Genomic DNA, 47010 nt, shown 5'->3' on the forward strand with positions numbered 1-47010 from the left:
CCATATCTGGATGCAGATCAGCCACGCTGGCCGCCAGACTCAGGTCACCGTCAACCCGCATCCCAAGGCGCCGTCCGCCGTTGCTGTCGGCCTTCCCGGCAAGCAGTTCGGTGTGCCCGAGGCACTGACCGAGGCGGAAATTCTCGATCTCGTCGAGCGCTTCGGCCACGCCGCCGAAGTGGCCCGGGAAACCGGCTTCACCGGGGTGCAGATCCATGCTGCGCACGGCTACCTCCTCTCGCAATTCCTCAGCCCCCGCGCCAACTTGCGCACCGATCAGTGGGGTGGCAGCCTCGAGAACCGCGCGCGCATGCTTCTGGCCGTCGTCGCGCGGGTGCGGGCAGGGGTCGGCCCTTCCTTTCCCATCGGTGTGAAGCTCAATTCGGCCGATTTCCAGCGCGGCGGCTTCGCCTTTGAAGACAGCATGGTCGTCGCGCGCTGGCTGCAGGATGCGGGCGTCGATCTGCTCGAAATCTCCGGCGGCTCCTATGAACAGCCTGCCATGATGGACATCCAGGGCATGGAGGCGCCGGATGCACCGCCCATGGCCGCCTCAACGGCAGCGCGGGAGGCCTATTTCGTCGATTTCGCCAAGACGATGCGCGCGGCACTCACCATGCCGCTCCTTGTCACCGGGGGCTTTCGCACCCGCCGCGCGATGAATCTGGCGCTCGAAACCGGCGGGGCGGATGTGATTGGCCTCGGCCGTCCCCTCTGTGTCGATACCGCGGGTCCCGCCAAACTGCTCGCAGGCGCCGAGGAGCTTGACCGCTGGGAAACCAAACTCAAGCTCCTCCCGCCGTGGCTATCCTTTCTCGGCGGCCTCAAGATGCTGCGCGCGGTCGAAGGCTTTGCGGTGACGTATTGGTACTACGCCCAGATCGACGCGCTGGCCCGCACCGGCCGCGCCAATATCGGCATCGCGCCGTTCAAGGCGCTGCTTTCCATCCAGAACACTGGCAAGGCCTGGCTCAAGGCGCGCAAGGGGTAACGACCATGATCAAGCTCACATTCTGCCTCCGCCGCCTCCCGCACCTTAGCCACGGCGAGTTTCAGGATTACTGGCTGAACACCCACGGCCCGCTCGTCGCCAGCGTGCGCGATGCGCTCAAGATCCGGCGCTATGTGCAGCTCCACTCGCTTGCCGATACGGACAATGCGCCCTTCTCCGTGGCCCGTGGCGCGCCCGAAGCCTATGATGGCGTCGCGCAGCTGTGGTGGGACAGCCTCGAGGATCTTGCCAGCAGTTCGCCCGAAGCCATCGCCGCTGGTGCGCTGCTGCTGGAGGACGAACGCAAGTTCATCGATCTGCCCCGCTCCCCGCTCTGGCTGGGTGAGGAAAAGGTGATCTTCTAGGGCGTGTAGGTCAGCGTCACCGTTGATTCCCGCGTCGCCGCAATCGCCTCGGGCGCCAGATCGATCCGCTTGAAGCGGTTCTGCGCATGCATCTGCACCTGATCGGTGAGGTGCACCGTGCTGCGCTTTTCGGGATCGATGAACTGGTTCTGCCCGCCCACTTCGGTAATCGTGTAGATGGCAGGCGCGCCGGGGGTCAGCTCCATCATCCCCACCCAGCCTTCGCCGCCGTTGAGCGGGATCATCTTCGGCCCAAGGCCGAGTTCGCCCCACAGCGCCTTGCCGCGCTCGTCATCATCGGGCAGCGGTGGCCGCGCCGGGTCTTCGGCCTCTTCGGTGAAGTACTTCCAGAAGATTGGCCGCTTCCATTCAGCCATCGCGGCAGAGCTGAACTGCGGCCGCACCGCCGCAATCGTTCGCCGTATCGTCTCGGCCACAATGGCCTCGCGGCTCCGCCCGCCGAAATAATCGAACTCCACCGGCAGCCCCGCCGCCGGCCCTTGCAGCACGCGCAGCAGCAGCGCCGTGCGGTATTTCTGGTAGCGCTTGGCGTCGATATCCTTCCACCAGCCGCCCATCACCGGGGTGAGCAGCACTTCGGGCGCCGTTTCCAGCCAGGCACGAAACAGCGTCAGCCCGGCATTGTCATAACGCCCGTCGCCATCGTGGTCCTCATAGAGCCCGTTCCACGAGGTCATCAGCTCCACCGCCTGCGCAACCTCGGGATCATCTGCGTTTACAGCCGCCGCACGCAAGGCCGGCGCAAACATGAAGGGCGGCGCATTGGCCCGGTCCCGCGCGCCAAAGCCATTCCAGATCTGGTGGTTGTAATCGGCCATGTCTGCCAGCGTCGCGCCGTGCGAGCCTGCTGCCAGCTGGGCGCCCAACCAGGTCCGGAACGTCGCGCCCATTCGCGCGTCGTCGCCCTCGCGGCTCCACATTGTTGCCTTGCTGTTCCACGCATGGATCCAGCCCTGCTTGGGGTTCACCGTGTGGGGCCGCTCGGCTGGCGTGAGAAATCCCTGCCACTCGTATGCGCCGGTGCCAGGCGTGGGCAGGCGCGGATCGGTGCCGGGCACGCGGCGCGGCATCAGCCCCGTCTCCCAGAACCCGATCTCGCCATTTTCATTGCCGTAGCAAATGCCGAAATTGGTCGCGACTTTGCCCATTGCCGCGTCGAACTCGGCCAGGGACCGCGCCCGTTGCATGTCGACAACCGCTGCCCAGTTCTCGAGCTCGTGACCGCGCATCGCGAAGCGCTGGGCATAGGCGATCCCGCCGGCCTTGTCCTCGCTCACCACCGGTCCGTGCACCGTCCAGCGGAACTCGCGCACAACCGGTGCCGCGCCCTTCACGAGGATGGTCTGCGTCTGCCGCACCATCTGCCGCCACTGGCCCTTGAACCAGTAGCGGTCAGGGTCGTTCGGATTGAGCTTCTCGGCAAAGGTATCGGTTGTATCGCCATGGCCCGAGGTCACCAGCCAGCCATGGTGCGCCGCGCGGCCCATGATCGGCACGCCGAAGGAGGGCAGGGTGAAGCCCGCACTGTCAAACCCGCCGCCTTGGAGGTGTATTTCCGGCCCGTCCGCCGTCGCCTCCATCATCATCACCCGTCCGCTCGCGGTGCGCTGCGGCCCCAGCACGAGGCAGCGGCTGTGATCCTTCCCCGGCGCCGCAACTGGCTCGGCCGCCTTGCCGAGCGGTGCCGGCGTCAGGAATGTCGCCTTTGGCATAGGCTGGGCAGGCGCTAGGTCCTCGCCCGGCGGGATCACCGTCGGCGTATCGGGATCGCTCACCGGCACCAGATCGTTGAACAGCTGCCGCCCCTTGGCTTCGCCATGGCGCAGGGTCATCGCCTGGAGGAATGCGAGGTTGGTCACTTCCGATCCGCCGCGCCCGCGCGGAAAACTCGCGATCATGGCGAGGAAATCCGTCAGCACCCAGCGTTCGGGCTTCACGCTCCACTGGGCAAACTCATACGGCGTCCTGCGTGCCGGGTCCGCCTCGATCTCCGCAATCGCCCGGTTCACCCCCGCGACGTAGGCTGCAATCATCCGCTGATATTCGCCCCCCAGCGCGCCATACATGCGCATGAGTTCGGCCTTGTCCGGCAGCCGCTGGCGCGAAACCACGTCGGAGGCCACCGCCGACGGCCCGAGCACTTCGGCGAGCCGCCCCAGCGCGCGCCGCCTCGATTGCTCCATGTCCGCGAGCCGGTCCTGCGCCTCGGCATAGCCCGCGCCATAGAGCACGCTTTCCGATGTCTCGCCAAACACATGTGGCACGCCAAACGCATCGCGGTCGATCCGCACGGTCAGGGCAGGGGAGGGCGCTCCCTGAGCCACCACACCCGCCGGCAGCCATGCCAGCGCGAGAGCCAGCATGAAGCGCCGGTTTGTCATCCCACCGCTTCCAGCGCCCGTGCATGGCGCAAAAGCACATCCCCGCCGATCCCGCGCATGCCCTGCGCGGCGAGGGAGGCAACCACCCGCGCCGGATCGAGCGCCTGCACCGTGAGCCCTTCGGTCAGCGCCATCGCGGCCGCCGTCCCCGCGGCCTGCCCCATCGCCATGCACTGCGGCATGCCGCGCACCGAGGCGAATGCCGCCGGGTCCGCACAGACCAGCCGCCCGGCAAACAGCAGGTTCGCGGGCGCTGCCGGCACCATCGCGCGAAGCGGGATCGTGTAGTAATCCCCCTCGGCCACGATCGCGTCGTGGGTCATCTCCGCATCTCCGCGCATCACATCGTCGATCGGATTGTCGCAGGCCACGATGCCGTCTGCGGGTTTTGCACCGGCATTGAGGTCGCTCGCGAGAATGCGGTGGACCGCCTCCAGCTTGCGTGTCTCGCGCACACCCACGGTCGGCCCCAGTTCGCTCATTCGCGCGTGTTCAAAGCCCGGAACATGCGCGACCAGGAACCGCGCGAGCTGGTGGCAGCGCCGCCGCCCTTCCTGCGTCGCGCGCGCGACGGCTTGCGGATCGGTCCCGTCCACCCCGCGGATATGCACCGAATTGCAGAACACCGCATCCCGGTGAAAGCCCTTCATCAGATAGAGCTTGGCAAGGTCCGGATGGATCAGCCCCTGCGCGATGCCGAACGCGGCCTCCTCCTCAAAGTAGGGATCGCCCTTCGCGAAGGCGCGGTGCAAGTCCGCGCCGATCATCGAGAATGAGAGCGTGACGCCCATCATGTTGCCGCGCCCATCGCCCACCACATAGGGCACGCCCGCACGCGCGGAGGTATCGCCATCGCCCGAACAGTCGATCACCATGCCAGCCTCGATCACTATCGGACCGGTGCGGTCGGTGCATTCGACGCGGGCAATGCGTCCGCCTTCCATCACGGGGGCGCCCGCAAAGGCATTCAGATGCACCTCGACGCCTGCATCTTCCAGCATCTGGAACATCGCAAAAACCGCCGCTTCGTGGTCGTAGATCACTTCGGCACCGAAGTTTTCCAGCGTCGAGGGCCGCACCTCTGCCATTGGCGGTTCCATCGCCAGCAGCGCGTCCGTCAGTTCGCCGAACACCCCGCCAATGCTCCGCCCGGTGGGATAGCCGCCGCCCCAGGGCATGCCTGGGCAGAACGCCATGACCCCGCCGATCTTGCTCGTCCCCTCGATCAGGCGGACCTTTGCGCCCTGCCTCGCCGCACCCAGCGCCGCGCCAAACCCGGCGGTGCCCCCGCCGATCACCAGCACATCGGTCTGAAGCTGCCGCACCATCATTTGCGCTCGAACACCACCTTGCCGCCAAACAGCGTCATCATGCAGCGCATGTCCTTGAGGCTTGAGGTCGGCACCGCATAAGGATTGCGGTCCCAGATCGCGACGTCCGCCAGCTTGCCGACCTCGAGCGAGCCCGTTTCCTTTTCGAGAAACAGCTGGCGCGCGGCCCAGATCGTGTGGCTCTTCATCGCGATGTGGATGTCGACCGCCTCCGCCGTGCCGAACGGTGCCTTGCCGAAGCGGTCGCCATCAGGCTCGCGCGCCACCGAAGACCACAGGCCATAGCGCGGCGCATAGGGCGTGACCGGATAGTCCGATCCGTCGCTGTAGACGATGCCGCGCTTCACGTAAGTTGCGTAGGGCATCATCTTCACGCTGCGCTCCGGCCCCCAACCCGCCGCCAGCGCATCGCCAAGGAACCACAGGAACTCCGCCTGTGCTTCAGGATAGCCGGAATCGTACTTCTTCTGGAGATCGGCCATCACATCGATTGCATGGTCTGTCGGTAGATTGGCGTGGATCAGGCTGTGGCGGAGGCCCTGCTTCGGGAACTTCTTCAACGCGTCGGCATAGGCATCGACCACCGTATCGATCGCCCGGTCGCCGATCGCATGGGTGCCGATCGGCATGCCTTCCTTAGTGAACAGGTCCACCATCTGCCGGTAGACATCCGTCCCCATCATTGGAAAGCCCGTGCCCGGGTTGGCATGCGAGGCATCCGTCTCGAACGGCTTGTAGACCCACGCCGTGCGCCCCGCGCCCGAGCCATCAAGGAAAATCTTCACCCCGCAAACATCGAGGTTGCGGCCCTTGAGGCCCGCCAGCTCCCGCTTGCGCTGCCGATAATCATCCACCGCGGCGCGCGCTGCGGTCATGTCGGCCTGCGCAAAGGTCAGCGTGCAGACATGGACGTTCAGCGGTGCCTGCTTTGCCGCTGCGGCATAGACATCCCATTGCAGGCGCCCGGTGCGCGGGTCCTTGAACCCCGTCAACCCTTCGGAGAGCGCGCCCTCGATCACATGGGTCAGCCCCCTGGCCCGCGTCGCCGCATCGACCGGCGGCACCAGCTTGTCGAGCACGTCCTGCGCGCTGTCGTAGAGCACGCCGTTGAGCGCCCCGCTCGCATCCTTGTCGAAGCGGCCGCCTGCCGGATCGGGCGTCTGCGCGGTCACCCCCGCGAGCTTCAGCACCGCACTGTTGACCAGCGTGTAGTGGCCGGTCGTATTCCCCAGCGCGACAGGGTGCCCACCCGATACCGCATCGAGTTCAGCCAGCGATGGCGGCCGGTGTTCGGCGATGCGGCTCTCGTTCCAGCCGGAACCCGTCACCCACGCGCCTGGCGGCAGCTCTGCCGCGCGCGCCTTCACCCGCGCAAGGAAATCCGCCACGCTCGAAGCCTCGCCCAGCTGCAGGTTGGCAACCTCGTCAATCCCGCCTTCGAGCGCATGGGCATGGGCATCGATCATCCCCGGCGTCGCCGTCTTGCCCGCCAGATCGATCACCTTGGTGCGCTTGCCGATAAAGGCGCGGATGGCCTTGTCGCTTCCCAGTGCGACGATGCGCCCGCCGCGGATCGCCATGGCCTCGACCACGCGGTCTTTCGCATCCACTGTCAGGATCGTCCCGCCGCGCAGCACCGTATCCGCAGGCGCCGGTGCCTTTGCCCCAGCCGGCACTGCCGCCAGAACCATCGCGAGCGCGCCTGAAACAGCCAGTTTCCGCATTGCAATCCCCCTCAGCCACCCCTAGATGCAGAGGGGTAAGCACAGGGTGCTTGCTGTCAAGCGGCAGCGCGCCCGTCCCGGCCCGCCCCGCTGCTTTCAACCCCCACCGTTATTGCCCACGCGCCAAGGTCGCATCCGGCCCCAGCAAGCCGTGCGCCCGCCAGTCCTGCCAAGGAGACCATCATGGATGCCGATCTCGTCCTCGTCCTCGATGCTGCCGCATTCGCGGCAGACAAGCACCGCCGCCAGCGCCGAAAGGATGCCGAGGCGACGCCCTATATCAATCACCCGCTTGCACTCGCCACGATCCTCGCGCGGGAAGGGGGAGTGACCGACGCAGAAGTGATCGCCGCTGCCCTGCTGCACGATACGGTTGAGGATACCGAAACCACGCTCGCCGAACTCGAAGCGCGTTTTGGTTCCGTTGTGGCGGCGATGGTCGCCGAGGTGACCGACGACAAGGCGCTCCCGAAGGCCGTACGCAAGCAGCTTCAGATCGCGCATGCGGCGCACAAGTCGCCCGGTGCCAAGCTCGTCAAGCTGGCCGACAAGATTGCCAACTTGCGCGATATCGCCGCCTCGCCGCCGGCGGACTGGGACCAGACGCGCAAGGCGGCGTATGTCCGCTGGGCTGGAGAGGTCGTAGCAGGGCTGCGGGGCACGAACGCTGCGCTGGAAGCCGCCTTCGATGGGGCAGCAGCAGCGCTCGGCTGATGCCTCACGGCAGCATGCGCTGCAATTCCTTCTCGCCATCGAGGAACTGGTGCTTCAGCGCGCCGATCACGTGGGCGGCAAACAGCGCCCACAGCGCATAGCCCAGGATTTCGTGCGCTGCGCCAAAGGATCCGTGCCAGGCTTCCTTCGTCACCGGATCGAGCCCCATCACCATGCTGATGCGCGGCCATTCGAACAGGCCGAACCACTGCATCGGATGGGTTGCGGCATCTTTCCAAGCCGAATCCATGATCCACCCGGTCAGCGGCATCGCGAAAATGAAGGCATAAAGCGCCCAGTGCGCCGCGTGGCTCGCCTTCACTTCCCAAGGCTTGTAGCTGGCGGGCAGGGCAGGGGGCGTGTGCGTGAGCCGCCACAGCAGCCGCATCACCGCAAGGCCCAGCACCGTCACGCCGATGGATTTGTGCGCATCGATCAGCGGGCGCACGTTCTCATCGCCCGCCGCTTCCCAGATATTCGGCAGCAGCAGGTTCACGAAGATGCCAAGCGCGATGATCCAGTGAAGCGCAATCGCTATGCCGCTGTATTTCTTGACCATGATATTCGTTGCTCCGCTCGGACCATTGCCGAATGTTCACGTAACTGCCCCTGTTAGGCAATAGCCGGTTCAGCTTGGCAAGGCTATGGCCCTCGCCCATGCCGTCACTCAACGCCGTACTGCTCGCCGAGTCTCCGCGCTTCACGCCGCGCCCGGTGCCACTCGTCAGCCGCATGATCGGCATCGCCGCGCCGCTCCTGTTCGTAGTGCTCACCTGGCAGGCGTTCCAGCGGCAGGACCTTGGCATGTGGTCGGTTGGCGTCGCCTATATCCTCTACGATACGATGCTGCTGCTCTTCACCGCGTGGCAGATCCGCAAACTCGTCGCCGATACCAGCCGTCCAGTCCCGCACACAGCCGATGCGCCCTCTTTGGGTGTCATCGTCGCCGCGCATAACGAAGCGGGTGTCATCCGTCTCACCGTGGGCCGCCTCCTTGCGCAGGCCCAGCCGCCCGAGGCGATCCTGATCGCGGATGACGGTTCGAGCGATGCTACCCCAGCGGTCATGCTCGAGACGTATGGTCTTGCTGCGCCCTGCGTGGGCGGGATGGCCGAGACAGTGATCGGCGCGACCCGCCTGCAGTGGCTGCGTCTGCCCCATGGCGGCAAGGCCCGCGCGCTCAACCAGGCGCTGCAGCACGCACGGACCGATGTCGTGCTTACCGTTGATGCCGATACCCTGCTGGAGCCGGGCGCGATTGCCGCGATGCGCAGCGCTTTCCTGCGCGACCCCGCGCTGGTCGCCGCCACGGGCGTGCTCCAGCCGATCTGCGGGCCTTCGCTCTCGGGCCGCCTCTTCGAGTGGTTCCAGTCCTACGAATACGTCCGCAACTTCCTCTCGCGTCACGCGTGGATGCAATTGAACGGGCTGCTGCTGATCTCGGGCGCATTTGCCGCCTTCCGGCGCGAGGCGGTGCTTGCCGTCGGTGGGTTTGATCCCGATTGCATGGTTGAGGATTACGAACTGATCCACCGCCTTCATCGTCATTCCAACGATCACGGGCTTGGCTGGCATGTCAGCGTCGTTGGCGGCGCGCTGGCCCGCACCGATGCACCCGCCACGATCCGCGGCTTCCTGAAGCAGCGCCAGCGCTGGTTCGGCGGTTTCCTCCAGACGCAGCACTGGAACCGCGACATGGTCGGCAACAGCCGCTACGGCCTCGTCGGCACGCGCATGCTGCCGGTCAAAGCGCTCGATACGCTCCAGCCGATCTACGGGCTTGCCGCCTTCGCGATCCTGATCTTCCTTGTTGTGACAGGCCGGTTCTATCTCGCTTTCCCGATCCTCCTCGTGATGATCGCCAAGATCGTGATCGATCTCACCTTCCACCTCTGGTCGCTCGGCATCTACAAGCGCTGGACCGGACGGCGCGAAGGTCTGCGCCTTGGACCCGCACTGATTGCCGCGCTGGCCGAACCCTTCAGCTTCCAGCTCCTGCGCCACGCTGGCGCTGCGCTCGGCTGGTACGCCTTTCTCACCGGCAGCCAGACCTGGACCCGCGCCACCCGCAGCGCGCTCGAACACCAGGCCTGAACCTGGGGGCGGCCGGATTGATCCAATCCGGACCGTGCGGGCTTGCGCCGCGAGCCGCCCTTGGGCAAGTCCTTCGCCGATGCGGGACAGGGGCACGCGCGCGGCATGATCATTGGAATTGATCTCGGGACGACCAACAGCGCTGTCGCCGTATGGCAGGACGATGCGCCCGTCCTGATCCCCAATGCGCTGGGCGAAATGCTCACGCCATCGGCCGTTTCGGTCGACCGCGACGGCACGACCTATATCGGCGCCGCGGCGCTCGACCGGCTGGCGACTCAGCCCGAAAACACCGCCACCAGCTTCAAGCGCTACATGGGCACCGAACGCAAGCTGCGCCTCGGCAAGAAGGACTGGCGGCCGGAGGATCTTTCTGCGCTCGTCCTGCGCACGCTCTGCGATGATGCGGAGGCCTTCCTTGGCACGCGCCCGGTCGAGGCGGTGATCACTGTCCCCGCCTATTTCAACGACCGGCAGCGCAAGGCAACCCGTCATGCGGGCGAGCTGGCCGGCCTCACGGTGCGCCGCCTGATCAATGAGCCGACTGCCGCCGCGCTCGCCTTCGGCCTGCAGGATCAGGAGGACCGCGAGCCTTTCCTCGTGTTCGATCTCGGCGGCGGCACCTTCGACGTCTCGATCGTCGAGAAGTTCGAGGGCGTCGTCGAAGTGCGCGCCTCGGCGGGCGACAACCGGCTCGGCGGCGATGATTTCAACACTGCGCTCGCGGCGCGGATGAAGCCGCTGGTCGATCCCGAAGGCCGGCTCGAACGGCTCGATGCCCGTCAGCGCGAGGCAATGCTGCACCGCGCCGCCGAGACGGCCCGGCGGCAGTTGTCGGTCGAGGACAGGGCCGCGTTCGCCGTCGTGCTCGGCGAAGACCGCCTCGCTGCCGAAGTCACCGCCGAGATGTTCGAAGCGGCCTGCGAGGATCTCCTGCGCCGCCTGCGCGAACCGGTCGCGCGGGCGTTGCGCGATTGCGCGTTCGATGTGGCGGAACTGGGCGATATCGTCCTCGTCGGCGGCGCCACGCGCATGCCCGTGGTGCGCAAGGCCATCACGCGCATGTTCGGCCGCTTCCCCAACAGCTCGGTCCACCCGGACCACGCGGTTGCGCTCGGCGCGGCGATTCAGGCGGGCCTCCTCGGGCGCGATGCCGCACTCGACGAAATCCGCATCGCCGATGTCTGCCCGTTCACGCTCGGCGTCGATTCTGTGGAGCGTGATTCCCGCGGCGGCATGCAGCACGGCATCTTCTCGCCGATCATTGATCGCAACACGCCCGTGCCCGTCAGCCGCGTCAGCAATTACCGCACCGTGCAGGACAACCAGAAGGAGATCCTGTTCAACATCTACCAGGGCGAGGCGCGCGAGGTTTCCGGCAATATCCACCTTGGCGCGATCAAGCTGCCCGTTCCTCCGCGCCCTGCAGGCGAGGCGGGGGCGGACGTGCGCTTCACCTACGATAGCAGCGGTCTGCTTGAAGTCGATGTCACCGTCCACGAAACCGGCGTGACCCGCTCGCTAGTGATTGCGGGCGAGGCCGAAACCCTGACCGAGCGCGAAGTCGCTGCCCGGCGCGAGGCGCTCGCCAAGCTCAAGTTCCACCCACGCGAGGATGCCGAAAACGTGGCGCTGATGGCCCGTGCCGAGCGCATCTACGAGGATTTCGTGGGCGAGGAGCGCCGCATGATCGGCCAGTGGATCACCGACTTTGCCGGCGCGCTCGATAGTCAGGATCCTCGCCGCATCGCCGAGGCGCGCGCCCTGCTGCTGCAGCAACTGGAGGCAGCCAGCGGAACGTCGCCGCTGTGACGCCGTCCGCCGCGCTGAGGAAACTGGGCCTTCGCGCCGGTGCAGATGTCGCCGCCATCCGCAAGGCCTATGCCGCGCTCTACAAGGCGATGGATCCGGATGCCGATCCTGAAGGCTACGCCCGTTTGCGGCAGGCGCGCGACATCGCCCTGCGCGCCGCCAAGTCCGCCGCCGTCCCGCCGCCCGCACCCGCTGAGGCCCCCGAGCCGTCTGACGAAGCCGCCGCACCCCCAGCCGAGCCGTGGCTCTACGGGGCGCCAACGGTGGCGCACGCGCAGGCAGCGGACCTGCCGCTCCTCAACGCCGGGCAGATACCCCATCCCGAACCCGCCCCGGTCGCGCCCCAACCGATCGACGCGCCCGCTGCCTCAGCCGCTGCCTTGCGCGCGCTAGCCGGCCCGCCGCTGCTCGAAAGCGCGAAGCCGCTACGTGCCGATGTCGGTTATCTGGCGCATCCCGATCACGATCTCGCGCGCTTGCTCCATGATTCCGATGCCGAACTCGGACCGCTCGATGATGCGGGCGAGGCCTTGGCCCAGCGCTGCCTGCGTGCGCTGCTCGCCGAGGCGGCGACGGCCGATCTTTCGCGCCATGCACGGATCGAGGACTGGCTGGCCGATCTCCTCGCCGAAACATGGCCCCGCAGCGCGCCCTTGCTGCGCCCGACGGCGGAGGCCTTCGGCTGGGAGAACGAGCGCGGCCAGATCACCGAGCGCCCCTCCATCGCCTGGCTCAATGCGCGCCTGCGCGGCCTGCGTTTTCAGGACAAGGTGACCGAGCCCGATCACCCGCTCCACAAGGCTTGGACCGAACTGACCCGCCCCGGCAGCGCGACGATCGTCGACAAGCTGCGAGTGCAGCGCTCGGCCATCAACCAGCTCCTCGAAGGCGTGCGCAAGCATTTCCCCGAACTCGAACACCACTTCCCCCGCGAGCGCGTGGTTTCGTGGGGCGATGGCGCGGCGTCCGGCTGGACGGGTTTCGGCGTCTTCCGCATTTTTGGCACCGGTTTCACATTCAATGCGGGCTACGCGATCTCGATCTTCGTCGGTCTGCAGATCGTGATGGCCATCTTGCGGTCAGTCGCGCCCGATCCCGTGGGTACGCATGACGCGCTTTTCGGCCCCCCTGCCATCACGGCAACCGCCGATCCGACGTACGCGCCCTTGCGCGACAAGGCGGTCGAGGAAGTTTTCGGCAAGGGCAAGACGATCGGCTGGCTGCGCGAAAACCAGTCTAGCCTGGCCACCGTTTTCGAAAGCCATATCGAGTCTGCGCGTAGCGCCGGTGGCCGCGACGAAGCGGGCATCATCGCCGACCCGCTCGAGTATGTGCGCCGACGCGTCTATTACGACGGGCGCAAGGCCGACGTCGCCACCTTGCGCGAAATGACCAAGGTCCGCCTCGCGCTCTATGAGGTTGCGCGCAAGGAAGATCCCGATGTCTGCACGCATTTCCTCGAAACGGCAGACATGACCAGCATTACAGTTCCCGAACCGGTGCGCGCGCAGGAGCGCAGCCTCGCTGCGCACATGGTCGAGCGAGGCGTGCTGGCTGATAGCGGTGAGCCCGCGTCCCTGCGCGCCACGGTTCCCGGGGCCTTGATCGGCCAGGTCATCAAGGCGACGGAACTCCCCGAAGAGCGCGTGCGCCTCGTGCTGAACGGGAAGGGGCAGCCAGCGGAGCGCTGCGCCGTGATCGGCGCCCTCTTGCGTGCGGCGCTCGGCTGGAAGGGCAAGGAAGGGTCGGATATCCTGCGGGTGATGTAACGGCGACTGCTCGGCACCAAGACCCTTGCCAGTGCCGCGCCAAGCCCGCACCATGTACGGGGCATATCGGGGAGGCAGGCGCATGGCATCACTGGCAATCACGCGGCGCGGCTTTATCGGCTCGGGCGGTGCGCTCACCTTCGCCAGCCTCAGCCCCCGCGCCATGGCGGCGATCCTCGATCCCGCGCCCACCCGCATCTTCAAGGGTGCGCGCATCCACACGCTCGATCCCGCGATCCCTTCCGCCGATGCCATCGCCATTGCGGGCAGCCGCATTGTCGGTGTGGGCACCTGGGCCGAGCTCAAGTCACTTGCCACCTCCCGTACCGAAGTGATTGATCTCGCCGGGCAGGCGATTGTCCCCGGCTTCAACGATGCGCACCTCCATGCCGTTGGCGAAAGCCTGTTGGGCGATGTCCTTGTCGGCAATCCGTTCGAGGTCGAATTCTTCACCATCGAGCGCATTGTCACCCTGCTGCGCGAGCGCGCGGCGCAGACGCCGCCGGGACGCCTCGTGCGCGGCGAGTTCTACGATGATACCAAGATCAAGGACGGCCGCCCGCTCGTCATGGCCGATCTCGACCGCGTTTCCACCACGCACCCGGTCATCGTTACCCATCGCGGCGGGCACACCGGCGTGGTCAATGCTTTCGCGCTCAAGAACGCCGGGATCACTCGCGATACTCCCAATCCTTTCGGCGGCACTTATGACCGGGATGCCAACGGCAATCTCACCGGCCGCGTGACCGATGCCGCGCTCAATTTCGTGCGTGATGCGGCCAAGGAACCTGATCTCACCGCCGAACAGCTCCGCGCCCGCGCCATTGCCGGGCAGGCCAAGATCAGCCAGGAATTCGTTCGCTACGGCCTCACCAGCGTCTGCCACACCGCGCCGGGCCTGGTCGCGGCCAACACCGGACTTGCTGACGATTTCGCCGCGATCCAGCAGATCCGGCGCGAGGGCAAGCTGCTCCACCGCGTCACCTATGAAACCTCTGGCGCCATGCTCGATGCGCTCATTGCCAATGGCATGCGCACCGGGTTCGGCGATGAATGGATCCGCATCGGCGCCACGGCGGAACAGTTCTCCGATGGCTCGTTCTCCGAACGCACGATGTCGCGCTCAACGCCCTATCCCGGCCGCACCCCGCCTTACTACGGCAACATCATGCAGACGCAGGAGGGCCTCGACGCCCTCGTCGAAAAGCAGATGCGCGCGGGCATCCAGCCCAATTTCCACGCCAACGGCGATGTCGCGATCGGCATGGTGCTCACCGCCTACGAACGCGGTATGAAGCTGCTCGGCCCCGCCGACCGCCGCCCCAAGATCACCCATTGCACCAATGTCTCGCCTGAACTTGTTTCGCGAATCAAGGCGTTGGGCGCGGTTCCTGCGCTGTTCACGAGCTATGCCTACTACAATGCCGACAAGTTCCACTTCTACGGTGCGGAGATGATGGAGCACATGATGGCCTACCGCATGATGATCGACGCGGGCGTGCCCGTCTGTGCCGGGTCCGATTTCCCGCCCGGCCCCTTCGCACCGCTGATGGGCCTGCAGGGCATGGTGACGAGGAAGGGCTGGAATGGCGAGATCTGGGGCGCAAGCCAGAAGATCACCGTGATGGAAGGCCTCAAAGTCCTCTCCGCCAACGGCGCTCACGCCTCGTTCGAGGAAGACCTCAAGGGCACGCTCAGCCCCGGGAAGCTGGCCGATATGGTGATCCTCGACGGCGATCCGGCCGCCGTTGATCCTGAAAAGATCAAGGACATCCGCGTCCAACCAACCCTCGTCGGCGGCAACGTGAAATACAAGGCGTAAGGACCCCTACATGACCTACCGCGTCGAATTCGTCGAACGCACCGGCCTTGAACTGCTCGAAAGCGGACGCGGCAAGGCTCGCTACCGCATGCCGCTGGCTGGGAACGAGAACCACGTCGGCGTGATGTATATGGGCGCCTTCACCGTGCTGGCGGAGGCGACCGCCGCGATCCCCGGCATCTCGATCCTCGATACCGCGCGCTTCTATCCCATCATCAAGGATATCGCGGTCGCATTTCACAAGATGGCCGCGACGGACGTGTTCGCCGAATTCAGCCTCGATGAAACCGCTCTCGGCGGCCTGCTTGCCGATCTCGAACGCAAGGGCAGCGCGGGCTACCTCGCCGAGTTCCCGATGCTTGATGCAAATGGCGTCGTCGTTGCCACCGGCAAGGTCTCCGTGAAGCTCCTCTCGCACGACTGGAAGAAAGCCTGATGCGCCGCCTTCGCCTGCTCGCCGTCGCCGCGCTTGCTGCTCTCGCCGCGCCGGCGCTCAGCGCTGATCCTGCACCCTTCGTTGCAGTGCGCGGGGACAGGGCAGGGGGCTGGACCGCGCAGAGCCGTTCCGAAGTCATGGCGATGAACGGCATGGTCGCGACCAGTCAGCCGCTTGCTGCCGAAGCCGGACTCGAAGTGTTGCATGCAGGCGGCAATGCCTTCGATGCCGCGATCGCCACCGCGGCCGCGATCAACGTGGTCGAGCCCGAGGCGACCGGCATCGGCGGGGACATGTTCGTGATCGCGTGGGTTGCGAAGGAAAAGCGCCTCGTTGCGCTCGATGCCGCCGGCCGTGCGCCCAGCGGTGCCAGCCTCGAGCGCTATCGCAAGATGTTCGGTGCGCAGATGCCCGAGGAAGGTATCCACGCCGCGCTCGTTCCCGGCGCTGTCGATGGCTGGTCGGTGCTGCTCGGCCGCTATGGCAAACTCGGGCTGGCGCAAGCGCTCCAGCCCGCCATACGCATCGCCGAGCAAGGCTTCCCGCTCACCGAACGCATCGGCGGCGAATGGCAGGTGAGCGCAAAGCTGCTCGCCAAGGACCCGGACTCAGCCAAGACCTACATGCCCGGCGGCAGAACGCTCGGCTGGGGGGATATCTTCCGCAATCCTGATCTTGCCAAGGCCTTCCGCCTCATTGCCAGCGGCGGGCGCGATGCCTTCTACAAGGGCCCGATTGCCGAGGCGATTGTTGCGAAATCCCAAAGCCTTGGCGGCGGCTTTGCGCTGAAGGACTTCGATACGATCCACGCCCGCTGGGTCGAGCCGATCAGCACGACTTTCAAGGGCTATACGATCCACGAAATGCCGCCGAGCACGCAGGGCTTTGCCGTGCTCCAGATCATGAACATGCTTGAAGTCTGCCCGGCAAAGCTCGGGCTCGATCCCGCAAAGCTGGGCCCGCGCTCCGCCGATTACTGGCACTTGATGATCGAAGCCAAGAAGCTCGCTTATGCCGATCTCAAGCGCTTCAACGGCGATCCCGATTACGCGGCGATCCCGGTTGCCCGCCTGATCTCCAAGGAATATGCCGCCGAGCAGTGCGGCAGGATCGACATGAAGAAGGCGGCCGCCATCGGCCCCGATGCCCCTGCGCTTGGCGGCACGGCGTATATCACAACGGCGGACAGCGAGGGGAACATGGTCTCGCTGATCTACTCGGTCTACGATTTCTTCGGCTCGGGTATCACCGTGCCCGGCTACGGCTTCACGCTGAGCAATCGCGGCAATGCCTTCTCGCTCGATCCCGCAAGTCCCAACGCCTTGGCTCCGGGCAAGCGTCCGTTCTACACGATCATCCCCGGCTTCGTGACGAAGGACGGCAAGCCCTTCTACTCCTTCGGCGTCATGCAGGGCGGGCAGCAGGCGCAGGGTCAGGCTCAGGTCCTTGCGAACCTCCTCGCCTTCGGTGCCAACGTCCAGAGCGCGAGCGACGCCGCCCGCTTCAACCACAGCCAGCAGGACAATGTGCTGCGCCTCGAAAGCGGGCTCTATGATCTCGTCGGCGCAGACCTTTCCGCGCGCGGCCACACGGCTATGCGCACCGACGGCTCGGAAATGGGCGGGTATCAGGGCATCATGATCGACCCGAAGACCAGCGCCTATCGCGGGGGATCGGACCACCGCAAGGACGGCATGGCGGTCGGGTACTGAGGCGCTGCCGACGCCTCTCCAGCTAACCCCGTTTCGTCATTGCGAGGAGCAAAGCGACGAAGCAATCCAGAGCCCTCGTGCGTGACGCTCTGGATTGCTTCGCTTCGCTCGCAATCACGAACTGGGGTTGTTGGGAAACCTTACGCCGCGTCGAGCGCCGCGCCCAGATCGGCGAGGATATCGTCGATATGCTCGATCCCGATCGAAAGCCGCACATAGCCCGGCGTCACGCCGCTCGCTGCCTGCTCTTCGACTGAAAGCTGCGAGTGCGTTGTCGAGGCGGGATGGATCGCGAGGCTGCGCGCATCGCCGATGTTCGCCACATGGTAGAAAAGCTGCAGCGCATCGATGAAGCGCTTGCCGGCCTCGGCGCCATCCTTGAGCTCGAACCCGACGAGGCCGCCCTGGCCACGCGTGAGGTACTTGGCAGCAAGGTCCGCCGCCCGGCCCGTCGCGACCGACGGGTGGATCACCGAGGAAACCTTGGGATGCGCCGCGAGGAACGCCGCCACCTTCACCGCGTTCTCGCAGTGGCGCTCGATGCGCAGTGGCATCGTCTCCAGCCCCTGGATCAGCTGGAACGCGCTCATCGGCGAGAGAGCGTTGCCCAGATCGCGCAGCAGGACCACCCGCGCGCGGATGATGTAGGCAATCGGCCCCAGCGGCTTGATGTCACGCGCCCAGACCGCGCCGTGATAGCTGGCGTCCGGCGTGTTGAGATGCGGCTGGCGCTCTGGGAAGGCTTCCCAGTCGAAGTTGCCGCCATCGATGATCAGGCCGCCGATCGAGGTGCCGTGTCCGCCGATGTACTTGGTCGCCGAATAGACCACCACCGCCGCGCCGTGTTCGAACGGCTTGATCAGCAGCGGCGCTGCCGTGTTGTCCATGATCAGCGGGATGCCGTATTCGCGCCCGATCGCGGCGACTTCGGCAATCGGGAACACCTCGAGCTTCGGATTGGGCAGCGATTCCGCATAATAGGCGCGCGTCTTGTCGTCGGTGGCGCGGCGGAAGCCTTCGACGTCCGCCGGATCGACGAAGCGCGTCTCGATGCCGAGATCGCGCAGCGTGTTCGCCAGCAGGTTCCACGTGCCGCCATAGAGGTTAGTCGAGGCGACGATGTTGTCGCCCGCCTTGGCAAGGTTGAGGATCGCGAGCGTCGTCGCCGACTGGCCGGATGACACTGCCAGCGCCGCCACGCCGCCTTCGATCGCGGCCATGCGCTGTTCGAGCACATCGGTCGTCGGGTTCATCAGGCGCGTGTAGATGTTGCCCAGTTCCTTGAGCGCGAAGAGGTTCGCCGCGTGCTCGGTTGAATGGAACTGGTACGAGGTCGTCTGGTGGATCGGCACTGCGACCGAACCGGTCGACGGATCGGCGCGCCAGCCGGCGTGGAGGGCAAGGGTTTCGGGTTTCGCGTTGGTGAGGTCGGTCATCGGGGCATCCTGCTCTGCAAGTTCGTGATTATTGTCTATTAATTCAGTTGAGTCTGCAAGCGACGGTAGAGCACGCTGTCCGCAGTCTTGCGCAGCGGCTCCCACCCGGGGAACTGCGTCGCCGGATCGATGCGGATCACCCACAGGAAGCGCGCCGCGCGCGGGACGGCGGCGACGACATCGGGGAGTGCGGGCGATTCGCCGCAGGGCTCCATGAACGTGATCGTCGAGGGATCGCGGTCGAACGGGGCAAGGCGCGGGTTGTGGATCGCAATCAGCTGTCCGCTCTGCAGCTGCCACTGGCCGTTGTCGAACAAGTGCCGCCGTGCGAGGCCATAGCCCATGATGTGCCGCCGCCGATCGGTGTTCCAGCCCGCGCATTCATCGACATAGAGCGAGACCAGATTGACCCCGCGCGGCGCCGCCTCGATCGCGGTCAGCGTCTCGGCAAACTGCTGCCCGGCCAGCGCCATGCTCGCGGCATTGGTCGCCAGCCGCGCGCCGCCGAACACGAGCCCGCCGATCAGCAGCCAGCGCGTGAGGCGCGGATCGACCAGCGGCCCCGGCGCCGAGGCGAGCACGAACAGCGCCAGAATCACCGGTCCCAGCCGCATGTCGGCAAAGCGCGAACCCATGATCGTATCGGGCATCAGCAAATAGAGCAGCAGCAACGCCAATGCCGCCAGCATCACCCCTGCATGGACCATGAAACCGCGCGTCCTCAGGCTGATGTAGAGTACGAATGCAATTACACCTGCGCCCACTGCGTCCCACACCAGCCAGCGGTCGGCCATCGCCATGATCAACCAGACGATCTTGCGCGGTGCGTCGTTGTTGGCGAGCAGCGCAACGGCATCGCCGCCCTCCCTGGGTTGTAGCGCGCCGATGATCGGGCCCAGTAGCAGCGGCGCCGTCATCCATCCGGTCGTGATCACCGTGCCGAAGAAGCCCTTGCCCGCGCGCCAGTTTGCAGCCAGCGCCGTGGTTCCGGCGACCAGGCTGAAGACTGCCCAGCCGACCAGATGGCACACCCAAAGGGCGAACCCGATCGGCACGAACAGGGCCGTGCGCAGCAGTGGCCTTTGTTCGAGCGCGATCCACAGCGCCATCGCGTGGAAGGCCAGCGCCAGCGACAGCGTGAAATTGGCAAACCCATAGAGATAGGGCAGCGAGATCGCGAGCGGCAGCGCATAGAGCGCATTCACCCCGATACGGCCATGTGCTGCGCGCGAGAGCAGCAGCATTCCCGAAACCGTAAGCGGCGGGATCGATCCCACGATCAGGTGCACGGCCGGCTCCAGACCCATGAGCGGGGCAAGTAGCTGGACGCACAGATCGACACCGAGATTGGGCAGCAGCCCCCACTCGAAGCTGTACCAGTTTCGCAGGACTTCCGAGCGCCCGGCATCGAGCTGGACGGTGTAGCGTGCGACATGACCACCCAGATCGGTGAGCGGCAGCACTGGCGCGAGAATGGCGGGGAGCGCAGCCAGCGCACTCAGCAGGAAAATCAGGGCAAGCTCGGCCAACGGCGCGTCGCGCGCCGACGGCGGGCGCGCATCCAGCAATACCGAGAACGGCCAAACCCTCATCCCGTCCGCCTTTACGGGCGCATCGGCGCTGCTGTCAAAGGCGTACGCAAACCCGCGCAAAAGTGCGGCGCGATGGCAGATCAGCCAGCCTTTCGCGACATGCCCTTGAGGACAATTGTCGGCAAGTCGTTCGGCGTGAAGATTAAATGTGTGTAAGGAAGCGTTCCAAGGCCGGTGACGCCGCGTTTGTCGGTTGCCGGTCCGCAGTTTTCGTCATAATCGTTCGGCGGTTTTGCAACTGCCCCAGTTTCGTAAAGGAGTGGCCATGAGCAATTTGAGAGGATACCTCGGTCTGATCGCGCTGTCTGCCGCCCTGGCGGCTTGCGGTGGCAAGAAGGAAGAAGCGGCAGCGCCTGCTGCCGAAGCCCCCGCCGCGGCCGCGCCGGCTGCTGACGCTGCCGCACCCGCTGCTGCAACCAAGGTTGCCGCTGATTCAACCGACACCCTCGACGGCACCAAGTTTGCCGACATGAAGGGCGATGCCGCTGCTGGTGAGAAGGTCTTCACCCAGTGCAAGACCTGCCACGTGATCGATCCGGGCGTGAACCGCATCGGGCCCTCGCTCCATGGCATCATCGGCCGCAAGGCTGGCCAGATCGCCGGCTTCTCCTATTCGGCTGCGAACAAGGAAAGCGGCATCACCTGGACGCCCGAGAAGCTGTACCAGTACCTCGAAAAGCCGGCCCGCGTCGTCCCCGGCACCAAGATGGCCTTCGCCGGCCTCGCCAAGGGCCAGGACCGCGCCGACGTGATCGCCTACCTGACCAGCGCGACCAAGTAAGCCTCGCTGCGATCAGCGCATAAAGAGAGCGCCGCTCCCGAAAGGGAGCGGCGTTTTCTTGTTCGAGGTGGAGAGCTTGCCGATTGGGACTGCAATTAGCAGTCTTCGCTGCTTAGCCATGCATGTTAGATCTCCCACGACATGTTTCCGGTTGGCAGTGGGGGCAGAATGCGGTCTTTCAGCTGGATTGCAGCACTTGCGATGGTGGCGAGTTCGTCCCACGCCGAACCGGCCTTGCAGCGCGCGGTCGTTCTTGCTCAGGCTGAGAAGGCGGCCGACTGGCAGTTGTCCCATCTGACTGACCTGTCCGGGATCCGGAAGGTAGCCCGGGATACGCGTGATGTTCGCGGGTGGCAGCAGGCCACGTTCTACGTTGCGCTGACTCAGCTCGCCGATCGAAGCAGCAAGCCGCGCTATCGCGACGCCGTTCTGGAGCTCGGCCGCGCCACCGGTTGGCGGCTCGGCGATCGCCCTTTCCATGCGGACGACCATCTGGTGGGCTCTCCTTTCATCTGGGCTGCTCGCAACGGCGGCGGTCGTCAAGCACTGGCCGGAGTTGTCGCCGGTCTCGATTTTGTGGTTCGCCACCCGTCCCCGGCGGGGCTTGCGCTCAGCGACAACCCTGCTGATCCAGATCCGGACGACCGTTGGTCTTGGGCGGACGCGTTGTTCATGGCCCCGCCAACTTATTTTGAGCTGACCCGCGCCACCGGCGATGCGCGCTATGCCAGCTTTGCCGATCACGAGTTCAAGGCCACGACTGCCTTTTTGCTGGATCCTGCGGAGAGCCTGTACTTTCGTGACAGCAGATTCCTCACGCTACGTGACTCTGCCGGAAGAAAGATCTTGTGGGCGCGTGGCAATGGCTGGGTGCTTGCGGGCATTGCACGGATACTTGAGGCCCTTCCCGCGAAGGATCCCCGCCGACTTTATTATGAAAATCTCCTGCGCAGCATGGCAGCCCGCCTCAAGCAGCTTCAGCGCCCGGATGGGTTCTGGTCACCTTCGCTCCTGGCCGATGCCTCCGTTTCTCCGCCTGAATCGAGCGGCACGGGCTTTGTGGTTTACGGCATGGCATATGGCGTCAAAGCGGGGATCCTTGCGCGCCCTGACTACGAGCCCGTCATCCGGTCAGGGTGGCTGGCGCTGAATGTAGCGATGTCGCGCGAAGGCAAGGTCGGATGGGTACAGCAAGTAGGCGACCGTCCGGACAATGTGCTTGCAACTGACACGCAATTTTACGGCTCCGCAGCGTTCATCATGGCGGCCTGTGCGGTGTCCGATCTGGATTGGCGCTGAACTCTTGCGAAGAGCGCGCGATATGGTGCTGTCCAGACTGGGCACACATGAATCTGTGTGCCCGCCAAGCAGAGAGCCTCACCTCGGTCAGTGCAGAACGCCGCGCCTTCCAGGTTCATCTCACCTCAAGCCGTGCGGCTGAGCTGCGCCAATCCGCATTGTGACCAGACATTGGTCAGCACTTGAGGGTGCACAGAACTCCATTCAAAACTGAATGGTTCTCGTGCAGATTTCGCGACTACCAGTCGAAGGTGAGTGCAGCCATCTCCTGATCACCAGCAGGAGATGCACAATGACAACCCAGACCAAGACTTTCGGATCCACGTCCACCACCGACGATGTGCTCGCAGGCATCGACCTCACCGGAAAGCATGTGCTCGTGACCGGCGTATCGGCTGGCCTCGGCGTTGAAACTGCCCGCGCTCTGGTCAGCCATGGCGCACAAGTGATCGGCACGGCGAGGGACCTTGCCAAGGCCGCAAAGGCTCTCGCCGCAGTGGGCGTGGATGGCGAGGCCATTGAGCTTGTTGAAATGGACCTTGCCGACCTCGCCAGTGTCCGGCGGGCGTCGGATCGGTTGAACGCCGCGCAGCCGGTGCTCGATCTTGTGATTGCCAATGCCGGCGTCATGGCGCCGCCGTTCGGCCGCACCGCCGACGGCTTCGAAACCCAGTTCGGCACGAACCATATCGGGCACTTCGTCTTCGTGAACCGTATCGCGGGGCTCATGCGTCCCGGCTCGCGGCTTGTCATGCTCGCGTCCTCCGGGCACCGGTTTTCGGATGTCGACCTGACGGACCCGAGTTTTGAAACCACGGTCTACGAGCCGTTCATCGGTTACGGACGTTCGAAGACCGCCAACATCCTCTTCGCTGTCGAGTTTGACCGGCGCTATCGCGCGCTCGGTTTGCGCGCGACTGCCGTGCATCCCGGCGGCATCAAGACGGAGCTTTCACGCCACATGGGTGACGAGAAGCTGGAGGAGCTGTTCCAGCAGATCAACGCGGATCTGGCGAAGGAAGGGAAGCCGCAAATGATCCGGAAGACGCCGCAGCAAGGCGCGGCGACCACGCTGTGGGCGGGCCTCGTTGCAGACGCGGATGCCGTCGGCGGGCGCTGCTGCGAAGACTGTCAGGTCTCTCCGGTGGTCACCTCTGCGAGCATCGGCTTCGGCAGCCCGGGCGTCCGGCCCTACGCGCTCGATCCGGAAACGGCGAAGGCCCTGTGGGCCAAGAGCGAGGAATGGGTCTCGGAAGTCTTCAACCTGCGCTCGGATGAATCGGCGCTGCGCAACCTGCCGGACGCCTGATCCGGCATCAAGGGCTGCTCGGCAAGCTGACACGTCGGGCCGCGCGCGCCTCAAAGGAGGATATCATGTCCCAGAACGATGAGACTGCCCTGCTGAACGTGCTTGGCAGCTACACCCGGGCGCACGACCGGCGGGATCCCGATGCGATGGCGGCGCTGTTCACGTCCGACGCGACGATCGAGATCATCGATGCGGTCGGAGGAGCGGAGCATTTGCTTGGCAGACTCGAAGGGCGCGCTGCCATCAGTGAGGCGGTCCGCCAGATGATGGCACCGCATGAAGGGCGCGCGTGGAGCCAGAACGTGATCAGCGCTCCGATCATCACCATCGATGGCGACACTGCCGAGATTGATGTGCAGTTCATGGTGTTCAGCATCCATGCTGCCGACGTTCCGAAAGATGGTTGGCCTCCCAGCACTTTCGGTGCGCAGGGCCGCATCATACCGATCGAGGCTGGGCAGTACCGTCCGAGTATGCGACGGACTGCAGATGGCTGGGCTATCTCTGCCATGCGCATTGAGCACCGCTTGCCGATGGCCTTTGGCTAGACCCAACCACTCACTGTAAAGTACCCCACCGACTCCCTGGGTCGTACGATCAAGCCTCGTCACCCAACACGAAGCCCGGCCCCCTGCCATCGCAGGGAGCCGGGCTTTTCGTTTCAGCACATCTCAAACCGCGTGGCTGCGCCGCGCGAGTGCATACCTCGACGGTGGTTACGGCGCTCGCGGATGCCGCCTGGGCAGAGACGCTGGCCGCGCTGGGCGTGGCGATCCGCTACAGCTCGCGACGGGAGAGGGGATCAAGCCGTGAGCACGGCGGCGATTACGCACCGTGTCGGCATTCGCCCTCGGGCAATGGGCAAGAGCGTGCCAGAACCTTGCCGGGGCATAGGTCCCGGCACGCTCCCGTGTGTCTCGGCCCGATCTTACGGGGGGGGAGGCATTACCAAGCCGAGACGCAGTCAGTGATGCGGATATCCGGTGTTTTCGGCCTCGCTGGGGTTCCGGATCGTGGTGGTGACGCCGGGAACAACGATGTCGATGTCACTGTTGCTGCCGGACCCGGACCAGCTCCGCGGGCGATCGGGCAGCCTTGGCATCGTAGCAAGATCGGGTAACCGATAGGGGGCCGCCATGGACTGCGGGCTGAGCATCGGGCGGTGCTGCTGATCCTTACGCCTTTCGCGGCCGCTGCGGTGATCCTGGCCGTGCGGATCTTCACCCTGCAGCCGTCCGCGGTTCGGGTGGCGATCATGATCGGCGCCTTCATTGCGGCGTTGTTCGCGTTCGCCCCATTCGGCGCGGTAGGCGTTGTCGGATTGCGACTGCCACCGTTGGCGCTGGCCATAGAACGACCGGCCGCGATAGTGGTTGTCCCAGTAGGAACCGAACGTGAAGGTGGTCACGCCGACGCCCATATCGGCGCCGATGCCACGGCGGCGGCCATCGTGGCGCACGCGCAGGGCATTGCCTGCGATCCAGCCGCGGGTGCCATGGTAGATGACGTCGCACCAGGTCCAATCCCGCAAACAGCCCAGCACGCTCACCCGAGTGCCGCGGCGAAGCGTGCGCACGCTCGGATAATCGCGCAGTGGCCCCGAATAGATCCGCGTCGGGCCCGAGACATAACCCCGCATGGTCTGCGCCGAAGCGGAGCCAAGCGGCATGGCGGCGGCGACAAGCGCCGCAAGGGTGAGGATCGAGCGCATGAAGTGGCTCCTTCCGGTAAGGTTAGGTTGGCGCGGCACAGACGTTGCCGGCCCGACAATGCTAGATTCGGCCGGTCAGCAGCAGGATCACCACCACGATCAGGACGATCCCGATCACACCGACGCCGCCATTGCCGAAGCCGTATCCGTATCCGCCCAACCGGCCGCTGAAGCCGCCAAGGAGGAAGATGACGAGCACGATGACGAGTATCAGGCCCAATGACATGAAAGACCTCCGGTTTGGCCCGACCGGTCCACTGCTTCGGGGACCAGCCGGGTTAGGGAATGCAAGGTGGTTGCTTGTGCCTTAGCGGCAGCGCACATCGCGCCTGCGGTCGATCTCGCGACCGGCTACACCGCCGAGGACTGCGCCGAGCACGGTGCCGAGCAGTTCGGAGTTGCCAGGGGCAATCACGTTGCCCAGAGCGCCGCCGGCGACTGCGCCAACCACGAGGCCAGTCGTGCCATCCGAACGGCGGCAATAGTAGCGGCCGTCCTGTCCGCGATAGATGCGGTCGTTGTTACCCATCTGGCGCTCGTGGTAGCGGCCCCGATCCTCGCGATAGTAGCGGTCAGCCTGATAGCCGCCGTAGCTGGGATCCGGTCGATCGTAGTCGTAGCTGCTCCACTGCGATTGCATGGGTTCTCTGCCGCCATATTCGGTGCAGCCGGCAAGAAGGCCGGTGGCGGCAAGACCAAGGAGGATCAGGCGCATGGTGTGTTATCCTAGCATGATGAACCGGTGCGGGACGCGCCAAGCCGGGCGGGATGCCTGGGCTGGGTGCCGCTTCGGACCAGTCGAACCTAGGCTTGGTGGGAGCGCATAACAGGATCGGAAAGTACCCAGTCAGCCGCTGCACCCCACAGCGCCCGTCCTCGCGCGCCAGACAGAGTGTCCGCGTCGGTTTCGCTGGCAGATGCGGCGCTGCCGAGGGGCCACTTGGCCCTTGCGCGCTACTGCGGGCAACCGCCGCCGTGGCAGATCCCTCTACCTCGCTATCCACCTTGCTGGGCCCAAACGGCGATGCGCCGCCGATGAGCCGAGACGGGGGGAACATCATCGGTCCGCGGTGCGTTTGGTCAGCAGGCGAGCTCAGGCATCAAGTGCCTCGCCATAAAGGAAAAACGCTCATGCGCTGGATTTCAGGACTGATCACATTTGCCGGCCTCTACGGACTCTATCGCGTGTTCCGGCAATATGAACCGGGCTTGGCCCAACCGGCACTGGCGACCTCGCCTGCCGCGTTTGCGGACAAGGAAGCGGTGCCGGAGAATACGACCCAAGTGCGCAATGCCGGCCCGGATGCAACCGCCACAGCGCAGCAGGAGTGGGATGCAGTCGACCAGGCTTCCGATGAGAGCTTTCCGGCGAGCGACCCGGGCGCGAAATACTGACAGCAGCTCTGCACAGGCGCTGCCGATTGTGGAAACAGGCCAGCTCCCGCAGGAGCCGGCCTGTTTCGCGTAGGCTTCACATGGCAGCGATATGACGGCATGGATTAGACGCCGAATCCCCTCCGCGGAATGATGCGAAGGGGCAGGCTGGAGGAAGACCGGCCACGACACCCGCAAAGGGGATGCCATGGCCGCCATCATCACGCAGACGGCTTATTGAGGAGCCGTTTTCGGCAGCTTTGCGAGCGCATCGAGGTGCTGCTGCACCACCGGGGCAATCGACGCCGCCACGGTCTTCAGGTTCGGCATGTCGCCATCGGCGGCATAGCGACGGTGCAGATCGAGCGCTTCCTTGTGCCCGTCACGCTGCATATCGAGGTAGAGATTGTCCGCCTCGGCACCGGTTTCTGCAGCAAGCTCACCGAGCTTCTGCATCTGCATTGCGGTGAGTGTGGGCGAGCCCGCCGCGAGCTTGAGTTTGCCAGCCGCGTCCGTCAGTTCTTTGGTCGATTTCGCGTGCGCGGCAATCATCATCCTGGCGAAGCTGCGGATGTCATCGCGCGACGTGGTCTTGAGGATAGCCTCGGACGACCGGATCTCGAAACCGTCACCGGCGGCGGCCTGATCGAGATAGCTGCGCGCATCGATTTGTTGCGTCACGTCGGCCGGCAGGCTGGCGTCGGCCGCCTCGAGCGTGATGCTGTCGCCCGAGGGCGTTTCAGCGGCAGGCTTATTGTCACACCCGGCAAAGGCGAGGGCGAGGGCCGGAGCCACAATCCAGAATGCTTTGCCCATGAACCATCTCCTTTGAAAAGCAGCGAGGTGCTGCCAGCCGGACCCATCGAACCGGACGGGCCTCTGCTCGGCTTAATGCGCGGAGGGGCATGTGGGTCCCTTGCGCCGAAATGGACATGGGTTTGAACGTCGCGAGGCCTCTGGCCCCGCCTCCTACTCGGCTTTGTCCGTCGCGATCCTGGCCAGCAGGTCGAGCAATTCCTGCGGGACCGGCTCCTGCATCACGGCATTGTAGTAGTCGCGGATATCCTTGCTCCACGCCGGATCGGGCTGTGGTCCAGCGTTCGCACCGGGCGCAGCACGGGATGCTGCCGTCCGAACTCGTTCAGGGATCGCGTGAAACGATGGATCTTTTACCACAAGTTGTATCCTACCGAACTCTACGCCCCTCGTCAGCGTGCTCGTTCTGCGTCTGCCGATCGATTCCAAAAGCATACTTGTTCCCTGGGGTACAATTTCATCCTGGCTTGATCCGAGCGACCGCCCCCGGTCGTTCGGCACGCCTTACTGCCGGCCATGCGAGCCGAAAAACAGCGCCTGGCTTATGGCGGTGCGAACGCTCTCGTCGCGAAACGGCTTGCCGATCAGAAATGCCGGCTCCGGTCGCTCGCCTGTCAGCAGCATCTCGGGAAAGGCCGTGATGAAGATGACGGGCACGTCGCTCAGCCGGGCAATTGCATCGACCGCATCGATGCCGGAACTGCCATCAGCCAGTTGCACATCACTGAGCACCAGATTGGGCTTCTCCCGCTCGAACAGGATTCTGGCCTGCGCGGCTTTGGTCGCATTGGCAACTACGCGGTGGCCGGCCTCGGCGACGATGCTTTCGAGATGGCTGGCGATCAGTCCCTCGTCCTCGATCACAAGGACGCGCACCGGTTCTTCCAGCCCGAGTTCCGTGACCGCCTGCTGGACGAGTTTGTCCGTCTCGCTTTCGGGCAGGCCAAGGATGGCCCCGGTCTGCGCCACGGAAAACCCTTCAAGCTGATTGAGCAGCAGCGCCTGCCTCGGCAAGCTGGGCACGCGGGCGATCTGTGAGCTGTGATCGGCAACCGCACCTTGCGAACGCGGTACGTCGAGCGACGTCCACAGCCTGGTGAAAGCCCGAAACAGCGCGATCGTGCCATCGCAGATCTCGGCGTGGACCGCCGGATCGTGAAGCGAGGATTCGAGAAGTTCGCGCACCACCGCATCCCCTGCCGATTGCCGACCGGTGAGGGAGCGGGCGTAGCGCCTGAGATAGGGCAGCGCCCGCGCGAGGTCGGTATCCGCTTGATCGCGGGGCGCCGGTTCTCCGCCTGCACGCTTGGAAGGATAGGATTGCGTACTCATGCGAAGTCCCGTGTGGCAATGCCTGGATGTCGAACCGCATTCAGGCGTGAAGTGATCCTGTGACAAACGGCCAAACGAGTGATTGTTCCGACGATTGGCAAAAAATCCGCGACAAATCGCTTCCGGCACGGCCAAGGTCATGCTTCGCTGCAAGCAGGGTCTGGCCGGCGACAGGCAGCATGTGCGCGCTGTCATCCGGCAGGTCTGGCACGCTGGCCCCTACGGTGAGGCTTGCCTTTGCCCCGGGGGTAAGCCCGGTGGGCGGTGGATTTCGGTGCATAGCCCGCGGCCGGGGCTGGTCTGTTCGAACTGTGCGCCAAGGAAATGCACCATCGATCGGATGATCTGCGAGCCGAGCCCCGTCCCCGAGGGCGTCGTGCTCATGCCCATGCCGACGCCGTCGTCCTCCACGCGCAGACGGTAGCCATCGCTCCCATCGGTGCGGAACGTGATCCGGACCTCGCCGGGCTCGTTCTCCGAATAGGCGTACTTGCAGGCATTGCTGACCAGTTCGTTGATCAGGATGCCGAAGGTAATCGCGGTGGCGGCGGGCAGCGACGCATTCTCTGCCTCGACAGATATCGCGCGCCGTACGCTGTGGCTCGAGTAAGTGCGCGAGAGATCGCGCGCCATCCCCTCGATGTAGTCTGCCATGTTGACGTCATGGACGCTGGTGCCGGAATAGAGCTGCTGGTGGACGCGGGCGACCGCCTGGATCCGGGTCTGTACATCCTGCAGCATGGCCTTGGCTTCTGCTCCCTGCGCGCGGCGACTCTGGAGGTGCGCGATTGTCGAGACCATCTGCAGGCTGTTTGCCACGCGGTGATTGACCTCGTGGAGCAAGGCGGCAAGCTGCTTGTTGGTCTCGCGCAGTTCGTGTTCGGCACGGTCCTTCAGCTTGCGCATGCGCAAGGTCTCGAGCGCCTGGTGGAGCGTGTTCGTCAGCAGTTCGAAGAAGTCTTCGGGTGCCGACTTCACGACATAATCGACCGCGCCCGCCTTGAGCGCATCGACCGCAATGCTGCTGTCGTCCGACCCCGTGACGTAGATGACAGCAGGCGGCGAAGGCAGGGCCATCAGCTGTTCCAGCGTATCCATGCCGCTCATCCCCGGCATGACATGGCCGAGCACCACGAGATCGAAGGGCTGCTGGCGCGCAAGACGCAACCCCTCCAAGCCTGAGAGCACACAGATGAGCGTGCAGCCCATGCTTTCGAGATGACGCTTTGTGAGGCGGCACAAGTGATGGTCATCGTCGATGTAGAGGATGTTCGATTCAGACAGCGGCATCAGGCACCCATCTGCGCTGGGTCCGGTGGTTCATGATGGGAGATCCTCATTTTCATCCGGGCAGCACGCGGGCATGGATAGGCTGAAAATCGAGCCTGCGCGGGGATCGGATTCTACGCTGATCAGATGGCCGAACTGGCAGGTGGCCGCCCTTTCATGGACAACCTGCTGCCGAACCGACCAGCGCACCGCGCCATCCCGAAAATGCCTTCTAATCGATGTTGTCCCGGAACTTTGGGCTGGCTGGCCGCATTAACGGTCATCTCCCGTCCGGTGCGCGCTGCGCCGGGCTCCCATGATCGGAACACCCCATGTCGCAGGACCACCCCCGCTTCGAGACATCACCCGGACAAGGCGGTGAGACGCACCAGCATCTGCCCCCCGGCGGCCCGCACGATACGTCTGCTGCGCACCTGACCACGAACCAGGGCCTGCGCATAAGCGACAACCAGAACAGCTTGACGGTGGGACCACGCGGCCCGGTGCTGCTCGAAGACTTCGCGCTGCGCGAGAAGATCTTCCACTTCGACCACGAGCGAATTCCGGAACGTGTGGTCCATGCCCGCGGATCCGGTGCCCACGGGTTCTTCGAATGTACCCGCGCAATACCGGAGCTGACCCGCGCCGCGCCCTTTCTGCAGCGCGGCAAGAAGACGCCGCTGTTCGCGCGCTTCTCGACCGTGGCGGGCGGGGCTGGCAGTGCCGATACCCCGCGCGATGTGCGCGGCTTCGCGGTCAAGTTCTACACCGAGGAAGGCAACTGGGACCTCGTCGGCAACAACATCCCGGTGTTCTTCATTCAGGACGCGATCAAGTTTCCCGATCTTGTCCATGCCGTGAAAATGGAAGCGGACAAGGGCTATCCGCAGGCGGCCAGCGCGCATGACACGTTCTGGGACTTCATCAGCCTGATGCCCGAGGCAATGCACATGGTGATGTGGCAGATGAGCGACCGCACATTGCCGCGCTCGCCGCGCTTCATGGAAGGCTTCGGGATCCACACGTTCCGGCTGGTCAATGCAGCGGGCGAGGGGAAGCTCGTGAAGTTCCACTGGAAGCCGGTGCTGGGCGTGCAGTCGACGACCTGGGACGAAGCGGTGAAGATCGCCGGGGCAGACCCCGATTACCACCGCCGCGACCTTTACGAGACGATCGAACTCGGGGCATTTCCGCAGTGGGAGCTTGGCCTGCAGATCTTCGATGAGGCTTGGGCGGCGGAACAACCCTATGATGTGCTTGATGCAACCAAGCTGATCCCTGAGGAAGTCGTGCCCGTGACGATCGTTGGGCGCATGACGCTCGACCGCAATCCGGACAATTTTTTTGCCGAGACCGAGCAGGTTGCGTTCTGTCCCACCAACATCGTGCCGGGGATCGACTTCACCGCCGATCCGCTACTGCAGGGGCGACTGTTTTCCTACCTCGACACGCAGAAATCGCGGCTGGGCACGACGAACTTCCACCAGCTGCCGATCAATGCGCCGCGCTGCCCGTTCCAGAACTTCCAGCGCGACGGGATGATGCAGATGAGCGTGCCGCAGGGGCGCGCCAACTATGAGCCCAACAGCCTCGACGAAATCGGCGAGCTGGCCGGCCCGCGCGAGTGCCCCACGACCGGCTTCGTCACCTACCCCAACGTCGAGGCGCATGATGGCGGGCACGAACGGCTGCGGGTGCGCCCCGCGCTGTTCGCCGACCACTATTCACAGGCGCGCCTGTTCTATCGATCGCAGACACCGGTGGAGCAGGCGCATCTCGCCAGCGCGCTGGTGTTCGAGCTTGCGAAGGTCGGGCTTGAGCATGTCCGCCAGCGGATGCTGAAGCTGCTCGGCGCGGTCGACATCGACCTCGCGCACCGGGTTGCGGCCGCCCTGACGATGCCGCTGCCCGCCCCGGCCGACACAGCCGCGCCAGTCCTCGACATGGCGCCATCGCCCGCGCTTTCGATCCTTGGCAAGAGTCTGCCCAAGATGGCCGGTCGCACGGTTGCGATCCTCTTCGCCGAGGATTCCAGCCGCGCGAGTATCGAGCGCATGCGCGAAGCGATCGAAGCGCAGCAAGGCCGGGTGGTGATGGTTTCGCAGCGGACCGGTCTGATCCCGGTGCGCGACGGCTCGCTCAAGGCGGATGCAAAGCTGGAGGGCAGCCCATCCGCACTGTTCGATGCGGTGGCGTCCATCATTCCGCCGGAAGCGCTCGCCGCCCTGCGCGCCGATCATGCGGCGCGGAACTGGCTTGCCGATGCCTATGCCCATTGCAAGACGATCGGGGCCTGCCCCGCGACGCTGCGCTTGCTGGGAGAATGGGGAATTGCGGTCGACGAAGGCGTAACCAACCTTCAGGATTTCCCCCACGTCGCACCGGCGCGCCACTGGGCCCGCGAACCGCGGGTACGCCTGCTGGCCTGAGGCGCATGCGTTCCCGCACGCGCGCGGCTCGACCCGAATGTCGCCCGTTCTGCCCGATCTGGCCTCGACTGGACCGGCGAGCTGGCCTTTCACGCGCGCGCAGAAACGACTGATTTTTCTGTGTGTTAGGCGAACATTTCCAATCCCCCGAAAAAGGAAATCGAGACCATGCCGTTCACCCTTCCCCCGCTCCCCTACACACCCGACGCGCTCGCGCCGCACATGTCAGCGGAGACGCTCGAGTATCATCACGGGAAGCACCACCAGGCTTATATCGACAAAACCAACCAGCTGATGACGGAGGCCGGGCTGCAGGGCCGCTCGCTGGTCGATGTCATCCGTTCGGCGGAATCCGATCCGCTGCGTAACAACGCGGGACAGCTGTGGAACCACAGCTTCTTCTGGCAGTGTCTCTCGCCCGAGCAGACCACCCCGCCGGAGCCGCTGATGCACCTTATTACGCGCGATTTCGGATCGCTCGAGGCGCTCAACAAGAAGCTTGCCGAAGTGGCGGTCGCGCACTTCGGCAGCGGCTGGGCATGGCTTATGCTGGTGGATGGCGCGCTGCAGGTCACGTCGCTGCATGATGGCGATACGCCGATCGCGCATGGCGGCATGGCGCCTCTGCTAACGATCGATTTGTGGGAGCACGCCTATTACATCGACTATCGCAACGCCCGGCCCAAGTACGTCGAAGCGCTTCTGGCGGCGCTGATCAACTGGGAGTTCGTCGCGCTCAATCTCGATGGGAACGGCATCCAGCGCGCCAACCAGGACTGACGAACGCATTTGCTTTTGGTGTAAAAGCGGGGCGGCCCGATCAAGGACCGCCCTGCTTTCTTCTGGTCAGGGATGACGGTCGCGCAGCGCCCCGCCGATGACCGCCGCAACCGCCGAAACGAACGCGCCGGACATCATCGCAATCGCGCTGAAAATGGCCGAAGCGGCGGCGGTCTTCCGCAAGAGTTCCGGATCGATCGCCGGCACATTGTCCGGGGTCACCCCATGGGGCGCAACCGCGGCCGCCAGCACGGCGACACCTGCCACGACCACTGTCGCGGTGGCCCAGGTGAGCATCCCGTGCGCGGTATCGCGGAAGAACACCTCGTCACCGTGCAGGCTTGCCCAGCGTACGCGCATCCGCCCTGCGACATAGCCGCCGAGCGCGAAGGACAGCCAGTGTGTGCCGATCAGCCAGAGACCCACAGCGATGCGGAACTCGCTCGACGAGGTCTGCCCGGAGGGCCAGCCGGCGGTTTGGGCCATGCCAAGACCGGCGCCCAGCGTGAACAAGGTGAGCCATGTGGCGATGGCGGTTGCTCCGCCGGCGAAGATCGCGGGCCAGGTCACGGCCGAACTGCCGGATTCCAGCTGCGTGCCAGCCGGATAGAGCGCAGGATCAAGCGCGGAGTGTGGTTGGGACATCACGATCAATGCCAGAACAAGGCGAGGAGAATGATGATCGGCAGCGGAATGCCCAGCAGCCAGAGAAGAATGCCCTTGCCCATAAATGTAATCCTTGTCGTTACGAGTGGCGATGTTCGCAAAATCCGCGCGGCGGGGGTTTGTTCCCGTGGCGAAACATTCCCGGCGCTCGCCAGTTGCCTCCCATGATGGCGTGCACCGGGACATTGCGAGGATGACGTGCTGAGCGAACTGGCAAACTGGGCCGCGCCGGTCGCGACGATTGCGGCCGCCATGATGACCGCTGCCAACCTCGGCGCGCGGGTCACCGGGTGGGGCTTTGCGGTGTTCACGCTGGGTTCGTTGTGCTGGATCGCGGTAGGCCTTTCGGGAGGCCAGACGAGCCTCGTGGTCGCCAACGGGGCGCTGTTCGTGATCAACGCCATCGGGGTCTGGCGCTGGCTCGGTCTTCAAAGCGCGCGCGAGGATGGCGCAGGGGCGGCCAAACAGGCCAGCCGCCGCGCCGCTACACCGACGCTGTTTCCGGCGACCGAGCTGGCCGGCATGCCTGTGGTGACCTTGGCCGGAGAGGAGCTAGGTCTGGCGGTTGAAGCGCTGGTCGAATGCCTGTCCGCGCAGATAAGCTACGTCGTCGTATCGACGGCAGGCAGCTGGATGGTCGACGAGATCTTGCGCGCTGTGCCTTGCGGGCAGCTCACCTTCCAGCCGGACCGGCTCGTGCTTGCCCTTTCCCGAGAGGCGTTTGCCGAGCTGTCGCCGCTGCCAAAGGGCGATTGGCCCGCCGCGCTCTAGCGCGATGGGGCGGACAGGGCGCAAGCCGCAGCACCGGTGCCACCGCCGGGCGCCGGAACCTCCACCAACGTCTGGCGTTCTGACCGGCATGGAAAATCTCCGTGTGGACCTTTCGCCGGCCGAGCTCGACCTTGAGCTGCGCGCCTTCATTGCCGACAAGGCCTTCCCTTGCGTCGGCGCGAAGTCCGCCGCCGCCACCGGCGGGCTTCACAGCATCGCCGCGCGCGACATGCGGCGCGATGGCGATGATGCAGCCATTGTCGCCGCCCTCGCAGACTGGGCCGAACGCTCGCGCGAGGCGGGCGACGGGTTCCGCAGCCTCGCCGTGATCTTCCGCGAACCGCTTCCGCTGGACGAGGAACACTTCGAAGCGATGATGTGGACGCGGCTTCAGGCCTTGGCCGGCCGCGATGCCCAGACCGGTGCAGGTCCGGACCCTGCCGTAAGTCCCGACCCTGATCACGCCGATTTCGCGCTGAGTTTCGGCGGCGAGGCTTTCTTCATCGTCGGGCTGCACCCGCAGGCGAGCCGCCCGGGCCGGCGCTTCTCGCGTCCCGCGCTCATCTTCAATCTCCATGCCCAGTTCGTGAAGCTGCGCGCGGATGCGCAGTATGATCGCATGCGCGCACAGATCATGAAGCGCGATATCGCGCTTGCCGGATCGCCCAATCCGATGCTCGCCGATCACGGCTTGCGCAGTGCCGCCCGGCAGTACAGCGGCCGCGCGGTGGGTGCGGACTGGGTATGCCCCTTCCAGGATCCGCGCCAATGAGCCGCGAAGGGATCATCCCGCCGCGCAGCGGCACGGCCTTCGTGCTCGAACAAGGCGAGGTGCTCACCGTGATCGACCCGCTCGGTTCGCAGGTCGCCGATTGCGTTGCCTTCGCCGCCGCCGACCCGCGCGAGGCGCTCTCGAGCGGCCGCACGTTCGATTACGAGGAGACGATCCGGTTGACCACCGGCAACCGCTTGTGGTCGAACCGCTCGAACGTGCTGCTGGAAATCGTTGCGGATACGCTGGGCCAGCATGATTTCCTGCTCGCGCCGTGTAGCGAGGCGACGTTTCGACATTTCTACAAGGACAAACCCGTTCACCGCGGCTGCCTCGGCAATCTGGCCGAAGCGCTCTCGCCCTTCGGCGTTGCGGTCGATGCCATACCGGTGGCGTTCAATCTGTTCATGAACGTGCCGGTGAACGGGGAAACCGGCAGCCTCGCGGTGCTGCCGCCGACCAGCCGTGCAGGCGAGACGATCCGGCTTCGCGCCGAAACCGATTGCATCATCGGCCTCACCGCCTGCTCGGCCTATGCCTCGAACGGCGGCACCTTCAAACCCATCCATTTCCGGATCGCCTGACCTCCGCACGGCCACCGCTCGCCCGGTTTCGAGCAGGATCTTGCGCAATCGTGCGCTGGCCATGGATCATTCCGCGACCTGCGCCGTTTCCTCTGAACCAGTCCCCATGGAGACCATCATGACCACCGATTTCAACACCACCAATCAGGACAATGCCGCCCCTCTCGAAACCGACGAGACCAATGACATGATCTCCTCGCGCAAGGTCCAGGGGACTGCAGTTTACGGCCACGACGGCGCCAAGCTCGGCACGATCGAGAGCTTCATGGTCAACAAGGCCTCGGGCCAGGTCGAATATGCCGTGCTCGAATTCGGCGGCCTGTTCGGCATCGGCAGCGATCACTACCCGATCCCGTGGAACCAGCTGCGCTATTCGCCCGACGAAAGCGGTTACCTGGTCGATCTCGACCGTGATGCGCTCGAGAAGGCGCCGAAGTACGATGGCGCTGGCGACGATGGTTTCAACACCGCCCGCAGCCACGAAGTCGATACCTACTACAGCACGATCTGATCTGCCGGGCGCGAGCCCTCCAGACTAGAACGAGGCGGGGAGGGGCCAGGTGGCTACTCCCCGTTTCTTTTGTGTAGCGGCGCCGGAACACCCAAGGCGGAACTCTCTGCTTCCCCACACGTTTGTTGACGGACTCCCGGCCCACACAGCGCGGGACCCATCCGGCGACCAAGGATACGAAATGGCCAGCACCAACCGAACTCAGCATTCCGCATTCACGCCCGTCGACGTTCTGCGTGCGCAGGCGCGCCAGCACGTCGAGACAGGCCCGGTCACCGTGTCCTATCCTGAAGACCGCGACGTCATCGTCGAGCATCTTGGCCGCGCGCTGGCGACGGAATGGGTGTGCGTCCTGCGCTATCTGCGCCACGCCTATTGCATCACCGGCGTGGTAGCCGAACCGATCAAGGCGCACTTCCTTGAACATGCCCGCGAAGAGCAGGCCCATGCGCACAAACTCGCCGAGCGCATCGTGCAGCTGGGCGGCGAACCTGATCTGAATCCCGCCACGCTCGCCGAGCGGTCGCACGCCGAATACGTCCCCGCTACCACGACCGAAGCGATGATCCGCGAGAACCTCATCGCAGAGCGGATCGCGGTGGAGGCCTACCGCGAGTTCATCCAGTTCCTCGGCGACCGTGACCCGACGACCCGCACCATGCTCGAGGCCATCCTCGCGCAGGAAGAAGAACACGCTGACGATCTGCGCGATCTCCTCGCCTGATCGAGCCAGACCTACCCAGACAAAGGAAAACAGCGATATGGAACAGACCAGCAATATCAGCGAAGGCATCTGTAGCGCCCTCGCAACGCCGATTGCCGCCAAGATCACCGAAGCGCTCGAGAACAATCCGCTGCTGGCCTCCGCAGCTGCTTTCGCCACAACCCGGATCGCGCTGCGCTCGCTCACGGGCCTTCTTGCCGTCGGGCTGGTCGCCGGCGGGCTGATTTATGTCCAGCAGAACCGCTCGGACAATCTGCATGAAGCGCGCCGCCTTGCGCGCAAGGCAAAGAAGAAGGCGGCAAGGGAGTTGCGCAAGGTGTCGGATGCCGTGACGGCCTGACCCAGGGATCGCGCCTGCCCGGCACGGGAGCCGGCAGGCGCGATCGCACATGGGCGCAGGCTTCCCACTTCAGCCACTCTCGAAAATCTATTTGCGATGGACCGCAGCGGAGCGGAACTTCCTCGCTGTTCAGGCATTATCGATCCGGGAGGCATCGTGGATAACGATAAGGATAAGCGATGGCTGGCGTTCTGGAGTCCGGGGGCGATGTCGCTCCTCCCCGCGGCGCATGTCTTTCCGACAGTGCCTTTCGAACCGAATTGACCGGATCTGCCCAGCATTTGCGCGCGTTTGCAAGGTCCCTGTGCGGCAATCGCGATACGGCCGATGATCTCACCCAGGAAACCCTGCTACGTGCCTGGGCTGCGCGTGAGCGGTTCGCGGCTGGCACCAGTTTCAAAGCCTGGACCTTCACCATCTTGCGCAATGTCTATTTCGGCCAGATCCGCCGCCTGCGCTTTGTCGGCGAGTACAACGAGATCGAGGCCGAACGGGTGCTCAGCACGCCTGCCACGCAGGACGTCGGCCTTGACGCCAGCGATGTACTGCGCGCCATGGCGCTACTCCCGGCGGCCCAGCGTGAAGTCCTGATCCTCGCTGCGGTCGGTCACGTCAGCTACCGCGAGATGGCGGATATCTGCGGCGTCGCTGTCGGCACGATCAAGAGCCGCATCGCGCGCGCCCGCGCCAGTCTCTCCGCCACGATCGAAAGTGGCATCCTGCCTGATTACCGGCACAACTACGTCCTCAAGGGCGAAGTGCTGGATGCCTTCATGGCCGAGCTGGGCAAGATCGCTCCGCAGCACGTGATCGATCGGCACCACGCCTAACTCCGGCAGCGTCGTCCCGGCCTTCGGCAACCATCCTTCTGAACAGATCAAGGCAGGAGGCGGGTGCCGTTCGCTCGCTTCCAATCCGGTCTACCGCGAAGTCCTTAATTCGCTCCAGAGACGTGCATTGCGATAAATATATCACGCTCTCACCAATTGCGATCTCAAATATTCCGCCAAGGAACCAGATCAACTCCCAAATATTTTCACCTTCGATCATCGAGGAAATATTCATGCTCAATAACATTAATAACATGCGCGTCGTAAGTCCGGCCAATTCACGGCTGCAGTACCGGATCGGCTGCGCCGTTGCCGCCCTGTGCGTGGGCAGCTTTGCCTCGCCGGCCTTCGCTGCCAACGAATGCGGCGTACCCTCTGGCGGCACCGTTACCTGCGCCCCGAGCGCGGGCAACTATCCCGCCGGCGTCACCTATGTCGCTCCCACCGATATCACCGTGAATGCCCCCGCGGACGTTACGGTCGCCACGACCGCTCCCGTCACCAACGGCTTCACAATTACTGGCGCGCAGGCTGCAACCCTTGCCGGCGCGGCCACAGTCTCGACCACCGGTGCCGGCAGCAACGGCGTCGTGCTTATCAGTGGCACCGGCCCCGCGTCGGTCAACGTCGGCACCGTCAGCACTTCGGGCGCGCTGGCAGCGGGCGTGATCGCCACGGGCGGTCCCGGACAGAATGTCTCGGTGCACAGCGGTGATGTCGCTACGTCCGGCACGGCCCCCAGTGCCGCACTGACGCTGCCCGGCAGCACTGCCATCACGGCGATCACCACCGGTGCCGGCAATGTTGCCGTCACCACTGGAATGCTCGGTACCGCCGCCAATGGCGCCTCGGGTGTGGTCGCCCTCACCGATACGGGCAACGTCGCGGTGACCACGGACAGGATCACCACACTGGGTGACAACACCAGCGGCGTCTATGCCCGCAGCACCACCGGCAATGCCGATGTCATGGCAAATGGCCCGATTTCGGCCGCCGGCTCGAACGCCTTTGGCGTTCAGGCCAGTGCGCTCGGCGGCGCTGTCAATGTGCAGGTCCAGGACGTGACGATGACTGGCGCGGCTGCCTCGGGCGGCGTGACCGCCGCGGCCGGTACGCGCGGAGCCAGCATCACGGCCCGCGACGTGAGCGTCGCCGGAGCGCTTGGCAACGGCCTCACCGCAACCTCGACCGGCGGACCGGCGACAATCGCCGCCCGCGCGATCCGTGCAACCGGCTCCGGCAATACCGCCGCCACCGCGACCTCGGATACCAGCAATGCCTCGATCGTCACCACCGGTGATGTCGTCTCTTCAGGCCGCGGCAACCTCGGCCTGATTGCCACTTCGGGGACCGGTAATGCCGCGGTCACCGCCACCAACGTCTCGACCGTCGCTGCCAACCCCGACGATACAGCGCTGGGCGGCAACGCGGTTCTTGCCAGCGGCGCCAACGCCACGGCTGTCGTAACCGGGACGGCTGCAACCAGCGGCACCGCTCAGCCCGGCGTGCCGATCTACAGCGGCGATGCCGTCAGTGCGATTGCCTCCAATGGCAACGCTGCGATCACCGCGCAGAATGCCTCGACCCTCGGCGCCGGTGCCCGCGCGCTGACTGCCTCGGCCACCGGCGGCAATGCGACGATCACCGCCAATGGCAACACCTCGACACGGGGCCTCAATGCTGATGGCATCAGCGCCGTTTCCACCACCGGAGCCGCCCGGGTCGCCAATGGCGGCCATGTCACCACGACTGGTGATGGCAGCCGCGGTATCTACGCAAGCGGCGTTACCGGCGCGACAGTCACCGGCGACGGCACCGTCGATACCACCGGGGCGCTTGCCCACGGCATCTACGCCGTCTCGACCACCGGGCCTGTCAGTGTCACCACCGGCACAGTCACCACGACCGGCCTATCTGCCGATGGCATCCGAGCCATGGGCGGCACCGGCGCAGTGACGGTGAACGGCACGACTGTTCGCACCAGCGGCAACACCGCCAACGGCGTCAACGCTCTCAGCGCCGGGCCTGTCTCCGTCACCACGGGCGCAGTGACGACGCTGGGTACCGGCTCTAACGGCATCGTTGCTGTCAGCACGGCGGGTCCGGTCACGGTCCATGCCGGGACCACCATGGTGAGCGGCGCGGGCGGCAATGCCATTCAGGCCCGCGGCACCGGCCCTGTTCTCGTCACGAGTGGCAGTGCCAGCGCCACGACCGGAGATGCGATTGTCGCTACCTCCACGGCAGGACCGGCGACAGTCACGCTTAGCCCGGGCCAGGTCACCTCGACCACCGGCAATGGCGTCGCCATCACCAGCGCCACGACGGCTACACTCAGCACGGCAAGCGGCACCACGGTGAACGGCGGGCTCAATGGCGCTGTGCTCAACGGCACGACCGGCAGCACGGTGAACAATGCCGGCACACTGCAGGGCAGGGTCTACGCGGTGACTGCCAGCGGCGGCCCCGCCACGGTCAACAACTCGGGCATCGTCCGGGGCGCAGTGGCCTTGAACGGCGCAGGCAGCACCTTCAACAACACCGGCACGTTCGATGCTGCCGGTGTCAGCACCTTCGGCGCAGGTTCGGTGCTGAACAACTCGGGCCTCCTGCAGGTGCGCTCCATCGGCGCCGTGCCGGGCGCCGCCACGATGACCGGGCTCGGCACGCTGAACAACACCGGCCTCATCGATCTGCGCAGCGGCGCAATCGGCAATACGCTGACCACCACCGGCAACTATGTCGGCAGCAGAAACGCGCGGCTTGGTGTGCGGATCGCGCCGGGTACGGCCAACCCTGCGGACCAACTGATTGTCGGGGGGGCGGCCACGGGTTCGACCCGGGTTGTCTACGATCTTGCCCCGGGGGCGCAGCCGCTGTTCAACACCGGCACAACGATCGTTCAGGCCGGGACCGGCTCGACCGCCGGGGCTTTCTCGGTCGATCCGGCAGCCCAGAACGTCGGCTTGGTGCGCTATGACGTGGTGTTCAATCCGACAACCTCAGACTACGCCCTTGTGGCGGGGCCGAGCGATGCGGCCTTCCACACGCTCGGCTATCAGAACGCGCTGCGCAACATGTGGTACAAGTCCGCCGATGCGGTCACCACCGAACTCAGGACCAAGCGCGATACCTTGTGGAACATGGGCGGTACGGCCCCGTCCGGGCGCGTCTGGCTCTCCGTCGGAACTTCGGTCGACAATACCCGGGGCTATCGTGGCTTCGGCACGCTCGGCCAGACCAATCTCACCGATACTGCTGCACATCAGGATTTCTTCGGCGGCCAGGTCGGGCTTGATCTGACCGGTGGAGTTTCGGATCGCGGCGGCTTCTCGGTCGGGATCACCGGCGGCTTCATCCACTCGGTCACCGATCTGGGCCACTCGAACGACACCTTCCGGATCAATGGTGCCAATGGCGGCGTCTATGCCAGCTTCACCCAAGGCAATGTCTTCGCCACGGTGCTCGGCAAGTACGATCACTACTGGGCCCGCGCCGAGAGCCAGACGGCAGACTTCGGCCAGCGCCTGAGCGGCCATTCCTACGGTGTCCGCGGCGAACTGGGCACCCGCTTCGGCAGCAACAGCTTCTTCATGGAGCCGGTTGCTCAGCTCTCGTGGATCCGCAGCACGCTCGATCCCTTCGCCGTCCTCGGCACGCGCGTCGACTTCAACGAGCGTGACGGCCTGCGCGGCAAGCTGGGCGCCCGGATCGGGGGCAATACCGGCATCGGCAACGGCGCCAAGATGGCCTTTTATGCGGGCGGCAACTATGTCCACGAATTCAAGGGGCAGGACAGCGTGACCTTCAGCAACCTCGGCGGCAGCTTCACCGTCGATGGCCAGAAGCATCGCGATTACGGCGAGGCGATCGCTGGCTTCAATATTGCCGCCCCTGGCAGCGCCACGACCTACTTCATGGAAGGCACCTATGAGCACTCGTTCGGTGGCAGCGGCAACGGCCAGCTGACACAGGAAGGCTTCGGCGGCCGCGCAGGCATCCGCTTCAAGTTCTGACCGCCGCCACAACCTGCACGCCAAAGGCGCCGCGTTCCTTCGGGAGCGCGGCGCCTTTGGTTGTGAGCGACATCTGCTGCGGGTGCCCGCCCGTTCCGCGCCGGGGTGCTGGATCGAGGCAACGGGAACCTTGATCGGGCTCGGTGGTTTCCTCAAGGCCCGGCCAGATGGCCCTGCGCCGGGCAGGAGCAAGTCCGATGGCAACTATCCCCGATCCGACCCAAGATCCTCCCGAAGTGCCCATTCCTGATCCGGGCGAACATCCCGAACCTGACGCGCCATTCGAGCCGCAGATGGCCGTGCCCGGCCCAGAACCGCTCGCGCCGGAAACCGTGAACCGGTCGCAGGAAGATGAAGACGCGCAAAGCCAGACGCTGGCAGCAGCCGCAGGCGGCCATGATGCTGCCGATTTCGTGCTGGAAGACAGCGAGAAGGCGCCCGCGCAAGGGGAGGAAGACGACGTTCAGGACCTCGTCGATCACATGCACGACATGGTGCGTTCTGGCCGCATCGATATGGATGCCTACCGCGGTGAGCGCAGCGACGATGACGAAGACGGCATGTTCGGACCAAGCGGCGAAGACGACTGAACCGATGGACTGCGCCGGTTCGCCAGTGTCCGTTCGGTATCGAGTTTGATCGCGATTGCGGAGTTGCTTCACATGGCGGGTAGATCAGCACGGCATGTGCCCGATCCTCCGTGCGCAGGTCGCGCGGATCCGCCCTAGTGGCGTTCCGCAACCAGCCTGCAATTGCGTCTGGCGGACAGCACGAGATTCCACCGATCGATTCCGCGTCGTACCTCTGCAACTCCTGGTCTCAAGGCGTTGGCGGACTGAGGGGTCTGTCAGCGATGACGGGTTGCGCTCAATTAAATGATGGGCGGTCATTATCAGGGTAAGCGGATGTGAAATCAGCGCATCAATTCGAATGTGGAGCTAGGCAAGCTAATGGTTCGCAAGCAATGGTTTGCCTTTCCGACCATGCAAGACGTGGACATCGGCTTCTGACGGGAGCTGCCCTTCGACATATCTCTTTTGGAAGACGGCAAAGCTCCAAGGTCAGCGGCCCAGCCTCGCAATCCCATCCGACCGGATCTGCAAAGAAAAACCCGGCCTCCCGCCATCACGGGAAGCCGGGCTTCTCATTTCAGCTCATCTCAAGCCGCGTGGCTGCGCCGCGCGAGTTCGCACTGCGACCAGATGTCGCTCAGCGCATCCAGGAGCCGGTCGATGTCGCCATCGGTATGGACGGGCGAGGGCGTGATGCGCAGCCGCTCGGTGCCGCGCGGAACAGTGGGATAGTTGATCGGCTGAACGTAGATGCCGTGATTGTCGAGCAGCCAGTCGCTGATCATCTTGCACTTGCGCGCGTCACCCACCATCACCGGGATGATGTGGCTCGGGTTGTCGAGGTGCGGGATGCCCAGAGCATTCAGCTTGCGGCGCACCGTGCTCACCCGGTCGCGGTGGCGAGCACGTTCGTGGCCGCTCACCTTGAGGTGCCTGATGCTGGCGCAGGCCCCGGCTGCAAGGGCAGGGGGGATTGCCGTCGTGAAGATGAAGCCCGAGGCGAAGCTGCGGACATAGTCGCACAGCGCTTCGGAGGCCGCGATATAGCCGCCCATCACACCGAAGGCCTTGCCCAGCGTACCCTCGATCACGTCGATCCGGTCCATCAGGCCTTCGCGTTCGGCCACCCCGCCGCCGCGCGGCCCATAGAGGCCGACACCGTGCACTTCGTCGATGTAGGATAGCGCGCCGTGCGCCTCGCAGACTTCGATGATCTCGCGGATCGGAGAAATATCGCCGTCCATCGAGTAGACGCTTTCGAACGCGACCAGCTTGGCGCGGCCTGGGGCGACCTGGCTAAGCTTGCGATCGAGATCGCGCCAGTCGTTATGCTTCCAGATCACGCGCTCGGCCTGGCTGTGGCGGATGCCCTCGATCATCGAGGCGTGGTTGCCTGCGTCCGAGAAGACCACGCAATCGGGGAGGCGCGAGGCCAGCGTGCCGAGTGCAGCCCAGTTCGAGACATAGCCCGAGGTGAACAGCAGCGCGGCTTCCTTGTGGTGGAGATCGGCGAGTTCGGCTTCGAGCAGCGCGTGGTGGCGATTGGTGCCTGAAATGTTGCGCGTGCCGCCGGCGCCGGCGCCGCATTCGTCGAGCACCGTGTGCATCGCTTCGAGGACCTTGGGGCTCTGGCCCATGCCAAGGTAGTCGTTCGAGCACCAGACGGTGACTTCCTGCGTGCCGCCGTCGACATGTCGGGTCGCCTTGGGGAAGGAGCCGCGATGGCGCTCCAGTTCGGCGAAGATGCGATAACGCCCTTCGCCGCGGATCCCATCGAGTTCCTGTGTAAAGAAGGCCTCATAATCCATGGCCGAAATACCCCTTCCCTTGAAATCCTTTGGGCCTGAAACGTCTCAGGCGTTGATCCGGTTGGTGCGGCCAGGCAGAGCCCAGCCCCAGAGTGCGCCGTCGCGAAACGGCAAGGCGAGAAACACGTGTTCGAGAACGCCCAGCGCCGCCATAGCGAAGAGCAGGCTGGCGCGGACGGCTTCGGTGCTGCCGGCGGGCGCGGCGAGCGCTGCATTGCCGAGCAGACCGGCGAGGACCACCGTGAAGACGAGGGCCATGCCGAGCGCGGGCGAGAAGCGGCGTGGGCCGAAATAGCTGCGCAGGTAATCGAGGTGCGGCGGCAGCAGATCTCCGACCTGGCTCGGCACCCCAGCAAAGAGCGCAAGCTTGCTCGCGAGCCGCAGCGCAAGCAGCAGCACGAAGACTTCGGCGCCAGTCGGGTTGACCGCGTTCCAGCCCAGCGACATCAGCATGAGTGCAGTGAGGGCGAGGGCAACCTCGTGATAGATCAGTGTCGATCCCGCATCGATAAAGCGGTCCCAGCCGCGCGCGGCAGGATTGCTCGGCTCGCGCCTCGGCCCCGCAACTGCGCCCATCAGGAAGCTTGCTTCGTGCCACGACCAGACCATCAGCGCGCCGACGAAGCCGATATAGGCGCCGGCCATGCCAGGCATGACCGAGCCCACAACGACGGCGACGAGCCCGAGGATCCCGCCCGCACCCGCCAGCGCCAATGCGCGCGGGAAGGTCGTGCGGTCGCGGTTGTCCAGCCACGCGATCAGCCCGGTGGCGAAGAACCACACGAGCAGTGTGACCACCATGGGTACGGCGTGGCCGGAAAAGCTTACCATGAAGGCTGCATCCGCACCGAGGAAGGCAGCGTGTTCTCGCGGGTGCGGTGGAAGTACATCCGTGCAAAGGCGAGGCCGGCAGCGGCAACACCGCTGTACCGCTGGAACGCGCCCACCACGCCGCCGCGCGCCTTGCCGGCGGCGATGCGGTTGCTGGCGTTCAGGAGGTCGTCCATCCGGAGGCGGAATGCAGGATCGTCGGTTTCCAGTTCGATCGGGAAGACCTGGCGGGTGATCGCGGTGCAGACCGAGAAGACCTTGTAGTCATACTCGGTCGGATCGACGCCGAGCGCGGCGTGGAACACCGGGCGGGCATGATCGCGCACGTACATCGTCGCGTAGACCGAAAGCAGGAAGAAACGGATCCACAGGCGGTTGAGCCCGGTCAGCAGCTTCGGATCGGCGCGCATGAGGAGTGCAAAGGCCTCGCCATGGCGGAACTCGTCGTTGCACCATTCCTCGAACCACGAAAAGATCGGGTGGAAGCGGTGTTCCGGATGCTTGGCGAGGTGCCGGAAGATCGTGATGTACCGGGCATAGCCGATCTTTTCCGAAAGATAGACCGCATACCAGATGAACTTCGGCCGGAAGTAGGTGTACTTCTTGGACTTGGTCAGAAAGCCCAGATCGACGCCAATCCCGGCATCCTTGAGCGTTTCGTTGATGAACCCGGCATGCCGGCTTTCATCACGCGCCAGGAGCTTGAACAGCATCTTCATGTCCGGGTTGCGGGTGCGGCGGGCCATTTCGGAGTAGAGCACGCAGCCGGAGAATTCCGAGGTCATCGAGCTCACGAGAAAGTCGGTGAACTCCTCGCGCAGTGCGGGCTCCAGCCCTTCGATGATCCCTGCAAAGCTTTCCTTGCGCTTGAAGTGCAGCTTGTTGCGGTCTGCCTGCATCTCGGCGATCAGGTCGTCCCACTCGGCGCGGACCGGCGAAACGTCGATCGCATCGAGCGCGGCGAAATCGGTCGTGTAGAAGCGCGGGCTCAGCACCGTTTCGGCGCGCGCCATGGCCAGCGTATCCAGCTTGGCGCTGCTGCCATTGTCGAGGTCAAGCCCGGCGGCCGCGGCGGCACGGCTGAATTCCTCGTGCGCAGACGATTTCGGGTCGATCGTGGTAGGGGCGTTCATGACGGTCTCCCGGGCGTAAAGCTGACTTCGTAAAGTTCGGTAAGGTCGAAATAGGCGGCCAGCTTGATCCACGCCCGCACGAGCGGACCTGCCCGCGTTACCGTTGCCATCCGGTCGATGGCGAGGCTTTGACCGAAATCAACGCGGATCGG

At 65.0% G+C, this 47010-nt stretch carries 43 protein-coding genes (1 of these 43 cut by a window edge); 25 read left to right on the forward strand and 18 right to left on the reverse strand.

The features are described 5' to 3' along the window. Both Q0082_RS07300 and Q0082_RS07305 read left to right on the forward strand, forming a co-directional pair. Positions 1-991 carry the 3' portion of an NADH:flavin oxidoreductase/NADH oxidase family protein gene (locus Q0082_RS07300; protein ID WP_298191239.1) on the forward strand. Its footprint begins 296 nt before the window's first position, so 991 of the gene's 1287 nt are visible here — the last part of the coding sequence; the start codon falls outside the window, past its left edge; it ends in the stop codon at positions 989-991. Positions 992-996: 5 nt separating this feature from the next. After that, positions 997-1356 (forward strand): EthD domain-containing protein, encoded by a 360-nt coding sequence (locus Q0082_RS07305; RefSeq protein WP_298191240.1) that lies wholly within the window; start codon positions 997-999, stop codon positions 1354-1356. On the opposite strand, the gene Q0082_RS07310 is transcribed toward Q0082_RS07305, so the two are convergent. The 3 genes from Q0082_RS07310 to Q0082_RS07320 are packed head-to-tail and all read right to left on the reverse strand — an operon-like array spanning position 1353 to position 6813. Then, positions 1353-3758: a penicillin acylase family protein gene (locus Q0082_RS07310; protein ID WP_298191241.1), complete on the reverse strand. Its 2406-nt coding sequence runs from the start codon at positions 3756-3758 to the stop codon at positions 1353-1355. The genes Q0082_RS07305 and Q0082_RS07310 overlap by 4 nt on opposite strands. Further along, positions 3755-5089, reverse strand: coding sequence for an FAD-dependent oxidoreductase (locus Q0082_RS07315; protein WP_298191242.1), 1335 nt, complete (start codon positions 5087-5089; stop codon positions 3755-3757). The genes Q0082_RS07310 and Q0082_RS07315 overlap by 4 nt, the downstream gene beginning before the upstream one ends. Next, positions 5086-6813: an amidohydrolase gene (locus Q0082_RS07320; protein ID WP_298191243.1), complete on the reverse strand. Its 1728-nt coding sequence runs from the start codon at positions 6811-6813 to the stop codon at positions 5086-5088. Before Q0082_RS07320 ends, Q0082_RS07315 begins: the two co-directional genes overlap by 4 nt. Before the next feature lie 183 nt (positions 6814-6996). Here Q0082_RS07320 and Q0082_RS07325 point away from each other — a divergent pair, with 183 nt between their 5' ends. Continuing rightward, positions 6997-7527 (forward strand): HD domain-containing protein, encoded by a 531-nt coding sequence (locus Q0082_RS07325; RefSeq protein ID WP_298191244.1) that lies wholly within the window; start codon positions 6997-6999, stop codon positions 7525-7527. 4 nt (positions 7528-7531) lie between these two features. On the opposite strand, the gene Q0082_RS07330 is transcribed toward Q0082_RS07325, so the two are convergent. Then, complete coding sequence (locus Q0082_RS07330) at positions 7532-8086, reverse strand: cytochrome b (RefSeq protein WP_298191245.1); 555 nt, start codon at positions 8084-8086, stop codon at positions 7532-7534. Positions 8087-8184: 98 nt separating this feature from the next. On the opposite strand from Q0082_RS07330, the gene Q0082_RS07335 reads away from it, so the two are divergent. The 6 genes from Q0082_RS07335 (at position 8185) to ggt (ending at position 17172) form a co-directional block, all read left to right on the forward strand. Then, entirely contained in the window at positions 8185-9621 is a 1437-nt protein-coding gene (locus Q0082_RS07335; RefSeq protein WP_298191246.1) for a glycosyltransferase, read from the forward strand. Between the two features lie 105 nt (positions 9622-9726). Beyond that, positions 9727-11433 carry a molecular chaperone HscC gene (locus Q0082_RS07340; RefSeq protein ID WP_298191247.1) on the forward strand — a complete coding sequence of 569 codons (1707 nt, stop codon included), beginning with the start codon at positions 9727-9729 and terminating at the stop codon, positions 11431-11433. Beyond that, the gene (locus Q0082_RS07345) at positions 11430-13202 is read left to right on the forward strand and encodes a hypothetical protein (protein ID WP_298191248.1); all 1773 of its coding nucleotides are present in this window, start codon (positions 11430-11432) and stop codon (positions 13200-13202) included. Before Q0082_RS07340 ends, Q0082_RS07345 begins: the two co-directional genes overlap by 4 nt. Positions 13203-13284: 82 nt before the next feature. Next, the gene (locus tag Q0082_RS07350) at positions 13285-15024 is read left to right on the forward strand and encodes an amidohydrolase (protein WP_298191249.1); all 1740 of its coding nucleotides are present in this window, start codon (positions 13285-13287) and stop codon (positions 15022-15024) included. Between the two features lie 10 nt (positions 15025-15034). Continuing rightward, the gene (locus Q0082_RS07355; protein ID WP_298191250.1) at positions 15035-15460 is read left to right on the forward strand and encodes a DUF4442 domain-containing protein; all 426 of its coding nucleotides are present in this window, start codon (positions 15035-15037) and stop codon (positions 15458-15460) included. Then, on the forward strand, positions 15460-17172 hold the full coding sequence (gene ggt, locus Q0082_RS07360; RefSeq protein WP_298191251.1) for a gamma-glutamyltransferase: 1713 nt from the start codon (positions 15460-15462) through the stop codon (positions 17170-17172). The genes Q0082_RS07355 and ggt overlap by 1 nt, the downstream gene beginning before the upstream one ends. Before the next feature lie 140 nt (positions 17173-17312). On the opposite strand, the gene Q0082_RS07365 is transcribed toward ggt, so the two are convergent. Both Q0082_RS07365 and Q0082_RS07370 read right to left on the reverse strand, forming a co-directional pair. After that, positions 17313-18608 carry a PLP-dependent transferase gene (locus Q0082_RS07365; protein WP_298191252.1) on the reverse strand — a complete coding sequence of 432 codons (1296 nt, stop codon included), beginning with the start codon at positions 18606-18608 and terminating at the stop codon, positions 17313-17315. A 38-nt stretch (positions 18609-18646) separates the two neighbouring features. Then, positions 18647-20200 carry a GtrA family protein gene (locus tag Q0082_RS07370; protein WP_298191253.1) on the reverse strand — a complete coding sequence of 518 codons (1554 nt, stop codon included), beginning with the start codon at positions 20198-20200 and terminating at the stop codon, positions 18647-18649. 265 nt (positions 20201-20465) lie between these two features. On the opposite strand from Q0082_RS07370, the gene Q0082_RS07375 reads away from it, so the two are divergent. The 4 genes from Q0082_RS07375 to Q0082_RS07390 all read left to right on the forward strand — a co-directional run bounded on the left by Q0082_RS07375 (position 20466) and on the right by Q0082_RS07390 (position 24137). After that, the gene (locus Q0082_RS07375; protein WP_298191254.1) at positions 20466-20981 is read left to right on the forward strand and encodes a cytochrome c family protein; all 516 of its coding nucleotides are present in this window, start codon (positions 20466-20468) and stop codon (positions 20979-20981) included. Positions 20982-21149: 168 nt separating this feature from the next. After that, a complete protein-coding gene (locus Q0082_RS07380; RefSeq protein WP_298191255.1) occupies positions 21150-22280 on the forward strand; it encodes a glycoside hydrolase family 88 protein in 1131 nt (376 codons plus the stop codon). A 292-nt stretch (positions 22281-22572) separates the two neighbouring features. After that, positions 22573-23589, forward strand: a complete 1017-nt coding sequence (locus Q0082_RS07385) for an SDR family NAD(P)-dependent oxidoreductase (RefSeq protein ID WP_298191256.1) — start codon at positions 22573-22575, stop codon at positions 23587-23589. A 65-nt stretch (positions 23590-23654) separates the two neighbouring features. Then, the gene (locus Q0082_RS07390; protein ID WP_298191257.1) at positions 23655-24137 is read left to right on the forward strand and encodes a nuclear transport factor 2 family protein; all 483 of its coding nucleotides are present in this window, start codon (positions 23655-23657) and stop codon (positions 24135-24137) included. Positions 24138-24553: 416 nt separating this feature from the next. Here the strand turns inward: Q0082_RS07390 and Q0082_RS07395 are convergent, their stop codons facing one another. From Q0082_RS07395 to Q0082_RS07405, 3 genes are all read right to left on the reverse strand, one after another. Further along, on the reverse strand, positions 24554-25300 hold the full coding sequence (locus Q0082_RS07395) for an SH3 domain-containing protein (protein WP_298191258.1): 747 nt from the start codon (positions 25298-25300) through the stop codon (positions 24554-24556). A gap of 61 nt (positions 25301-25361) precedes the next feature. Beyond that, positions 25362-25526 (reverse strand): DUF3309 family protein, encoded by a 165-nt coding sequence (locus Q0082_RS07400; protein ID WP_298191259.1) that lies wholly within the window; start codon positions 25524-25526, stop codon positions 25362-25364. 81 nt (positions 25527-25607) lie between these two features. Beyond that, positions 25608-26015: a glycine zipper 2TM domain-containing protein gene (locus Q0082_RS07405; protein ID WP_298191260.1), complete on the reverse strand. Its 408-nt coding sequence runs from the start codon at positions 26013-26015 to the stop codon at positions 25608-25610. Between the two features lie 416 nt (positions 26016-26431). On the opposite strand from Q0082_RS07405, the gene Q0082_RS07410 reads away from it, so the two are divergent. Continuing rightward, complete coding sequence (locus Q0082_RS07410; RefSeq protein WP_298191261.1) at positions 26432-26695, forward strand: hypothetical protein; 264 nt, start codon at positions 26432-26434, stop codon at positions 26693-26695. Positions 26696-26908: 213 nt separating this feature from the next. Here Q0082_RS07410 and Q0082_RS07415 read toward each other — a convergent pair whose 3' ends face one another. From Q0082_RS07415 to Q0082_RS07430, 4 genes are all read right to left on the reverse strand, one after another. Continuing rightward, positions 26909-27490 (reverse strand): DUF4142 domain-containing protein, encoded by a 582-nt coding sequence (locus Q0082_RS07415; RefSeq protein WP_298191262.1) that lies wholly within the window; start codon positions 27488-27490, stop codon positions 26909-26911. Positions 27491-27643: 153 nt separating this feature from the next. Next, entirely contained in the window at positions 27644-27850 is a 207-nt protein-coding gene (locus tag Q0082_RS07420; RefSeq protein ID WP_298191263.1) for a NepR family anti-sigma factor, read from the reverse strand. A 144-nt stretch (positions 27851-27994) separates the two neighbouring features. Beyond that, positions 27995-28822 carry a response regulator gene (locus Q0082_RS07425; RefSeq protein WP_298191264.1) on the reverse strand — a complete coding sequence of 276 codons (828 nt, stop codon included), beginning with the start codon at positions 28820-28822 and terminating at the stop codon, positions 27995-27997. Between the two features lie 219 nt (positions 28823-29041). Next, positions 29042-30112: a histidine kinase dimerization/phosphoacceptor domain -containing protein gene (locus tag Q0082_RS07430; protein WP_298191265.1), complete on the reverse strand. Its 1071-nt coding sequence runs from the start codon at positions 30110-30112 to the stop codon at positions 29042-29044. A gap of 311 nt (positions 30113-30423) precedes the next feature. On the opposite strand from Q0082_RS07430, the gene Q0082_RS07435 reads away from it, so the two are divergent. Together Q0082_RS07435 and Q0082_RS07440 are read left to right on the forward strand one after the other, a co-directional pair. Then, on the forward strand, positions 30424-32520 hold the full coding sequence (locus tag Q0082_RS07435; protein ID WP_298191266.1) for a catalase: 2097 nt from the start codon (positions 30424-30426) through the stop codon (positions 32518-32520). 168 nt (positions 32521-32688) lie between these two features. After that, positions 32689-33300 (forward strand): superoxide dismutase, encoded by a 612-nt coding sequence (locus Q0082_RS07440; protein ID WP_298191267.1) that lies wholly within the window; start codon positions 32689-32691, stop codon positions 33298-33300. A 66-nt stretch (positions 33301-33366) separates the two neighbouring features. Here the strand turns inward: Q0082_RS07440 and Q0082_RS07445 are convergent, their stop codons facing one another. Next, positions 33367-33945: a hypothetical protein gene (locus Q0082_RS07445; RefSeq protein WP_298191268.1), complete on the reverse strand. Its 579-nt coding sequence runs from the start codon at positions 33943-33945 to the stop codon at positions 33367-33369. A gap of 5 nt (positions 33946-33950) precedes the next feature. Continuing rightward, positions 33951-34220, reverse strand: a complete 270-nt coding sequence (locus Q0082_RS07450; RefSeq protein ID WP_298191269.1) for a hypothetical protein — start codon at positions 34218-34220, stop codon at positions 33951-33953. Here Q0082_RS07450 and Q0082_RS07455 point away from each other — a divergent pair. From Q0082_RS07455 to Q0082_RS07495, 9 genes are all read left to right on the forward strand, one after another. After that, entirely contained in the window at positions 34219-34737 is a 519-nt protein-coding gene (locus tag Q0082_RS07455) for a PRC-barrel domain-containing protein (RefSeq protein WP_298191270.1), read from the forward strand. The genes Q0082_RS07450 and Q0082_RS07455 overlap by 2 nt on opposite strands. Positions 34738-34825: 88 nt before the next feature. Further along, positions 34826-35509: a guanitoxin biosynthesis heme-dependent pre-guanitoxin N-hydroxylase GntA gene (gene gntA, locus Q0082_RS07460; protein ID WP_298191271.1), complete on the forward strand. Its 684-nt coding sequence runs from the start codon at positions 34826-34828 to the stop codon at positions 35507-35509. Beyond that, a complete protein-coding gene (locus Q0082_RS07465) occupies positions 35506-36093 on the forward strand; it encodes an urea carboxylase-associated family protein (RefSeq protein WP_298191272.1) in 588 nt (195 codons plus the stop codon). The genes gntA and Q0082_RS07465 overlap by 4 nt, the downstream gene beginning before the upstream one ends. 118 nt (positions 36094-36211) lie before the next feature. Then, positions 36212-36604: a PRC-barrel domain-containing protein gene (locus tag Q0082_RS07470; protein WP_298191273.1), complete on the forward strand. Its 393-nt coding sequence runs from the start codon at positions 36212-36214 to the stop codon at positions 36602-36604. Between the two features lie 181 nt (positions 36605-36785). Next, positions 36786-37328: a ferritin-like domain-containing protein gene (locus Q0082_RS07475; protein WP_298191274.1), complete on the forward strand. Its 543-nt coding sequence runs from the start codon at positions 36786-36788 to the stop codon at positions 37326-37328. A 37-nt stretch (positions 37329-37365) separates the two neighbouring features. Further along, positions 37366-37668 (forward strand): hypothetical protein, encoded by a 303-nt coding sequence (locus Q0082_RS07480; RefSeq protein ID WP_298191275.1) that lies wholly within the window; start codon positions 37366-37368, stop codon positions 37666-37668. A gap of 260 nt (positions 37669-37928) precedes the next feature. Then, positions 37929-38498: a sigma-70 family RNA polymerase sigma factor gene (locus Q0082_RS07485; protein WP_298191276.1), complete on the forward strand. Its 570-nt coding sequence runs from the start codon at positions 37929-37931 to the stop codon at positions 38496-38498. Positions 38499-38731: 233 nt separating this feature from the next. After that, the gene (locus Q0082_RS07490) at positions 38732-42514 is read left to right on the forward strand and encodes an autotransporter outer membrane beta-barrel domain-containing protein (protein ID WP_298191277.1); all 3783 of its coding nucleotides are present in this window, start codon (positions 38732-38734) and stop codon (positions 42512-42514) included. A gap of 197 nt (positions 42515-42711) precedes the next feature. Further along, entirely contained in the window at positions 42712-43104 is a 393-nt protein-coding gene (locus Q0082_RS07495) for a hypothetical protein (RefSeq protein ID WP_298191278.1), read from the forward strand. A gap of 569 nt (positions 43105-43673) precedes the next feature. On the opposite strand, the gene hemA is transcribed toward Q0082_RS07495, so the two are convergent. Genes hemA through acsF form a run of 3 tightly spaced genes read right to left on the reverse strand, consistent with a single transcriptional unit; the run spans position 43674 to position 46858 of the window. Continuing rightward, a complete protein-coding gene (gene hemA, locus Q0082_RS07500) occupies positions 43674-44894 on the reverse strand; it encodes a 5-aminolevulinate synthase (RefSeq protein ID WP_298191279.1) in 1221 nt (406 codons plus the stop codon). Between the two features lie 45 nt (positions 44895-44939). Next, positions 44940-45725, reverse strand: coding sequence for a putative photosynthetic complex assembly protein PuhE (gene puhE, locus Q0082_RS07505; RefSeq protein WP_298191280.1), 786 nt, complete (start codon positions 45723-45725; stop codon positions 44940-44942). Next, on the reverse strand, positions 45719-46858 hold the full coding sequence (gene acsF / locus Q0082_RS07510; RefSeq protein WP_298191281.1) for a magnesium-protoporphyrin IX monomethyl ester (oxidative) cyclase: 1140 nt from the start codon (positions 46856-46858) through the stop codon (positions 45719-45721). The genes puhE and acsF overlap by 7 nt, the downstream gene beginning before the upstream one ends. Positions 46859-47010: the final 152 nt, after the last annotated feature.

Source organism: Novosphingobium sp., assembly GCF_027489515.1.
Taxonomy (GTDB): Bacteria; Pseudomonadota; Alphaproteobacteria; order Sphingomonadales; family Sphingomonadaceae; genus Novosphingobium.

Excerpts from the sequence above, each read along its gene's own strand:
- Q0082_RS07395 (WP_298191258.1), bottom strand. The coding sequence starts at position 25,300 with ATGCGCTCGATCCTCACCCTTGCGGCGCTTGTCGCCGCCGCCATGCCG.
- Q0082_RS07380 (WP_298191255.1), top strand. The coding sequence starts at position 21,150 with ATGCGGTCTTTCAGCTGGATTGCAGCACTTGCGATGGTGGCGAGTTCG.
- Q0082_RS07440 (WP_298191267.1), top strand. The coding sequence starts at position 32,689 with ATGCCGTTCACCCTTCCCCCGCTCCCCTACACACCCGACGCGCTCGCG.
- Q0082_RS07390 (WP_298191257.1), top strand. The coding sequence starts at position 23,655 with ATGTCCCAGAACGATGAGACTGCCCTGCTGAACGTGCTTGGCAGCTAC.
- Q0082_RS07415 (WP_298191262.1), bottom strand. The coding sequence starts at position 27,490 with ATGGGCAAAGCATTCTGGATTGTGGCTCCGGCCCTCGCCCTCGCCTTT.
- Q0082_RS07365 (WP_298191252.1), bottom strand. The coding sequence starts at position 18,608 with ATGACCGACCTCACCAACGCGAAACCCGAAACCCTTGCCCTCCACGCC.
- Q0082_RS07385 (WP_298191256.1), top strand. The coding sequence starts at position 22,573 with ATGACAACCCAGACCAAGACTTTCGGATCCACGTCCACCACCGACGAT.
- Q0082_RS07400 (WP_298191259.1), bottom strand. The coding sequence starts at position 25,526 with ATGTCATTGGGCCTGATACTCGTCATCGTGCTCGTCATCTTCCTCCTT.
- Q0082_RS07470 (WP_298191273.1), top strand. The coding sequence starts at position 36,212 with ATGACCACCGATTTCAACACCACCAATCAGGACAATGCCGCCCCTCTC.
- Q0082_RS07320 (WP_298191243.1), bottom strand. The coding sequence starts at position 6,813 with ATGCGGAAACTGGCTGTTTCAGGCGCGCTCGCGATGGTTCTGGCGGCA.
- Q0082_RS07335 (WP_298191246.1), top strand. The coding sequence starts at position 8,185 with ATGCCGTCACTCAACGCCGTACTGCTCGCCGAGTCTCCGCGCTTCACG.
- hemA (WP_298191279.1), bottom strand. The coding sequence starts at position 44,894 with ATGGATTATGAGGCCTTCTTTACACAGGAACTCGATGGGATCCGCGGC.
- Q0082_RS07330 (WP_298191245.1), bottom strand. The coding sequence starts at position 8,086 with ATGGTCAAGAAATACAGCGGCATAGCGATTGCGCTTCACTGGATCATC.
- Q0082_RS07490 (WP_298191277.1), top strand. The coding sequence starts at position 38,732 with ATGCTCAATAACATTAATAACATGCGCGTCGTAAGTCCGGCCAATTCA.
- Q0082_RS07325 (WP_298191244.1), top strand. The coding sequence starts at position 6,997 with ATGGATGCCGATCTCGTCCTCGTCCTCGATGCTGCCGCATTCGCGGCA.
- Q0082_RS07495 (WP_298191278.1), top strand. The coding sequence starts at position 42,712 with ATGGCAACTATCCCCGATCCGACCCAAGATCCTCCCGAAGTGCCCATT.
- Q0082_RS07435 (WP_298191266.1), top strand. The coding sequence starts at position 30,424 with ATGTCGCAGGACCACCCCCGCTTCGAGACATCACCCGGACAAGGCGGT.
- Q0082_RS07480 (WP_298191275.1), top strand. The coding sequence starts at position 37,366 with ATGGAACAGACCAGCAATATCAGCGAAGGCATCTGTAGCGCCCTCGCA.
- Q0082_RS07455 (WP_298191270.1), top strand. The coding sequence starts at position 34,219 with ATGATGACCGCTGCCAACCTCGGCGCGCGGGTCACCGGGTGGGGCTTT.
- Q0082_RS07450 (WP_298191269.1), bottom strand. The coding sequence starts at position 34,220 with ATGGCGGCCGCAATCGTCGCGACCGGCGCGGCCCAGTTTGCCAGTTCG.
- Q0082_RS07375 (WP_298191254.1), top strand. The coding sequence starts at position 20,466 with ATGAGCAATTTGAGAGGATACCTCGGTCTGATCGCGCTGTCTGCCGCC.
- gntA (WP_298191271.1), top strand. The coding sequence starts at position 34,826 with ATGGAAAATCTCCGTGTGGACCTTTCGCCGGCCGAGCTCGACCTTGAG.
- Q0082_RS07305 (WP_298191240.1), top strand. The coding sequence starts at position 997 with ATGATCAAGCTCACATTCTGCCTCCGCCGCCTCCCGCACCTTAGCCAC.
- Q0082_RS07465 (WP_298191272.1), top strand. The coding sequence starts at position 35,506 with ATGAGCCGCGAAGGGATCATCCCGCCGCGCAGCGGCACGGCCTTCGTG.
- Q0082_RS07475 (WP_298191274.1), top strand. The coding sequence starts at position 36,786 with ATGGCCAGCACCAACCGAACTCAGCATTCCGCATTCACGCCCGTCGAC.
- Q0082_RS07350 (WP_298191249.1), top strand. The coding sequence starts at position 13,285 with ATGGCATCACTGGCAATCACGCGGCGCGGCTTTATCGGCTCGGGCGGT.
- Q0082_RS07370 (WP_298191253.1), bottom strand. The coding sequence starts at position 20,200 with ATGAGGGTTTGGCCGTTCTCGGTATTGCTGGATGCGCGCCCGCCGTCG.
- puhE (WP_298191280.1), bottom strand. The coding sequence starts at position 45,725 with ATGGTAAGCTTTTCCGGCCACGCCGTACCCATGGTGGTCACACTGCTC.
- Q0082_RS07355 (WP_298191250.1), top strand. The coding sequence starts at position 15,035 with ATGACCTACCGCGTCGAATTCGTCGAACGCACCGGCCTTGAACTGCTC.
- ggt (WP_298191251.1), top strand. The coding sequence starts at position 15,460 with ATGCGCCGCCTTCGCCTGCTCGCCGTCGCCGCGCTTGCTGCTCTCGCC.
- Q0082_RS07340 (WP_298191247.1), top strand. The coding sequence starts at position 9,727 with ATGATCATTGGAATTGATCTCGGGACGACCAACAGCGCTGTCGCCGTA.
- Q0082_RS07430 (WP_298191265.1), bottom strand. The coding sequence starts at position 30,112 with ATGCCGCTGTCTGAATCGAACATCCTCTACATCGACGATGACCATCAC.
- Q0082_RS07410 (WP_298191261.1), top strand. The coding sequence starts at position 26,432 with ATGCGCTGGATTTCAGGACTGATCACATTTGCCGGCCTCTACGGACTC.
- Q0082_RS07425 (WP_298191264.1), bottom strand. The coding sequence starts at position 28,822 with ATGAGTACGCAATCCTATCCTTCCAAGCGTGCAGGCGGAGAACCGGCG.
- Q0082_RS07445 (WP_298191268.1), bottom strand. The coding sequence starts at position 33,945 with ATGTCCCAACCACACTCCGCGCTTGATCCTGCGCTCTATCCGGCTGGC.
- acsF (WP_298191281.1), bottom strand. The coding sequence starts at position 46,858 with ATGAACGCCCCTACCACGATCGACCCGAAATCGTCTGCGCACGAGGAA.
- Q0082_RS07315 (WP_298191242.1), bottom strand. The coding sequence starts at position 5,089 with ATGATGGTGCGGCAGCTTCAGACCGATGTGCTGGTGATCGGCGGGGGC.
- Q0082_RS07310 (WP_298191241.1), bottom strand. The coding sequence starts at position 3,758 with ATGACAAACCGGCGCTTCATGCTGGCTCTCGCGCTGGCATGGCTGCCG.
- Q0082_RS07405 (WP_298191260.1), bottom strand. The coding sequence starts at position 26,015 with ATGCGCCTGATCCTCCTTGGTCTTGCCGCCACCGGCCTTCTTGCCGGC.